This window comes from Streptomyces aculeolatus (genome assembly GCF_020400605.1).
Lineage (GTDB): Bacteria > Actinomycetota > Actinomycetes > Streptomycetales > Streptomycetaceae > Streptomyces > Streptomyces aculeolatus.
On record NZ_JAINRD010000004.1, the window covers coordinates 1 to 56,023 of the forward strand.

A 56,023-nucleotide genomic window follows, 5' to 3' on the forward strand; every position below is an offset into this window, starting at 1 on the left:
CGTACCGTCCGAGCTGCCCCCGTCGTCGCCGCAGGCGGCAAGCCCCAGTACCAGCGCAGAGGCCGCTGCGCCGGCACTGATCAACCGTACTGTCCTCACTGTTGAACCCCTTTGTCCTCGGCGCTGGTTTACGACCAGATGAAGATCATCCAGCGTGCGCTGGGCGTCAGCCTACCGACGGGCGCCTCTCGCGAACAGGTCTAGGCCACTGCCGTGACCTGCCTGCAATCAGGCGCTTCCGACTGCTTCCGTTTCGCATTTCTCCGCTACGCACGGTAGTCACCCGGTCGGGCCTCTCGGCGGTGATGGCGGGCCGTCCGGCCCTTAGCGTTGATCACGTGGCGCAGGCAGGGTGGCCACCGTCAGCCATCCCCGACCGCCGCAGAGCGCGCGAGATCCGAGGTAGCCGTGGCCGGAACCGACGGTGCAGCCACCGACCTGCTGTTGCGTACGGGCCGCTGGTTCACCCGCGGCGAGGTCTCCCCCGACCTACGTACGGTGACGAAAGCGGGCGGCAGAGCGGGCGACGTCTTCTACCGCGACCGGTGGAGCCACGACAAGGTGGTCCGCTCCACACACGGTGTGAACTGCACCGGTTCGTGCCGCTGGAAGGTCTACGTCAAAGACGGGATCATCACCTGGGAGACCCAGGAGACCGACTACCCCTCGGTCGGGCCCGACCGGCCCGAGTACGAACCGCGCGGCTGCCCGCGCGGCGCCGCCTTCTCCTGGTACACCTACTCCCCCACCCGCGTCCGCTCCACCGACGCCGGCACCAAGGCGGCGGGCTTCTCGCTGGTGACGGTCCTGTTCCGGCCGTTCGGCGGCTGGCTGTCGGACCGGGTGCACCCGGCGGTGGTCACGTCGTGGTCGCTGGGCATCGTCGGGCTCTTCGCGGTGGTGCAGTCCTTCGACCCGGAGCTGGACCCGGTGGGCACGATCTGCCTGCTGGTGATGGCCGCGGGCCTGGGCGCGGCGAGCGGCGCGGTCTTCGCGCTGGTCGCGCAGGTCACGCCGCAGTCGCAGGTGGGCAGCGTGACGGGCATCGTGGGCGCGATGGGCGGCCTCGGCGGGTTCGTGCCGCCGCTGGTGATGGGGGCGATCTACAGCTCGAAGGGGTCGTACTCGATCGGCTTCATGCTGCTGTCGGACCTGGCCCTGGCGGGCTGCGTGTACGCCTTCGGGCGGATGAGAACGGCGGGCCGGGCCAGGGGATGAACCGGCCCGCCGAGTTCAGCGGTCCAGCGGGGCACCCACGTCGTACAGGTGGTGGATCACGTCGTGCACGAAGTAGCGCGCGAACGAGTCGACCGTGAACGCCGCACCGTCGCTGCGGAACCCCGGCCGCCGCCACTCTCCCTCGCCGACCTCGTCCAGGTGCTCCGCCAGCGTCTCGCCCCACGCCGACAGCTCCGCCGCCACCCGCAGCGGGTCCTGCTCCCCGTACCGGTCCTCCGCCGCCGTCTCGTCCTGGTCCCAGTCGGCGAACCGCGGGGCGTCCTCGGTCAGCATCCGGCGCAGCCTCTCGTCGCCCAGCCGGAACACGTCGCGCACGTGGCAGGCGTACTCCAGCGCCGACCACACGTCCGGCCGCGGCCGCGCCCGCAGCCGCTCCGGCTCGTCGCCCAGGACCTGCACCCAGCGCACCGCGCTCTTCCGCGCCAGCCCGGAGACGTCCTGCGGGCGGGTCTCGGCCGCCGCGAAGCCGCACTCGGGGCAGGGGCGTTCCAGGACCCAGGTCCAGTCCTTGGTGTCCGGTGTGATCATGCCGTCCAGTCTCCCTGCGGAAGACTGTGCAGCACCAGCGAGAATTCGTTGAACGGTCCGGTAAGCAATGCTTAATCGACGGCCCACCGCTGCAGCAGTCCCCAGGCGAACTCGGCGGTGCACGCGCGCGGTTCGCCCGCCTCGTCCGGCGCGGTGAAGTCCAGCGCGAACCGAGGGGCGGCCGCGCCCTCGCGCGGCGCCGCGGGCGGGAAGGCGCGGGCGACCTCGTCGACGGTGCAGCCCCACGGCGCCAGGTCGGCGAGCGTGCGCAGCGCGGGCCCCTCCGCCTCCGGGGCGCGGACGAGCCAGGCGTTGAGCGCGACGCCGCCCACGCCGCACGTCGCCTCGAACCGCAGGTCCGGCCAGAGCGGGACCCGCCAGACGTGCACGTCCAGCGCCGTGTCGCCGTACGCGCGCCGCGTCACCGACGCGGCGGGGCCGAGCAGCGCGGCGAAGTCCCGGGCCCGCGCGGCGCCCGGGGCCCCGCCGCCGCGGGCGCGGAGCCGGCCCTGCCAGCGGCGGTTGGCCTCGCGCATCGCGGTACGGGGCACGCCGAGCGTGCGCAGCGCGTCGGCGACCAGAGCGGGCTGGAAGTCCTGCATGCGGCGCAGCAGGACGAGTTGGAACCGCACGGGGCCGGGCGGCGGGACGTCGTCGTCCAGCAGGGAGCGCATCGCCTCATTGTCGCCGCCCGGGGCGCCGCACCGGGGACGGGGCGCACGGCCCGCCGCGCTCAGCGCGGCGGGCCCGTGGAGCCGCGCGGGGTCAGTGCCGGGGTCGGCACCTGCCGGGACTCGGCTTCCCCCGTGGTCATCAGGGCGAACAGCGTCCGCGCCACCTCGGCCCCGAAGCCGTGCACGTCGTGGCTCATCGCGGAGAGCGTGGGGTGGGTGAGCCGGCACAGCTGCGAGTCGTCCCAGGCGAGCAGCGAGAGGTCCGCGGGCACCGAGAGACCCATCTCGGACGCCACGGACAGACCGGCGACGGCCATGATGTCGTTGTCGTAGAGGATCGCTGTGGGCCGCTCCGCGGAGGACAGCAGGGTGCGGGTGGCGCGGGCGCCGTCCTCGCCGGAGAACCCGGTGGGCGTCTGCCGGCCCGCGTCCAGGCCGAGTTCGCGGACGGTGGCCGCGAAGGCGGCGTTGCGGATCGCGCTGTGGCCCAGTTCCGCCGCTCCTCCGACGTGTGCGACGCGCCGGTGGCCGAGCGCGGCCAGATAGCGCACGGCCTCCGCGACGGCGGTGCCGTCGTCCGTCCACAGCGAGGGGAATCCGCCGGTCAGCGAGGGGTGGCCGACGGCGATCACCGGCATGCCCAGGGCACCGAGCGCCGGCAGCCTCGGGTCGTCGGTGAGGAAGTCCACCAGGATCGACCCGGCGACCTGCTTGGACTTCCACCACCGCTCCTGCTGCGCCACCTCCTCGTCCAGGTCGCGGACCAGTCGCAGCAGCAGCGAGCACGACTGCTCGGCGAGCACGCTCTCGATGCCGGAGACGAACTCCATGTAGAACGGCTCCAGGCCGAGGAGCCGGGCCGGCCGGCAGATCGCCAGGCCCACGGCGTCGACCCGGGAGCTGGACAGCGAGCGGGCGGCGAGGTTCGGCGCCCAGCCCAGCTCACGGGCCGCGGCGAAGATGCGGTCGCGGGTCGCGTCGGCCAGGCCGGGGCGGTTGTTGAAGGCCAGCGAGACGGCGCCCTTGGACACCCCGGCGCGGGCCGCGACGTCCTTGATCGTCACCTTGGCCGGCGGGCCGTCGGCGCTCACGCGGGTTCCACGCAGAAGAGGGCGGCCCGCACGGCGGCGACGGCGGGGTCGTCCGCGCCCGGCGCCGCGGGCGCAGCGGGTACGGGCCAGCCGCGGACGACGACGGTCGCGCGCTCGCCGGGCAGCAGCGTCAGCAGCCCACGGTCGGCGGTGGCGGCCGGGTCGAGCCGGTCGGGCTGCAGGAGCAGGTCTCGTACGAAGGTGTGGGCGGTGACCACGACGTCGACCCTATCCGGCTCCGGGCCCGCGGCGCGTACCACCTCGACGGCGAACTGCGGCCGCGGGTACGCGAAGTCCTTGTCCCGCGCCGGGAAGTGCAGCGCCCGCAGCCCTTCCGCCTCGGCGACCAGCAGCTCTTTCGCGGAGGCAGCGGACGGCAGCAGCCCGTCGGGCACCGGCACCTCGGCGACGGCCCGCGGCCCGGCGGCGAACGGTACCTGCGCCGCGGCGACCACGCCGCCGTCGACCGCCGTGCGGCGCAGCGCGAGGGTGCCCGACCAGGGTTGCGCGGACTGGTTGACGACGGCCACGCAGAGGCCGCCCGCCCGCTCGCCGGCCTCGTCCTGCTCGCGGGGGGTGCCCTGCTCGCGCACGGTCAGCAACCGGTCGGCGTAGAGCCGGCGCAGCTCGTGGTACAGAGGCTTGGGGCGGCCGTCGCCGTCGACGGCGGACCAGGAGGTGACCGGCCAGCAGTCGTTGAGCTGCCAGAGCACCGTGCCCGCGCACACCGGCCAGTGCGACCGCCAGTGCTCGATGCCGGCGGCGATCGCCCGGGCCTGGTTCACCTGCATGAGGTAGTGCCAGCGGGCGAAGTCGGCGGTCCCGTCGGGGACGTCGAAGTGGCGGGCCAGGCCGCGCTCCAGCTTGCCGTTGCCGTCGTCGGCCTTCTGGTGGTGGAGCATCGCGGGCGAGGCCGCGGCGAGCTGCGGGCCGTCCCCGAGGGCGCGGCGGAGCGTGGCCCAGGCGGGCGGCGCCTGCCAGCCGAACTCGGCGACGAAGCGCGGGACGGCGGCGCGGTAGTCGGTGTAGTCGGCGCGGTTCCACACCTCCCAGTCGTGGTGGTTGCCGTGCGCGGGGTCGTTGGGGTGGTGCACCCAGGACCCGGACCAGGGGCTGCCCGGCCAGTACGGACGCGTGGGGTCCAGCTCGGCGACGACGCGCGGCAGCACGCCGAGGTAGTAGCCCTCGCCCCAGGAGTCGCCGGCGAGCGCCTCCTCCCAGTCCCAGTCGCGAAAGCCCCACAGGTTCTCGTTGTTGCCGCACCACAGCACCAGCGAGGGGTGCGGCATGAGCCGGACGACGTTGTCGCGGGCCTCCGCCTCGACCTCGCCGCGCAGCGGCTGGTCCTCGGGGTAGGCGGCGCAGGCGAACGGGAAGTCCTGCCAGACCATGAGGCCGAGTTCGTCGCAGGCGGCGTAGAAGTCGTCGCTCTCGTAGATGCCGCCGCCCCAGACGCGTACGAGGTCGACGCCCGCGTCCGCCGCCTGCCGCAGCCGCTCGCGGTAGCGGGCGGGGGTGAGGCGGGACGGGAGGGCGTCGTCGGGGATCCAGTTGACGCCGCGGGCGAAGAGCGGTTCGCCGTTGACGACGAGGGTGAAGCGGGAGCCGCGGGCGTCGGCGGCGGTGTCGAGGCGGACGTCGCGGAAACCGATGCGGCGGGTCCAGGCGTCCAGGAGCGGGCCCTCGGCGGTGTCGCCGTCGTGGAGGGTGACCTCCAGCGCGTAGAGCGGCTGGCCGCCGTAGCCGCGGGGCCACCACAGCTCGGGGCGGGCGAGGGCGAGCCCGACGCCGGCGGCGTCGGCGCCGTCGAGCACCGCCGTCGCCTCCGCGTCACCGACGCGGGCGCGGACGGTGAGCGGGCGGTGTGCGCCCGTGCCGGTGCGCTCGACGTCGAGGCGCACGTCGACGCGGCCGGTGCCGTCGGCGTCGACGGTCACCAGCGGACGCACCCGGGCCAGCCGCGCGGTGCTCCAGCGCTCCAGCCGGGCGGGGCGCCAGATGCCTGCGGTGACCAGCGTCGGACCCCAGTCCCAGCCGAAGGAGCAGGCCATCTTGCGGATGTACGGGAAGGGTTCGGGATAGGCGTTGGGCCGGTCGCCGGTGCGGGCGCGTACCTCCTCGGCCGCGGCGTAGGCGGAGGTGAACGCCACCGCCAGAGTGCCGCCGCGGCCGGTGACGTCGAAGCGGTAGCCGCGGTGCATGTTGCGGGTGGCGCCGAGCGGTTCGCCGGCGAGCCGGAGCGCGGCGGCGGTGTCGAGGCCGTCGAAGACGAGGTCGGTCCGTTCGTGCGGCCCGTCGTAGGGCTCGATCTCCGTCTCGTACGTCCAGTCCCGCCGGCCGACCCAGGCGACGTCGGTCTCGTTCGTGCCGAGGTACGGGTCGGGGATGACGCCGGCGGCGAGCAGGTCCGTGTGGACGCAGCCCGGCACCCGTGCGGGGAGCCGGTCCCTGCCGTGCCACAGGGTCCAGCCCTCGGTGAGCGGGATGACGTCCTTCATGGGTGCTCCAATCTCGGGTCTCGCGCCAACGTAGCCGCCCCTCTCCCCTCTGTCCATAAACCGGTCAAGTTCTTTCTCTGTCGCAAAGGTTGACGTCATTACCGGGCTAAGGGAAGGTTCCACGTCAAGAAAAGGGGCCTTCACTCAACCGGTTCAGTACCACGGCCGGACTCAGCGAACGGAGATGGTGACGATGAGGGGAAGAGCGCTCGCCGGTGCGCTGCTGGCTACCGCACTCGCGACGACGGCGGGCTGCACGGGCAGCGGGGCCTCGTCGCAGAAGCAGGAGGCGAAAGCGGCCGGGGACCCGGGGAAGGTCTCCGGCACGATCGAGGTGATCACGCACCGCACCGACCTCGTCGAGGACGGCACGATGGACGCCTACGCGGCCGAGTTCCGCAAGACGTACCCGAACGTCGAGGTCGAGTTCGACGGCGTCACCGACTACGAGGGCGAAGTCAAGACCCGGATGAACTCGGACGACTACGGCGACGTGCTCATGATCCCGGGCCGGGTGAAGAAGAACGACTACCCCCGCTTCTTCGCCTCCCTGGGCAAGCAGTCCGAGCGCAGCGAGAAGTTCCGCTTCACCGACTACTCCACGGTCGACGGCGAGGTCTACGGGGTCAGCATCTACGGCAGCATCCCCGGCTTCGTCTACAACAAGCGCATCTGGGAGCAGGCCGGCGTCACCGGATGGCCCACCACGCAGGCCGAGTTCCTCGACGGCCTGAAGGCCGTGAAGGACCGCACCGACGCCGTCCCGTACTACACCAACTTCAAGGACGCCTGGCCGCTGGCGCAGTGGTGGCCCGCCCAGGCGTCGGCCACCTGCGACGAGCGGGCGGACGTCGAGGTGGTCGAGGGCGACCCCTTCGCCGAGGGCGGTGCCGTCCGGACCGTGGACACCCTCCTGTACGACATCGTGGACCGGGGGCTGGCCGAGAAGGACCCGACCACCACCAACTGGGAGGGCTCCAAGCCGCAGCTCGCCAAGGGCGAGATCGCCACGATGTTCCTCGGCTCCTGGGCCGTGGTCCAGATGCGCGACGCCGCCGAGCAGGCCGGCACCGACCCGGACGACATCGGCTTCATGCCGTTCCCGCACCAGGTCGACGGGAAGTTCTGCGCCGGCCTGTCACCCGACTACCAGCAGGCCGTGAGCATCCACTCCGCGCACAAGGAGGCCGCACGCGCCTGGGTCGACTGGTTCGCGGAGAAGTCCGGCTACCCCGAGGACAACATGAACGTCTCCACCCTGCGCAGCGCCCCGCTGCCCGGCGTGCTCGCCGAGTACGAGAAGCAGGACGTGCGGCTGCTGGAGCTGGACCAGTCCAGGGGTGCGGAGCTGAAGGAGCTGGACGACGCCTCCGAGGTCGGCATCGACGACCCCGACTACCGCCAGGAACTCGTCGACATCGCCCGCGGCGCCCGGGACGGCAGCGCCGACGACCTCTTCGCCGACCTCTCCGAGCGCTGGACGGGCGCCGCCGGGGAGCTGGGTTACCGGTGACCGCACTGAGGCGCCGGCCGGCGGGCGGCGGCGCGGTGCCGTGGCTGTTCCTCGCCGTCCCGCTGGCGCTGCTCATCACGTTCACGTACGCGCCCGTCGCGAACATGGTCGCGTACAGCTTCACCGACTGGGACGGGCTGAGCCCGGAGCTGAACTACGTCGGCACGGAGAACTACTCCGACCTCTTCACCCGCTCCGAGCTGTTCGAGGTCTTCTTCGTCAGCGGCTACTACCTCGCCGCCTCCGCGGTGCAGATCGCGCTGGCGCTGTACTTCGCGACGGTGCTCAGCTTCAACGTCCGCTTCCGCAACTTCTTCAAGGGCGTCCTGTTCTTCCCGTACCTGGTCAACGGCGTCGCCATCGGCTTCGTCTTCCTCTACTTCTTCCAGGACGGCGGCACGCTCGACGCGCTCTTCGGCCTCTTCGGCGACGAGCCCGACCGCGCCTGGCTGGGCGACTCCACCTCCGCCAACGCCTCGCTCGCCGGAGTGTCGGTGTGGCGCTTCATGGGGCTGAACTTCGTGCTCTTCCTCGGCGCGATCCAGTCCGTCCCGGGCGAGCTGTACGAGGCCGCCGAGCTGGACGGCGCGAACCGCTGGCAGCAGTTCCGGCACATCATCGCGCCCGGCATCCGGCCGGTGATCAGCCTCAGCGTGATCCTGGCGATCTCCGGTTCGCTGGCGGTCTTCGAGATCCCGTACGTCATGACGGGCGGCGCGACCGGCACCGAGACGTTCGTGATCCAGACGGTCGACCTGGCGTTCACGTTCAACAAGACCGGGCTGGCCTCGGCGGCGGCCGTGGTGCTGCTGCTGATCGTGCTCGCGGTGACCTGGGTGCAGCGGGCGCTGGTGCCGGACGACAAGGCGGGTGATCTGGTATGAGGGCAGCCGTCGTCTCGCGCACGCTGACTTACCTGTCACTGGTCGCTGCCGCCGCGGTGGTGGTGCTGCCGCTGCTGGTGGTCTTCCTCACCTCGCTGAAGACACCGGAGGAGATGGCGGGTGGCGGCGGGGCCCTCTCGCTGCCGGGCAACCCGCTCAACTTCGGCAACTACGCGACGGCCTTCGAGGACGGCCGGATGCTCTCGGCGTTCGCCAACACCGCGGTCATCCTCCTCTTCGCGATCGCCGGCACCGTGCTCATCGGCTCGATGACGGCCTACGCGATCGACCGCTTCCGGTTCCGGTTCCGCAAGCTCGTGGTGGGGCTCTTCCTGGTCGCGGCGATGGTGCCCGGAGTGACCACCCAGGTGGCGACGTTCCAGATCGTCGACAGCTTCGGGATGGTCAACAGCCGGCTCGCGCCCATCGTGCTCTACATGGGCACGGACATCGTCTCGATCTACATCTTCCTCCAGTTCATCCGCTCCATCCCGGTCTCGCTGGACGAGTCGGCGCGGCTGGAGGGCGCCAACTCGTTCACGATCTACCGGAAGATCATCTTCCCGCTCCTCAGGCCGGCGGTCGCGACGGTCGTCATCGTCAAGGGCGTGACCGTCTACAACGACTTCTACATCCCGTTCCTCTACATGCCCTCCGACGACCTCGGGACGATGTCGACCGCCCTGTTCCGCTTCAAGGGCCCGTACGGAGCGCACTGGGAGACGATCTCGGCCGGCACGGTCCTGGTCATCCTGCCGACACTCGCCGTCTTCCTGTTCCTCCAGCGGTACATCTACAACGGATTCATGAGGGGGGCGACGAAGTGAACGGGACCCTCCGATGAGTTCGGGCGGCGCGGGCAGTCCACAAACACGACGACGGCGGCGACTTGCGGACAGGAACTGTCCGCAACGTTCCGTACCGTCAGGGGACGGGCTCGACCACCGGAGGGGACATGAACGGCATGAACGGCCTCGCGACAGCACTGGTGCTGGCCATCGCGTCCGCCGCCGCGTACGCGGGGGCCGCCGTGCTGCAGGAGCGGGTCGCGGGGGCGGGCCGCGAGGCGGACGCCGGGGTGTGGGCGGCGCTGGCACGGGGCTCGTGGTGGCTGTCGGTCGGGCTCAACGTCGCGGGCGCGGCCCTGCACGTACTCGCGCTGCGGTACGGGCCGCTGACCCTGATACAGCCGCTGGGCGCGCTCACCCTGGTCCTCGCGCTGCCGCTGCAGGCGGCATGCTCGGGGCGCCGGGTCGGCGCGGCACGGTGGCGGGGCGCGGGGCTGACGCTGGCGGGCCTGGCGGGGGTGCTGCTGCTGGTCCGCGGCGGCGGGCACATCGAGGTGCTCACCCCGGCGCAAGTGCTCGGCACGGTCGCGGCCACCGCGGCGGCGCTCGTCGCGCTGGGCGCGGCGGCGCGCGGGCTCGGGCCGCGGACGGCGGGCATCGCGTACGCCACGGCCGCGGGCATCGCCTTCGGCGCGGGCTCGGTGCTGACCCAGACGGTCGCGGTACGCCCCGCCCCCGACGCCTTCACGGTGCTGACGGGCCTGGCGGTGGCGGCACTCGCCCCGGCGGGCCTGATGCTCTCGCAGGCCGCCTACCGGGGCGGCCTCGGCGCCCCGCTGGCCACGGCGACGCTGGTGAACCCGGCGGTCTCGGCGGCGGTCGGCCTCACGCTGCTCGGCGAGCGGCTGAGCGGCGGCATGCTGGGGGCCGCGGTGGCGCTGGCGGCAACGGCCCTGGCCGCAAGGGGCGTAGTCGTACTGTCCCGCCCGGCCGCCGCGCCCGCGGGCCGGACGCCCGGCTGGACCCGCCACACCGAACCGGCCCCTGTGGAGACCTTCGGGCTGGCTCGCTGACCCGCCCGCCCCCCGTGCCCGCACGGGGGCCGCGGCGCAGCCGCCGACGCAGCGCCACCACGCCCCCGCCGGCCGCCGGCTGCTAGTCCGCCACCAGGACGATCTTGCCGCGCAAGTGGCCCCCCTCGCTCGCCCGGTGGGCGTCCGCCGCCTCCGCCAGGGGCAGCGCCCGCCACACCGGCAGGTGCAGGCGGCCGTCGCGGTACAGCGCCAGCGCCCGTTCGATCCCCGCCACGTGCTGGTCCTCGCCGTCCGCCTGGCGGGAGAACCGCGCGCCGACGGCCTGCGCACCCGCCGCGTCCGCGATCGTCAGCACCCGCTCCGGGCCGCCCGCCAGCTCCACCGACTCCGGCAGCACGCCCCGCCCCGCGGCGTCCAGGACCGCGTCGACGTCCGGCGCCAGCTCCCGTACCCGCGCGCCCACGCCCTCGCCGTACGCGACCGGCTCCGCGCCCAGCGAGCGCAGGTAGTCGTGGTTGCCGGGGCTCGCGGTGCCGATCACCCGCACCCCCGCCGAGACCGCGAACTGCACCGCGAGGCTGCCCACACCGCCCGCCGCGCCGTGCACGAGCAGCGTGTCGTCCTTGGCGACGCCCAGCGCCGCCAGCGTGCGGTACGCGGTCTCCGCCGCCATCGGCAGCCCGCCGGCCAGCTCCCACGGCAGCCCCGGCGGCTTGGCGACCAGCCGGTCCGCGCGGGCCAGCGTCTGCAGCGCGTACCCCGCGGCCACCGGCCCGAGCACCTCGTCGCCCTCCCGCCACGGCCCCGCGTCCGCGCCGACGGACTCGACGACGCCCGCGGCCTCCACCCCCGGGACGTGCGGGAAGGACAGCGGCCGGAACGCCGCCAGCTGCCCGCTGCGCAGCTTCCAGTCCATCGGGTTGACCCCCGCGCACCGGACGCGGACGCGCACCTCGCCGGCGGCCGGCGCCGGCACCTCGACGTCGAGGCGGCGCAGCACCTCGGGGCCGCCGTATGCGGAGAATCCCATGGCGAACACCACGGGCCATCACCTTCCTTCGGGACCGTGGAAACCGAACGGACCGACTATCCCACCGAGGTGCGCGCACCGGCGCGGTTTCGATCCCGTGGCGAACAGACGTTTCGCCCCCCGCGCTGGTGGAACACCCCCGAAACGCCTGGTGGGGGGCGGTGTGTGCCACCGCCCCCCACAGGACTGGTCCTGCTCAGCCGACCGTATACATCACAGCGGCTTGATCCGGATGTCGCGGAACGAGACCACGTCCGTGGTGCCGTGCACCTGGAGGCCGATGTAGCCCTCGGCGTGCTGGCGCCCGTCCGTGCCCGGGTCGTCGCCGCGCGGCGGATCGAAGAGCTGCCCCGGCGAGTTCTCGAACTCGTTGAGGAGCACGCCGTTGCGGTAGATCTCGTACTTCTGATCCACCACCCGGATCTCGTAGTCGTTCCACGTGCCCTTCGGAGTCACCCCGGCACCGCCGTGGTTGATCTCGTCGAAGCCGTAGACCGAGCCGGTCTTGTACTTGTCGCCGGCCTCCGAGTCGAAGACCTGCACCTCGTGGCCGTACTTGATCGCCACCCACTCGGGCCGCGACTCGTCCGGGTGGTCGCGCACGTCCGGGAAGCGGACGAAGACGCCGGAGTTGGCGCGCCCGTCGCCCGGCGCGTCGTCGCGCCACTGGAGCTTGAGCGAGAAGTCGCCGTACTGGGCCTGCGGGTACCACAGCATGCCCATCCCGTCGACGTTCGTCCCGCTCGTCATCGAGCCGTCCCCGTTGAGGTTGAAGCTGCCGCCGCCGACCTGCTCCCACTTGGAGAAGGAGTTCTCGGTGCCGGTGAAGATCGGCGTGTAGCCGTCGTTCTGGCCCGGCTTGCCGATCCCCGACTCCTTGGCGGTGTCGCGGATGATCTGGCGCTCCTCGCCGTTGATGACGGCGTCCCCGTACAGCTCGTCGGTGACGGCCTTGATGTGGTCCAGGAACGCCTTCTGCCTCGGCCAGGCCTTCTCGTCCTCGATGACCTCGTTGATCGTGCAGCCGTTCGCGGTGACGCGGTTGGGCACGTGGGTGTCGTACTGGCCGATGAAGACGATCGGACGGGAGTCCAGCTCCGGGCAGACCGGGTCGGGGTTGGGGTACTTCTCGACGACCGTGAAGGTGACCTTCCCGACCTCGGAGGAGTTGCCCGCCTTGTCGGTGGCCCGGTAGCTGATCGTGTGCTCGCCGACGGTCGAGACGTGCACCATCTCGGTGTACGGCTGGAAGGCGCCGTCGCCCACCGCGTACTCGACCTTGTCGAGGCCGGAGCCGCCGGTGTCCGCCGCCTCCAGCATGACCATCGCCATGTCCAGATACGCGCCGTCGTCGTTCTGCTCACCGCTGACCGAGGCCTCGACCGTCGGTGGCGTCGTGTCCTCGCCGGCCTCGGCGACCGTGAAGGTCACCGATTTCTCCTCGCAGGTGTTGCCCGCCTTGTCGGTGGCGCGGTACCTGACGGTGTGCTCGCCGACGGTGTCGACGACGATCGGCGCCTCGTACGGGGTCCACTCCGTGGCCCCGTCCAGGGCGTATTCGATGCGATCGACCCCCGACATGTCGTCGGTGGCCGACAGCGCCACCGTCGCGCTGCCCAGGTACGCGCCGTTCGCGTCCTGCTCGCCGGTGACCTCGGCAGCCGCCTCGGGCGCCGTGGTGTCCTCACCGCCGCCGTCCGTGACGATCAGCTCGCCGACCATCGAGCCGTGGCCGGGAATCGCGCAGAAGTAGCGGTACTTGCCCGGCGTGAGGTTGACGGTCGCCTGCCACTTGCCGTTGTTCTCGTCGTTCGGGGACGCCTGGAGGTTGAGGCTGACGTCCTTGTTGTATCCGTCGGTGAACGTGTCGAACGTGAGCGTGTGCACCATGCCGGTGGTGTTGCCGGTGGCGGCGCTGTTCTCGAAGACGATGGTCGTCTCCCCGGCCACCGCCGTCGTCGGCGCGGACGTGTACTCGGTGATGCTGTCGCCCGCGGTCCAGGTCAGCGTCTGCGCCGCCCTGGGCTCGTCGGGCACCGCCGCGTCCGCGGCGGGCAGGCCGCCCGGCGCGAGGAGCGCCAGGCAGACCGCCACCAGAGTGATCAGCGCCCGCCGCAGTGCACCCGCGGTCAGAGCTCCGGATCTCATCGGCTTCCCTTCGTGATCAGGTTCTCGGGCGAGGGCGTCGCCGGCCCGCCCTTGTACGTCACCCGCCACAGGGCGGACGCCGAGTCGGCGTTGAAGAAGCCGCGGCCGTAGTCGAGCACGTAGAGCGCGCCGTCCGGGCCGAACTTCCAGTCCATCAGGTTGCGGATGCCGCCCTCGCCGGCCGGGATGATCTCGTCCAGCGACTCGGCGTGCACGGGCAGCCCGCCGTCGCCGGCGTTGTCCGGGTCCATGACCACGGCGTGCCGCGGCTGGTCCTGGTCGTAGAAGTCGCCGACGAACCACTTGCCGTTCCAGTACTCGGGCCACTTGACGTCGCTCTCGGAGCCGGCGTCGTAGCGGTAGACGGGGCCCGTCATGGCCGCCTGGCCGCCGCCCTTGAGCCAGGGCAGCCTGTACTGGGCCTCGTCGATGTTGTAGCTGGGCACCCCGTCCGCGTTGCGCGGGTAGTCGGGGCCGCCGCCCTGGGGCGAGTACCAGATGTTGTTGTCGCGGGCCGGCGGGATGTCCGTCAGGCCGTCGTTGTTGGGCGAGGTGTTCTTGAGGTTGTCGCAGTCGTACCAGTCGAGCGGCTGCGTCGGGTCGGGCAGGTTGCGGTCGCGGTACGGCTGCGAGTTGCCCATGCAGTACGGCCAGCCCTGGTTGCCCGCGCTGGTGATGACGGCGAACGTGTCGTACTTCGCCGGGCCCCAGGTGGTGCTGGGCGCGCCGGCGTCGGGGCCGACCCAGCCGGCGTAGAGCCGGTCCTCGGCGTCGATCTCGATGCGGGACGGGTTGCGTACGCCCATCACGTAGATCTCGGGCCTGGCCTGGTCGCCGTCGCCCTCGTCGCCGGTGAAGAGGTTGCCCTCGGGGACGGTGTACGTGCCGTCGGCCTCGGGGTGGATCCGCAGGATCTTGCCGTTGAGGTTGTTGGTGTTGCCCGCGGTGCGGCGCGCGTCGGCGAAGGACACGCCGCCGAAGTTGGGCTCCGGGTTGTTGCCCGAGTAGCCGTCGCTGAACCGCGAGGAGTTGGTGTCGCCGGTGGCGATGTACAGGTTGCCCTTGGAGTCCCACTCCATGTCGCCGCCCGCGTGGCAGCAGCTGTGCACCTGGACCGGCCAGGACAGCAGCACCTTCTCGGAGGCGGTGTCGAGCTTCTGCGTCGCCTGGTCGATGGTGAACCGGGAGACCCGCCGCTCGGCCATGTGCGCGGCGCGGTCGACGCCGGAGTGCGGCGTGTAGTGCAGGTACACGTAGCCGTTGTCGGCGAAGTCCTGGTCGAGGGCGATGCCGAGGAGGCCCTCCTCGACCTTGACCAGCTCGTCGCCGCCGCCCTTGTTGCCGAACACGTCGAGCGTGCCGACCGCGGTCACCTGCTCGGTCTCCGGGTCCCACATGTGGATCGTGCCGGGGCCCTTGCCGATCTCCGCGCTGTTCCAGTCGACGTCGACGGGGGCGCCGGACCAGCGGCCGCCGCGGCCGATGTAGTAGACCTTGCCGTCCTCGGCGATGTCGATGCCGTGCGGCTCGCCGATCTGGTCGAGCTGGTTCGCCTGGTTCGGCTGGGTCAGCCGCGTCGCCTCGTAGTTCGCGGTGATGCTCGCCTGGCAGTCGGCCTGCGCCTGGCGCGTGGTCCAGAGCAGGGCGCCGCGCAGGTGCGAGCGGAAGTCGTCCTCGGCGAAGCCGGCGGCGGTGCCGCCCATGCCGGTGTAGAAGGAGCGGCCGCCCTCGTAGTCGCGGCACCAGGAGATCGGGTGGTCCGCCCCGTTGGCGGACGGCCCGGGCTCGTAGGACAGCTCCCGGACCCTGGCGACGGTGTGCACCTTGCCGGAGGGGTTGCTCTCCCAGTTGGTCCACACGTCGCTGCGCTGCCACTCCAGCGGCAGGTCCTTGGTGGCCGGGTTCAGCCGGTCGCCGACCTCGACGACGGCCTCCTGGACGCCGTCCGCGGTGCCCGCGGGGCGGCTGCCGATCAGGCCCGTGAACCAGTCGGACTCCGGCTCGGAGCGGGCCGCGTCATGGATGCCGAGGAACCCGCCGCCCGCCTCGATGTAGCGCTGGAACGACTGCTCCTGCATGGTGTTGAGCCGGTCGCTGCCCGGTGACAGGAAGACGACCGCGTTGTACTTGGCCAGGTTCTTGTCGGTGAAGGCCGTGACCTCGTCGGTCGCGGTCACCGTGAACGTCTCGGGCCCCTGGGCTCCGACGGCCTCGATGGCCTCGACGCCCGCCCGGGTCACGGCGTGTTGGTCGCCGTCGACCCGGGTGAACACGAGTACCGAGGCCGCCGCCCTGCCCGGCGGCTTGCCGGCCGCCAGCGGTCCGTCGTCCGACGGCCCTGCCATGGCCTCGGCTCCTGCCAGTAGCGTTGCCGCCATGGCCACGGCCGATGCGCCGGCCGCCCAGCGTAGGGCGTTTCCCCTGCGTCGCATGGTCCTCCCACCTCGTCCCGGGATGCTGCGGGATAGCTGCGCCGCCGTAGGAAGTTAGACCCCTTTTCGCGAACTGCCAATGCCTAGCGCCGGATTCGGTTCGAACTTTGTCCTGAGGATGGGCAAAGCCTCCGCAAGCCCTTACCATGAGCGGCTGTCAGGGACGAGTCACAAACGCGCGAGAAGGCGGGGGCCACCATGCCGCGCAATGTCTTTTCCAGAAGGTCCTTCACCAGCGGTGCGGCCGCGGCCGCACTGGCGACCCCGGTCGCACTGTCCACCTCCGGAGCAACGGTCACCGCGTCGGACGACAAACCGCAACCCCAGCCGCTCGGCGAGATCAAACGGATCACCCTGTACGCCGAGGCCATGCCGGACGGCCAACTCGGCTACGGCCTCGAACCGGGCAAGCCCTCCATCCCCGGCCCCCTGCTGGAGATGTACGAGGGCGACAGCATGATGATCAAGCTGGTCAACAACCTCGACATCGAGGCCAGCCTGCACGTCCACGGCGTCGACTACGACATCGACAACGACGGCACGCCGATGACGAACAGCGCGGTCCCGCCGGGCGGTTCACGCGACTACGTCTGGCACTCGCACACCGCCGGCACCCGCAAGGACGGCACCATCCAGCCGGGCAGCGCGGGCTACTGGAACTACCACGACCACGCGGTCGGCACCCCGCACGGGACCGGCGGCGTCAAGCGCGGGCTGTACGGCGGGCTGATCGTCCGCCGGAAGGGCGACAAGCTGCCCGACAAGCAGTTCGTCATCGTCTTCAACGACAACACCGTCAACAACGTCGCGGGCCACGGGCCCGACTTCACCGCCACGCTGGGCGAGCGGTGCGAGATCATCATGATCACGCACGGCGAGTTCTACCACACGTTCCATCTGCACGGGCACCGCTGGGCGGACAACCGCACGGGCATGCTGACCAGCGTGGACGACCCGACACCCGTCATCGACAACAAGATCGTCGGGCCGGGCGACTCGTTCGGGTTCCAGTTCATCGCGGGCGAACTCGTCGGCTCGGGGCGGTGGATGTACCACTGCCACGTCCAGAGCCACGCGGACATGGGCGTGGCCGGGCTGCTCGTGGTGACCAACCCCAACGGCACGGTGGCCGGAAAGCACAACGCGGAGGCGATGAAGCCCACCCGCGACGCACCGGCCCACGGCAGCCACGACACGACCTGACCAGCCGCACGCACCGCACCACGGCACGCACCGCACCCGGGCGCGTGCCGCATCGCGGCACGCGCCGGGCCGGCGCACGTGCCGCGCCGCGAGACCGGTCGGCGGCCCCGCTGGGTGGGGCCGCCGGCTTTCGCATGCCCGCGTACCCGCCGACGGCAGACCCCCGGACGGCAGCTCCCCGACGGCAGATCCCCTGACCACACCCCCTGAGGGCAGACGCCCGGGCACACTCCTGCTATCGTCATGAAAATGATTGTCATTACGAAGACCAGGAAGACGCTCGCCGCGGGCGTGGCGGCGATAGCCCTCGTGCTGGCCGCCGGGTGTGCGGAGAACGACGACGACCCGGGCGGCGGAAAGCCCGGCGCCGGCCGCGAGTCGAAGGCGGCCGGCGGCGGGGCGGCCGGCGCCGACCGGTCCGGCTGGCCCGCGGAGAAGACCGCCCACGGCGCCCCCGAGCTGCGCGCCGTCGTCACCGAGCAGGGCTCGGGCGCCGTCCGCGTCATCGGCCTCGCCGACGGCGGCACGGTCCGTACGCTGCACGTCGAGGGCCAGTCCCGGCCCGTGCGGACCGAGGACGACACGCACGTCCTGCTGCCGCAGGGCGAGCAGGGGGTGACCCACCTCGTGGACGCCGGCATCCGCTGGGAGGACCATGGCGGCCACCAGGACGCGCACCACGAACGCCCCCGTGTCCTGGGCAGCCTGAAGGGCGAGTACCCCTCGCACGCCGTGCCGCACGGCGAGCACGTCACCGTCTTCGACGACGGCACGGGCACGGCGCAGGTCCTGCACGTCGGCGAGGAGCACGCGAGCACCGACCCCGAGCGCGAGCTGACCGCCGAAGGGCCGCACCACGGCGTCGCGGTGACCCTGGAGACGGGCGAGATGGCCGTGACCGTGCCCGGCAAGACGGAGGAGGACCTGCCCGTGGGCGTACGCGTCCACGACGCGCACAACCGCGAGGTCGCCGCCTTCCGCGACTGCCCCGAACTGCACGGCGAACACGCCGTCGGCGACGGCCTGCTGCTCTTCGGCTGCCTGGACGGCGTGCTGGTGCTGGAGCGCGGCGACGGCGGCAAGTGGACCGCCGACAAGATCCCCAACCCCGCGGGCACGGGCGGCGAGGAGCGCGTCAGCTCCTTCGCCGGGCACAGCGGCGACGCGGTCCTCGCCACCTTCGGGGACGAGGCGGTGGCCGCGCTCGACCTCGGCGAGCGCACGATGCGCCGCGTCGACCTGCCCGACGCGCGCGCCGCGTTCGCCTGGGACCCGTACTGGGACCGGGGCCTCGCCCTCACCGCGGACGGCGAGTTGCACGGCGTCGACCCGAAGGCCGGGAAGCTCGTCGGCTCCTCGAAGGTGACCGAGCCGTTCGAGGTCTCGGCGGACTGGACGAAGAACCAGGCGGCGCTGGCGCCGGGCGAGGAGTCGGTGTACGTCACGGATCCCTTCACCGGGTCGCTGATCGAGGCGGAGGTGGCGCGGGACGCGTTCAAGGTGACGCGGACGATGGAGCTGGGCTTCACGCCGTACTCGCTGACGGTGCTCGGCATGGCCGGCTGACAAGGGGGGCACCCGGACCGCGGCGGCGGGGCATCGCGGACGGCGCGTTGTCCCGTCGCCGTGTCGCCTCCCCGCCCCGCCGCCGTGCCGCTCCGCGGCGCCCGGTCCCCGCGCCGCACCCCGGGGCCCCGTCCCCGTCGCCGTGTCCCCGTCGCCGTGTCCCCGTCGCCGTGTCCCGGTGTTCGCCGCGGGATTGCCTCCGCGCCACGTACGGGCAGGATGGCCTCGCCATCATCATCGCGCCGGCCGGCGGCCGCCGCGGGGAGCACCCCGCCGGCCGGGCCGGCCCGCGAGGGAGAGGATCGATCCACATGAGGTACGTGAGAACGCTCGGCGTCACCGCCCTGGCCGCGGCCCTGCTCGGCACCGTCGCCGCGTCCGCCGCCCCCGCCGCGAAGCCCGGCGGCGACCACCGGCCCGAGCGCGACGCCCGCGTCGTCGAGGCCGTCGCCAAGCTGGACCGCAACAGCAAGTGGGAGCTGGTCGAGAAGCTGCCGCTGGACTTCGAGACGTACCACCCGCAGGGCCTGACCCGCGTCGGCGACCGCCTGTTCCTCTCCAGCGTCGAGATCATCGAGCCGCCCGTGCGCTACCCGGAGCCCGTCGACGGCTACGACCGCAGCCCCGGCCGCGGCGTCGGCCACCTCTTCGTCCTCGACCTGAAGGGCCGGCTGCTGGACGACATCACGCTCGGCGAGGGCGACATGTACCACCCCGGCGGCATCGACACCGACGGCCGCTCGGTCTGGGTCCCGGTCGCGGAGTACCGGCCGAACAGCGCCGCCGTCGTCTACCGCGTCGACGTCCGCACGCTGGAGGTGACCGAGGAGTTCCGGGTGGACGACCACGTCGGCGGCGTGGTGCCGGAGCCGCGCACCGGCAAGGTGCACGGCGTCTCGTGGGGCTCGCGCACCCTCTACACCTGGGACCGGCACGGCCGCCAGGTGCAGCGGCGGACGAACCAGAGCCACTTCGTCGACTACCAGGACTGCGCGTACGCCGACTCGCGCAAGATGCTCTGCACCGGCATCACCGGCTTCAAGAACGCCACCGGGGCCGACTTCGAACTCGGCGGCATCGCGACCATCGACCTGCGCACGTTCGACATCGAGCACGAGGTGCCGGTACAGCTCTGGTCGACCGGTGGGCACGTCGCGACGCGCAACCCCGTACTGCTGGAGGCGCTGCGCGGCGACGGACTGCGCATGTGGGCGGCCCCCGACGACGGCACCTCTCCCACCGGCACCGAACTGCTGGTCTACGAGACCCGCCCCGCGAGCTGACGCCGGGATGCCGAGCACCGCGCCCCTCCCGTAAGATCCCGGACGACCGAGGGGGGCCTGCGCGGCCGGGGAGCCGCGCCGGCGTACAAGGGGAACGGGTGGGGCGCGGTGCACGGTGAGGACGCGATACGCGACGGCGACGCCGTACGCGGCAGCGGAGCGGGACGCGGGGGCGGACCCGTACGGACGCGGAGGCGGCACCGCCGGCCCGCAGGGGTGACCCCCGGTGCCTAGCCGGCCGGCGTTCCTGCGCCCCGTACGCCGCACCCGCGCCGGCGACTTCGCCGGCTACGCCGTCGCCGTCGTCGCCCTCGTCGCCGGCGGGGCGGTCTTCACCCGCGGCATCCTCACCTGGACCCGCGGCCCGGTGGTCGCGATCGCGGCGATCCTCCTGACCGGCTGGGCCGTCGACAAGGTACGCGCCCGGCGGCAGCCCGGGGACGACGACGGCGGCCCCGGCGCGGACGTCGACGGCCCGGACGTCGAGGGCGCGGGCGGCGACGGCCGGGACGGCGAGGGGGAAGACCGGTGAGCTGGGCGGCACATGAGCTGGAGAGCTACATCCTCCACAAGCACACCAAGGTCAAGGTCTCGTACCTGGCGATCCTCCTCGGCTGCTTCCTGCCCGACATGGGCACGAAGGGCACCGTCTACGGCTTCGAGATAGGCAGCTACTCCTTCAAGCCGGAGAGCGCCTGGGACTACCACCGCGGCTGGCCGGGCGTCGGCTTCACCCACAGCCTGGCGTGGGGCGTGGTGCTCGCGCTGGCCGTGCTGCTGATCTTCAAGAGCCGGGAGTGGGCGCTCGGCCTGCTGATCGGCCAGTGGGCGCACGTGCTGACCGACTGCTTCGACAGCGTCGGCGTGATGCTCTTCTTCCCTTTCAGCGAACAGCACTACTCGACGGGCATGTGGGCGTACGCGGCCCAGGAGGGCCGCTACGGCGACGCCGCGGCGTACTACGGCAGCCTCGGCCTGGCCTGGGACCTGTTCTGGCTCGCGATGCTCGCGTACAACTACCGCGCCCTGACCGCCAAGTACTTCAACCAGCACGTCTACCCGGCCGACCCGGCCTGGAGCTGGCTGCGCCACCGCGTGGGCCTGTCCGACCGCTTCCTGCTCGCGCTCTACCACGCCTACTTCCTCTACGGCGCGTGCCGGATATTCGCCTGGACCATCTGGGCCCAGGTCTCCGAGGACGCCCCGATGGACTGGAAGTGGGGCGGCCCGTACTGGGTCGACAAGGCGACGGTGGAGCATCCACCGGTGACGGAGTTCCTGGCGAACACCCTGGTGGGCCTGACGGGCCTGGTGGCGTTCTGCTGGGTGGTGTGGCTCGCGGTGGGCCGGCGCCTGTGGCTGCGCACACCGCCGTACGCGGAGGTGGAGTTCGTCCGCACGTCGGTACCACGGCAGCGCTACTCGGACGAGAACACCGGGACCGACGGGGCCGAGGACGCCGGGACCGGCGAGCCCGGGGACAGCTCCGACACGGAGCCGGCACGGCAGAGCCCGGACCGGGCATAGGCCGAAGTGCCGTACCGGCGTAGCTGTTGACCGTCAGGTGAGGGTACGCAGGAGGGCCTCCAGGTTGTCGAACGACGTGGTCCACGTGGCGCGCGCCGTCAGGCGGCGCTCCGCCGGGTAGGGGCGGGTGAACGTCAGGCGGGTGCCAGGCGGGGCGGGGGCCAGGTCGATGCGAGTGGTGACCGGGGCGGGGTTGCCGTACTCCGGCATCGGGTCCGAGGTGAGGACCAGGAGGCGGGGGGCGGCGAGTTCGGTGATGCGGTTGCGGAGCCAGTGGCGGTTTCGGCCGGGGGTGGCGGCGTCGGCTTCCGCGGTTTCGGCGGTCTCGGCGGTCTCGGCGGTCTCGGTCATGCAGTAGTCGAAGCGGCCGCCGACGTGCGGTTCCACGGTGACGGTGTCCCGCGGGACCGTGTAGCCCCGGGGGCCGAGCCACCGCGCCAGCAGATCCGGGTCCGTCCACGCCCGGTGGACCAGCGGGGGCGGCGCGGGCAGGTCCCGGACCAGGAGCGGCGCGGTGGAGTCGGCGGGCGGTGCGGTCACGGTGCCTCCGCTGGGTGGGCCGGCGTGCATGCTGCCAGGTGCAACCGGCGCGGTGCGGCGAGGCTTCCCGGGACGGGGGGAGGTCGGGCGGGCGGGGCGGGCGGCGCGCGATCGGCCCGTCCCGGTTCGGGTCAGGTTGCGGGCTCCGGGGGATCGGAGGGCTCCGGTGGGGTCGGGGGTTCGCCTTCCGGCTTGCCCGCCAGGCGTTTCGCGATGCGTTCGCGCATCCCCGGCATGCTGAACCCGCGCGGGTCGATCTTCTGGTCCGTCCACTCCTTGTGTGCTATCACCGACTTCGCCTGCCACCCGTGCGCCCGGCACACCGCCGCCGCGGCCCGCTCGGCGGCCTCCAACTGCGCGTCGGGCCACGGGTCCTCGCCGTCGCCGCGGTTGATGCACTCGAAGCCGTAGAACCGGGCGTTGCCGTCCGTGTTCTGCTCGTTGGGCGACGGGGGGCGCTCGCCGTACCGCTCGGCGATCACCGCGCGCAGCACCTCGTCGTCGCCCATCCCGGCGTGGTTCGCCCGGCCGTGGCCGACGAGGTGGACCCGGCCCCGCTTGTCGATGACCCCGTGGCAGAGCGGGCCCGGCAGGTCGGGCCGGCCGCGGTAGCAGAGGCGGACGCTCTCGTCCGTCCCGGAGGTGGCCGTGTGGTGGAGGACCACCCCGTGCACCGGGCCCCACGGTCCCTTGTGGTTGCGGTTGTGCGTGCGCCATTCGCCGTGCTCGACGATCGTGAGCCCCTCGCGCTTCAGCGCGCGCAGGACGACGGAGGCGGACAGTGGATCGGCCATGCGAGCAACCCCCCGGTTTTCCCTGGCTGGTGACGTCCGGTCCGCGCCGGCCCTCGGCGCCGTCACACACTCATCGTAAATGTTTCATCACTCTCCGTAAAGGGGTCGGCTCCCCATCCGTCTCCGAGCCACCGCGCGCCCGTCCGGGCGCCCTGTGTGCCCCCTGTGGGCCCCCGTAGCGTCGTGTCCGGCGACAACTGCGGCGGAGAGGACTGCTCGTGGAGGTATCGACGTTCCTGGCGCGGAAGCTCGCACGGCGCTTTCGCACCTACGACAGCGACGGCGACGGCTACGTCGACCGCGCGGACTTCGAGCGCGCCGCCCGCCGGCTGGGCGAGGAGTTCGGCCACGGCCCCGACTCGCCGGCGCGGCGCCGGCTGGAGGAGCTGTGCCTCGGGGTGTGGGAGCGGCTCGTACGGGCCGCGGACACGGACGGGGACGGGCGGGTCGACCGGGCCGAGTACGCGGCGGCGTTCGCCGCGGGGCTGCTGGAGACGCCGGACGACTACGCCGCGGGGTACGGGGAGTTCCTGGAGGCGATCATGGCGATCGCCGACGAGGACGGCGACGGCCTGCTCGACGAGGAGGAGCACGTGCGCTGGACGGGCGCGCTCATGAACCTCCCGGCGCACGACGCCCGCGACGTCTTCCGCCGGCTGGACGCCGACGGGGACGGCCGCGTCACCACCGGCGACCTCCTCGCGGCCATCGGCGACTACTACTTCGACGACGACCCCGACTCGGCCGGCAGGTGGCTTCTGGGCCCGCTCGACCCCGCCTGACTCCCGGGCCCGGGAGTTCACACCCGTTCCGCACGATCCGCAGACCCGGCCCGCGTCCGCGCCGCCACCCTCGCCCGCTCCCGCTCCCCCGCCGACGGCGCCGCCAGCGCCTCCCGCCGCCATGCGCGGCGCAGCATGCGGCGGACCATGAGCGGGTGGAAGCGGCGGACCGCGGCAAAGTACAGCCGGCCGCGCCGGTTGTGGATCCGTACGGCCGTGCTCAGCGTGACCCGCCCGCCCTCGACGAGCACCGAGGCGCGGAAGTCCAGGTGCCCGGCGTCCCGGCCGAGCAGCAGCTCGGCGCCTTCCTCCGCCACCACCGGGAACGGAAGCACGCCGCGCCACGCGGCCGCGTCCCCGGGCATGCCGGGCCGCAGCGCGATCTGCCACGAGTCGGTGAAGTCCGGCGCCTCGAAGGCACCGCGGCCCAGACTGGCGCCCGCCGGCAGCTCCGCGGCGGTCGCCTTCTCGGACTCCACACGCTGCAGCAGCCGCACCAGCGGGGAGCGGCGCACGGGCCGGGCGACCGCGCCCGTCGCCACCAGCTCGGCGTTGTCGAAGAGCTCCTCGACCACCGTGCCGTGCACCCAGCGGATGGCCAGCACCCACATCAGCCGGTCGGCCGGGCCCATCCGCGACTCCAGCACGTGCCGCAGCCGGCAGCGCCCGTCGTCCAGCGGCTCGACGGCGATCTCGTGGAAGCCGTCCCCGGGCGGCGTGAAGCCGAAGCGGACGCGGCGGCCCGGCTCGTACGCCGTCACCGCGTAGTGCACGGGTCCGTGGCCGCCGACGGCACCGGTCTGCAGCGGCCGGTCGAAGGCCATCGGGGCCCAGGCAGGGCTGGGGAAGACCGGGTCGTCGGGGGCGGAGAGCCGGTCGATCAGGGCACCCACCGCGGCTGCGGGGGCGTCGAGGATCCGCTCGTGGATATTGCGAATCGTCCGCACGATACCTCCATACGCTTGCGTATGGTCACTGACCATACGGTACCGTATGGTCATGCCGCAACGCCGACGTGAGCAGCAGGAAGAGGGCCCCCGGGGCCCCGGGGCCATGCCCGGCAAGCGCCGGTTGAGTGCGCGGGACTGGGCGGATGCCGCGCTCGCCGCGATCGGCGAACGCGGGCTCGCCGGGGTCTCCGTCGAGCCGCTGGCCGCTCGGCTCGGCACCACGAAGGGCAGCTTCTACTGGCACTTCGCCAATCGCGGCGCGCTGGTCGAGGCGGCGCTCGCCCGCTGGGAGGACCTGAGCACCGAAGCCGTCATCGCCGAGACGGAGCGGGAGCCCGACCCCGAGCTACGGCTGCGCCGGCTGCTCGGCTACGCGGTGGGGTCGGCGCCCGCGGATCCGCTGGAGCTGTCCCTGCTCACCGCCGTCGAGCAGCCGCAGGTAGCCGAGGCGCTGCGCAGGGTGACGGAGCGCCGGATCGGCTACGTGGCGGAGGTCTTCGCGGAGTTGGGCTTCGCCCCGGCGCAGGCGCGGTTGCGGGCGACGGCCGCGTATACGACGTACCTGGGACACATCCAACTGAACCGGGCGGTGCCCGGCCTGCTGCCGTCCGGCGCCGACCGCGACCCGTACCTGAACGCCGTGCTGGACACGCTGCTGCGCCGCGACTGACGCGGCTTACCGACGGCTGCCCCGCCCTGTCAGTCCACCCCGCACAGCCGCAGCAGCGCCGCCGTCGCCGCCGCGGCCACCACCACGACCACGAACGGCGCCCGCCGCCACGCCAGCACGCCGCCGACCGCGACGCCCGCCGGCCGCGCGACCCCCGCGAAGCCGCCGTCGTCCAGCAGCGCCTGCGTGCCGACCAGGGCGGTCAGCAGCACGATGGCCGCGACCGTCATCAGCCGCTCGACCCGCGGCTCCAGCCGTACGCGGGAGCGCAGCGCGGGGCCCGCGAAGCGGAAGGCGAACGTGCCCGCGCCCAGCACGAAGACGGCGAACACCAGGGTCGCCGTACTCACGGGACACGCTCCTCGTCGTACGAACCGGCCCCCGGCTCGTCGTCACCGCCGCCCGGTCCACCGTCACCGGGACCCGGCTCGCCGCCCCGGGCCGCCCCGCTGCCCGCCGGCCCTGCCACGGGACCGCCCGCCGCCACCGGACCGCCCGCCGGCTCCCACGTCCCCTCGGCCCCGCCGACCCCCGCCACCGCCAGCCCCGCCAGCGCCAGCAGCACCGGCACCCCCGCCGGCAGGAACGGCGCGGCCGCCAGCGCGACGCCCGACCCCACCAGCGCCGCCCGCCGCGTACCCGCCTCACGCAGTGATGGCAGCACCAGCGCCAGCAGCACCGCGGGGAACGCCGCGTCAAGCCCGAAGGCGTCGGTGTCGCTCACCGCCGTACCGCCCAGCGCGCCGAGCGCCACGCCCACGTTCCAGCAGACGAACAGCCCGACGCCGCATGCCCAGTACGCCGCCCGCCGCCGCTCCGGGTCGCGCTGGGCCAGCGCGAACGCCACGGTCTCGTCGATCATCAGATGGCTGCCGGCGAACCGCCGCAGCCGCCCGCCGCCCAGCGCGTCGCCCACGGTGAAGCCGAACGGCACGTGCCGCGCGTTCACCAGCAGCCCCGCCGCCACGGCCGCCAGCGCCGTGCCACCGGAGGCGACGATGCCGACGAACATGAACTGCGCCGCCCCCGCGAAGACCACCACCGACAGCAGCACCGGCAGCCACAGCGGCAGCCCCTCGCCGACCGCGATGGCGCCGAAGGAGACGCCGACCAGGGTGTCGGCGGCGCAGACGAGCGCGATGTCGCGGGCGAGGTCGCCGCGCAGGGTTCGCCATATCGAACGCATGGTTGCCATGCTGAACATCCGCTAGTCTGTTCGTCAAGCCGAATAAACGACCGGCAGAACGAACAGCGCAGAACGAACAGCGCCGACAGGACGAAGAAGACGACAGAGGGAACGGAGCGCGTCATGGTGCCGAGCGGCGGAGCCCCCCTCGAAGCCATCGCCGCGTCGCTCCAGCGCGAGCGCCGCCGTACGGGGCTGACGCTGACCGAGCTGGCCCGCCGCGCGGGCATCGCCAAGTCGACGCTCTCCCAGCTGGAGTCCGGCACCGGCAACCCGAGCGTGGAGACCCTCTGGGCCCTCAGCGTCGCGCTCGACGTCCCGTTCTCCCGGCTCGTCGAGCCGCCCCGCCCCCGCGTGCAGGTCATCCGCCGCGGCGAGGGGCCGTCCGTGCCGTCCGAGCGCGCCGACTACGCCGCGACGCTGCTGGCCTCCTCCCCCGCGCACGCGCGCCGCGACATCTACCTCGTCACCGTCCAGCCCGGCACCCCCCGCCGCTCGGACCCGCACTCCCCCGGGGTCGTCGAGCACGTGATACTCAGCACCGGGCGCGCGCGCGTGGGCGTGGCGGAGGAGCCCGTCGACCTCGCACCCGGCGACTACGCCTCCTACCCCGCCGACGTCCCGCACGTCTTCGAGGCCCTCTCACCGGACACGGTCGCCGTCCTGGTCTCCGAGCACGACTGACCGCGCGCGGCCCGCACGCCGCCCGCCGCTACGCGGCTGCCAGGTAGCCGTGCTCCAGCAGCCAGTTCACGTTCAGCCGCTGCCCGTCGCCCGGGTCGAGGAACACCGCGTCCAGCTTGATCTGCTCGCCCCCGCCGGGCTGCTCGAACCACGGCGCGACCGCGCCCTGCCAGACCCAGAACGGCTTGGTGACCTGGTACACGCGGTAGTCGCAGGGGGCGTCGGGGTCGCGGGTGTGGAGGTTCTGCGGGGGCAGCGCACGCTCGGCGTAGCGGTCGCCCGCGGGGGCGAGGTAGCCGCCGTACTCCGAGCCGAAGCGGTCGAGCAGCTGCCCGGCCTCCAGCCGCGTCGCCTCCCGGTCGACGCTGCCGTTGACCTCGGCGAAGCCGTCGTTCGGCGGGTACTTCCAGGTGCCGCCGTCGGCCGGGCCCGTCCAGTACTTCTCCAGGAACGCGGCGGGCGTGAGCGAACCGGTCGGCCGCCAGCCCTGCAGCAGCGGGCCGACCCGCGGCTCCCACCGCCCCGGCAGGTGCTCGGGACCCAGCCGGGCGTCGCCGAGGCGCTCGCCGGTGCAGACGGGCTCGGCGCGCAGGGCGGTACCCACCGCGGTCGTGCCCACGGGCGCGGCGGCCCCGTCCTGCGGCGCCGCCGCGGGGACGTGGCGTACGGCCGCGGGGCGGGTCGCCGGATCGGGGTGCCCGGCGGGTGCCGCCGCGGCGGGGAGGCCTCCGGCCAGGCCGGCGGCGGCTGCGACGAGGACGGCAAGTGCCGTGCGTACGGTACGGGTTCGCGTCACGGTGGGGGCCCTTCACGCTCGGCGGTCGGCGGCCCCACCATGATCCGCAGGGCGGGCGGCGGGCCCGCAGACCAACACGCCCGCCACCGCCCGCCCTTCGGGTGAAGAGGAGCGGGCAGCAGGTGTACGTGCCGGGGGCGCCCACCGCGCACGCTCCCGGCGGGCGCCCGCACACCGCCCCGCACGCCTCCCCGCACACCGCCCCGCTACCGCTCCGCACTCACCGCCCCGCGGGCACCCCGCAGCGGCCCCGCGGTCGCCCACCGGCCGCACGAAGGCCACCCGCCGGCCGCCCCGCCGCCCTCAGCCGAGCGGCGGAATCCCCAGGTCCGCGAGGAGCTTGCGCACCCGCCACTCGATCTCCTCCCGTAACGGCCGCACCCGCTCCGCCTCCCAGCCGCGCGGATCCGCCAGCGGCCAGTCCACGTAGCGCTTGCCGGGGAACACCGGGGTGGCGTCGCCGCAGCCCATCGTGACGACCACGTCGGCCGCCCGGACCACCTCGTCCGTCCACGCGGTGGGGAACTCGCCGGAGATGTCGATCCCCCGCTCCCCCATCACGGACACCGCCGCCGCGTTGGCCGCCCCGGCCGGCTCCGAGCCCGCCGACCAGGCCACCGCGCGGTTCCCCGCCAGCCGGGCCATGAGGCCCATCGCCATCAGGCTGCGCCCGGCGTTGTGCACGCACAGGAAGAGCACGACCGGCCGCCCGTCGCCGCTCACCCCCTCGGCCCGGCCCAGCGCGTCCAGCCGCCGGCGCGCGTAGCGCTCGGTGAGCCGAGGGAGGTCGTCCGGCGGAGCGCCGCGTACGGATATGTCACCGTACGCGCCGTACAGGAACCGCTCGATGGTCTCCTCGCCGAACACCCCCTGGAACTCCGCCCGTAACCTCTTGGCGGCCGTGTGCAGTGCGAGCCGGTGACCGGCTCTGGGATCGGAATGTGCCTCGCCCCCGAGGTCGCTCATCGCCGGATTATGGGCCCTGCGGGCCGCGCGCACACCCGGAACGGCTCCGTCACCCCTCTCCGGGAGTGACAAGGGGGGCACGTTCGGCGCTGTACGGGGTAGGCAATGCCGCGGGCGGGCCGGAAGGGACTGCGCACCGCGGCACACCGGAGGAAGCGAAGGACCATGACCGAGGCACCGCAGGGGAACGACCCCTCGACCACTCAGCGGGCGCTGGAGGCACTGGCGACCGACGCCAAGGACCCGGCGGCGCTGCACGCGCTGGCCCACAGCGAGGTCCTCGTGCCCGTGCCGGACGAGAGACCCGGGCCGCCGGAGGAGAGCGCGGAGCAGGAGCAGGCGGGCGCCGAGGAGAGCATGATGCTGCCCGTGATGGAGCAGCCGAACGGCGACCGGCTGGTGCCCGTCTTCACCTCCGAGTCCCGGATGGGGTACGCGCTGCCGTCCGTGGACAAGTACCGCAAGCTGCCGCTGGTGCTCCTGGCCAACGCCTGGCCGTCGGACGAGGTGTCCCTGACCATCGACGCCGGCAGCCCGGGCGCGCTGACGCTGAGCGCAGCGGGCGTACGAACCCTCCTCGGCCGCTCCGGCGGCTGACCCGGCTTCAGAACCCGGCGCCGCTGCCCCGGCGCCTGCGACAGGCACGCACGCCCCCGGAGCCCTCACGGACCCTGGGGCGGACGCCACGCCTCCCGGTACCCGGGGTGGCGCTGGTACGGCAGCGCCAGCGTCGCCACCGCATGGATCATCGCCGTCGCGCCGCCCTCCAGCCGGGCCGCTTCCAGCGCCTCGGCGGGCTCGACGCCCATCCCGGCGGCGGCCTGCTGGGCAAGCCGGCGGCCGGCCTCGTCGGCGCTGACGGACCACCGCTCGCAGTTGTCCACGACCGCCTGCTTGGCGTTCAGCTCGGCGACCTCCCGCTGCCAGTGCTGCAGCCGCCGCCCGACGGCGGTCCTGCGCTCCTCGGCGTACCGGTCGCGGAGGAACGCGACCAGAGCCGCCGCGCGATGGGCCGGCCCGGGGAGACCGTTGTTCGTGTCCGCGGCGCTGACTGTGCACACCTCCACATGTCGGGGCCCCCGTACATCAGCGTCGCGACGCGGAAAGGTGTCACACCGCACACGCCGCGGCGGGCGCTTCCGCGTGGTGCGGAGGCGCCCGCCGCCGGAGGTGCCGCGGCCCGGGCGGCGTCAGACGAGGGACCGGGACCGGTCGGTGCACAGCGCCCAGATCACGAAGACGCCGATGGCGATGTTCACGATCGCCCACACGGGCTGGTACGGCAGCCACGCGAAGTTGGCGATCACCGCCAGGCCGGCCAGGGCGACGCCCATCAGCCGGGCCCACTCGTTGCCCCGGAGGATGCCCAGGCCCGCGAGGGCGACGACGACCCCGAGGATCAGGTGGATCCAGCCCCAGGTCGTCAGGTCGAACTTGTAGACGTAGTCGCCCTGCCGGGCGTACACGTCGTCGTGGGCGATGCCCGCGACGCCCTGGAGCACGGCGAGGACGCCGTAGATGAGCATCAGCACCCCGGCGAACACCGCGCCGCCCGTCGCCCACGGGCTGCCGCCGCTGCTCGACGGGTGCTGGGGGCTCGACGGCGCGGTGCCGCGGGAGGAGGCGGTGGGCGTGGTCATCGGAACACACTCCTTACCGAGGGCCACCGTGGGTGGCCAGGAATCTCAGCATCGCGCCGGAAGGGTGGGCGGACGAGCCGTGTAGGCCGAACGGGTGACGCCCCCGGGCTGCTCAGCGCCGCCGCGCGCCGCCCTCCGGCTGGTCACCGCCGCCGTGCTGCCCTCCCCCGCGCCGCGCTGCGCCGCCGTGCAGGAGACCGCCGCCCTGCCGCTCGCCGAGCGCCCGCCGCAGCCGCCGGCTCAGCGCGGTCGCGGCGGCGGTCAGGAACACGAAGCTGTACGTGATCTGCCCCATCACCAGGATCCGGGCCGTCTGCCCACGCGCGGTGATGTCCCCGTAGCCGACGGTCGCCACGGTCGCGACCGTGAAGTACAGGGCGTCGACCCGGGTCCGCAGTCCGTCGAACTCCCCCGTCTGCCGGGCGATCGAGCTGTACGCGGCGGAGAAGACGAGGAGCGAGGCGATCATCAGCAGCGGGATGGTGACCCCGGGACGGGCGTGCGGCTCGTCCCTCAGCACCGCCCGGATCTCGCGGAGCAGCAGCACGGTGACCGCGCCCAGCGCCAGCACGAAGAGCGTCCAGCTCAGCTCGGGGCGCTCGGCACCCAGCAGGTGCAGGGGCAGCAGGAAGTACGCGACGACCATGATCGCGACGGGTACGGCCTCGCGCAGCCAGGGGAGCAGGGGGTCCCGGCGGCGCTCCTGCCCGGGGTCCTCGCCACCGTCCCCGCCACCGTCCCCGGCGCCGCCGTCCCCGTCCCCTTCCGCTTCCCGCCCGACCTTCATGCCCGTAGGACGACGATCGCCTCGTCGGTGTACGCCAGGAACGTCAGTGTCTCGTGCAGGTAGAGCTGCACGGTCTTGGCGTCGTGCGCCGTGTACCCGATCGCCAGGTCCTCGCCGAGGCGCAGCTCGAAGTCGCCGCCGCGGGTGGACAGCGCGAGGCCGCCGGTCATCGCCGGGGCCCAGATCAGCTCCCCGTCCAGCAGCCGCGAGATGTGCTGGGCGACCGGATAGCCGTGGTCGGCGGTCTCGCTCACCGCCGTGTACGCGTCCGCCCCCAGCAGCAGCGAGTACGGGCCGTCCACCCCGGCCAGCCGCAGCGCGGAGAGCGCCTGGCTGACGGTGTCGGGGTAGTCGCGCACCTCGGCGGGCAGGCTCAGCTCGGGCAGCGAGCTGCGGCTCCGCAGGCCGTCGACGCCGGCGGCGGCGTACCCGTCGGCGATCATCCGGTCCTCGGCGAACGCGGCGGTGCGGGCGGCGTCCTTCACCGGCTGCCAGTCGGAGTCCTGGGAGCCGCGCTCCACGTCGTCCACGGCGTCGCGGCTGACGGTGAACGGCACCCGCAGCTCGATCAGCGGCTGCGCCGCCCGCAGCCGCGCGGTCGCGCCGGGCGCGGGCGGGGCGATCTCCTCCAGGTGCCCGGTGCCGACGGCGGCCAGCTCGGGGCCCTCGGGCCCGGTGACGTCGACGACGCGGCGGCCGGCGACGTGGCGGCGGAAGGTGCGCCGGGCCTCCTCCTCGATCGTGGCCCAGGCCGCCTCGGTGACGGGAGCGAGTTCACGGTGCAGGTTGTTCATCGTGCGGGTGCTCCTTTGAGGCCGCCGATCCCCAGCGAGCCGTCGCCGGCGGCCGGAGGGTCGGGTACGGGGTCCAGGGCGACGGGGTCCGGGGCGACGGTGGCCGCCGCGCCGAGGGCGGCGGGCAGGGCGGGCAGGTCGTCGAGGAAGCCGGCCGCGGGGGCGAAGAACAGGCAGCCGGTCACGGCCGTGGAGAAGTCCAGGATCCGGTCGTACGTCCCGGGCGGCCGGCCGAGGAACATGTTCTCCAGCATCTCCTCCAGCACCCCGGGCTCACGCGCGTAGCCGATGAAGTACGTGCCGAACTCGCCGTCGCCGACGGAGCCGAACGGCATGTTGTCCCGTACCACCTGGCGCTCCTCGCCGTCCGGGCCCGTGACCGTGTTGAGCGCGACGTGCGAGTCGGCGGGCTGCACGCCCTCCGGCAGCTCGGTGTTGCCGAGCTTGGTGCGCCCGATGACCCGCTCCTGCTCCTCGGTGCTCAGCGCCTGCCAGGCGTCGAGGTCGTGCACGTACTTCTGCACCATCACGTAGCTGCCGCCGGCGAACCGCGGGTCCTCGGCGCCGGTGAACACCGCGGCGCCGGCGGCCCGGCCGACCGGGTTCTCGGTGCCGTCGACGAAGCCGAGGAGGTCGCGCATGTCGTAGTACTTGAAGCCCTGCACCTCGTCGGCGACCGCGACGGCGTCGCCGAGCCGCGCGCGCAGCCGCCTGGCCAGCTCGAAGCAGAGGTCCATGCGCCGGGAGCGGACGTGGAAGAGCACGTCGCCGGGGGTGGCGACGGCGCGGTGGTGTTCGCCGGCCAGCTCGCGGAACGGGTGCAGGCCGGCCGGGCGCGGGCCCTGGAAGAGCCGCCCCCAGACGGCGGCGCCGATGCCCGCGACGCACGTCAGATCGTCGTCGGGGGCGCCGAAGCCCACGGCGCGCTGGAGCGCGGGGAGGTCTTCGAGTGCGTCGCGGACGGCCTCCTCACCGCCGGGCGCGACGGTGACGACGAGGAACACCGCCGCGGTCGCGGGCGGGGCCAGCACGGGCTGGGGTTCGGGCACGGTCCCTCCTGCTCACGGGGGCATTCGTGACGATACGGGACGTACCAGGCGGCGCAATCCGGCGGTGGCCCGCATACACCCGCCCGTGCCGCGGGGGCCGTTCGGCAGGTCGTACGGGATGCCGCGCGCCGGTCGTACGGGATGCCGGGCGGGAGCCTGGCGGAGACATGCGGCCGTGCGGGGTGTCGTGCGAGATGTCACCCGACCGGCGCACGCCGCGCCGCAGCGGCCGGGTGGCGCGGCGGCGCCGGTGTTACGACGGAGGACAGGCCCTCGGCACGAGCGGCCCGGGTCCTACACCCACAGAGAGGCCCATCATGTCGCAGCAACTCGCCCTCTCGGTCGACTTCGGCGGAGGGTTCAGCGATGCGTTCTCCAAGCTGATCGGCTTCATCCCGAAGCTGATCGCCTTCCTCCTCGTCCTGGTCGTCGGCTGGCTCGTGGTCAAGCTGATAGCCAAGGCGCTGGGGAAGATCCTGGACCACGCGGGCTTCACCAGGCTCGCGGAGCGCGGCGGCATCGGCCGCGCGCTGCAGAACTCGAAGTACGACGCCACCGGGATCGTCGTCAAGATCATCTACTACACGCTGATGCTGTTCGTGCTGCAGCTCGCGCTGAGCGTCTTCGGCCCGAACCCGGTCGGCTCGCTGCTCACCGAGCTCGTCGCCTGGCTGCCGAAGCTGCTGGTCGGCGTGGTGATCATGATGGTCGCCATGGCGGTGGCGACGGCGGTGCGCGACATCATCGGGAGCGCGCTGAGCGGCACGTCGTACGGCAGGACCATGGCGACGATCGCCTGGGCGTTCATCATCGGGCTCGGCGCGGTCGCCGCGCTCGGGCAGGCCCGGATCGCCACGGCGATCACCGGCCCGCTGCTGATCGCGGTGCTCGCGGCGGCGGCCGGGATCCTGATCGTCGGCGTCGGCGGCGGCCTGGTCGTGCCGATGCGGGCGCGCTGGGAGCGCTGGCTGACCACGGCCGAGCAGGAGTCGGTGAACGCGCGGGAGAGCGTCTCGGCGTACCAGCGGGGCCGCGCGGACGCGGCCGGGCAGCCGGCGGGCCAGGAGTACTCGGGGACGGCGCCGCCGCGGGCGGACGAGGGCGACGACATGCGGTGACACGGGGCGGGCCCGTCGGCCGGAGCGCGGCAGCGCCGCCGGCCGGCGGGCCTTCGCGTTGCCGCGGGGGGATGGCCCGTACGGGCGGGGGCGCGGCCCGTAGCGCTCGGAAGCCGCCCGTCGGCTACTGCTCGGCCGACAGCAGGTCGTATTCGCGGATCAGCCAGCAGACCGCCGTCAGCCGCAGCACCGCGAAGTCGTACCCGACCGGCTCGCGCCAGTCGCTCTCGGCGAGCACGTCGGTGAAGCCGACCACGTAGTCCGTGAGGTCCTCGCGCCGCATCCGCTGCGGCGCGCAGACGCGCTCGATCCGCTGCGGCAGGAGGTCGTGCCAGGGGCGGCGCTGCCGGGGCACCAACGCGTCGCGCACGGCGGCCGCGTGCTGGTCGACGGCCGCGACGAGCCCCGGCTCGAAAGCGAACTCCGACAGCCGGGGCAGGTACCTGGCGGCGACGGCGGTCAGCGGGCAGCCGACGGCCTCGTCCTCGGGTCCTCCCACGTTCACCGGTCGACTGTAACCCGGATCCGGCGGGCCTCCGGCCGTGACGTACGTCCCAAGCACCCCCGCCCGTCCCGCGGGCGGTGTTTCCAACCCGGCGGTCCGCCACTATGCTCCGGCAACGCATGGGAGCGCTCCCAGACCCGCACACCCCCCACCCGGAGACCCGTCTCCGGCAGACGCGACAAGGACGGACCACCATGCGCGCACGCATCCCGCACCGATGGCAACGCACCGCCCTCGCGGGCCTCCTCGGCGCCGGCCTCGCCTTCGCCGGGCTCGCCACCGCGGCCCCGGCGGCGGAGCCGGACACCGGTGCGCACGCCCCGGCCACCGCCGCCCAACTGCCCGGCCCGCTGTACGTCGACCCCGACTCCCAGGTCCGGCGGTGGACCGCGGCCAACCCCGGCGACTGGCGGCAGCCGGTCATCGCCGACCGCATCGCCTCCCAGCCGCAGGCCCGCTGGCTCTCCCAGTACAACCCCGGCACCGTGCAGCAGGAGGTCGCCGGCTACATGTCCGCCGCCGGCGACGCCCTGCCCGTGCTCTCGGTCTACGGCATCCCCAACCGCGACTGCGGCGGCGCCAGTTCCGGCGGCGCACCCGACCTGCCCTCGTACCAGAACTGGATCCGGCTGATCGCCGACGGCCTCGGCGGCCACCCCGTGGTGATCATCCTGGAGACCGACGCGCTCGCCCTGGAGGACTGCCTCGACCAGGCCGGCCGCGACGCCCGGCACGCGGCGCTCCGGGAGGCCGTCACCACCCTGAAGTCCGCCGGCCCCGAGACCCACGTCTACCTCGACGGCGGCCACTCCGCCTGGCACTCCCCCGCCGACCAGGCCGCCCGGCTGTCGGCCTCCGGGGTCGCGGAGGCGGACGGCGTCTTCACCAACGTCTCCAACTTCCGCACCACCGCGGAGGAGATCGCGTACGGCAAGCAGATCCTGGCCGCCGTCGGCGACCCGGACCTGAACCTGGTCGTGGACACCAGCCGCAACGGCAACGGCTCCAACGGCGAGTGGTGCGACCCCTCCGGCCGCGCCCTGGGCGCCGACCCGACGCTCGCCACCGGCGACGACGCCGTCGACGCGCTGCTGTGGGTCAAGCCGCCCGGCGAGGCGGACGGCTGCGCGGCGGGGGCGGGGCAGTTCGTCCCCGACCTGGCGTACGCGCTGGCGACCAACTGATCCTGCGCGCCACCGGCCCGGCTGTTCAGCCGGGCCGGTCCGGGTCGGCCGCCACCGACCCGGACCGGCCCCGGCTCTCAGGGGTGGTCCTCACGGATAGATCAGCGGCTCGTAGCCCGCGCGCACGTCGGACTCCGAGGACTTGACGTACACCTCGGACGGCGGGCCCGGGTCGACGCCGTAGTACGTGTACTCCAGCACGGCCGGGCAGGTGGCGCCGCCGATCTCGACGGTGGTCTTCTTCGCCAGCTTGCCGGTGCGCAGCTCGTAGACCCGGACGGGGATGTCCCGGTTCTTGAACGCCACGTTCTGGACCCCGCCGACCGCCAGGTCCGACTCGTACGGGCAGTTCCCCACCGTGTCGCCGTGCTTCGACGAGCCCGCGCAGATGATCGCCACCGCGTCCTTCGGGTCCTTCGCCAGCCAGGAGGACGGCAGCTTCGAGCGGTGCTTGCTCTGGCCGATGAGCATCGCGCGGTGCGGGCCGTCGCCGCGGTACGCCTCGGCGCCGCGGTACGGGGCCGGGTTGTCGCAGTACTCCGGCTTCTCGCCGTACGGGCCGGGCTTCAGCAGGCCGCGTACGTTGTCGAGCTGGATGGCCAGGTCCGCGCGCTCGACGCCGTCCTCGGCCGCACCGGCCAGCTCGCTGTCGGGGTACTCGTCGAGGAGCTGCTCGTACTGGGTGCGGGCCTGCTTCCAGATGTCGTCGGCCATCAGCGCGTCGCCGCAGTCGACGATCGCGGCGGGCGCCACCTCGGGGACGATGTCGGCGGCGCGTGCCAGGTCGTCGCCGTCCGCGGTCTTGCGGGCGCCGAGCCAGTCGGTGACCTCCTTGGTCTGGCAGGCGTCGTCGGTGGGCAGTGCGCCGAGGAACTCGTCGAGCGCGCCGTCCACATCGCCGCTGCGGTCCTCACCGTCCTCGCCCCCGTCCCCGTAGTCCTCCAGGACGGTGGCGAGGTGGCCGAAACCCGCGCTCAGCGCGTCGGTGTCGCCGGTCAGTCCGGTCTCCAGCTCGCTCCCGGCCTGGGCGAGGAGGAGGTCCGCGCGGCGGCCGGCGGCGCCGTCCCAGAGCGCGCCGGGGTGTTCGGCGTACGCCTTGAGCGTGCGGGCGCCGCGCACCCGGTCCTCGTCCGCCTGGCGCTCCGCCTTGAGCAGCAGCTCGCACGCCTCGGTGCTCTCCTCGGCCCGGGCCGTCAGCGGGGCGTCCGCGAGGCGGTGGCCGAACCAGAGGCCGTCGAGGTCGGAGATCGCCTCGGCGCACTTGTCGGCACGGTGGGCGTCGGCGGCGTTGCCCTCGATCCGGGAGGCGTCGAGGCGCAGGGCGGTGCAGGCGAGGATCACCGGGGCGGCGACGAGGAGGGCGACGAGGCGGTCGCGGCGTACGTTCACGGGGAGCGCGGGAGGTGCCGCGGGCGGGGGTGGCGGCGCGGGGGGTGCGGGCGGTCCCGGGGGCGCGTCGGCGGGTTCTGCCTCCGCGGCGTGCGCCACCGCGCCGGGGTGCTGGGACGCGGCGGCCGGCGGCGGTTCTGCGGCCGGCTGTTCCGCCGTGGCCTGCGCCGATGTCTCCGCCGCGGCTCCGCGGCGGGGCAGCCGGCCGCCGGCGAGGTACCAGCCGTGCACCGTGACGCCGATCCACCACGCGAGCACGACGGCCTGGAACCACACGTTCCGTCCGGCCGTCGCGAGCAGGACGACGAGCACGACCGACACGCCCGCGGCACCGACGGCGATCCTGGGCCTGCGGAGCATCCCGTAACCGATGCCCAGCAGCGAGGCGTTGGCCAGGCCGACGGCGTACGGGTCGCGGGGCCGCACGGGCACGGGCGCCAGCTCGTACACGGGGCGGTCGGGGCCGAACGAGAGTATGTCGGGCTCGGTGGGCTGGTGCCCGGCGGCGCCGGGTGGGCCGGGCTCGGCGGGCGGCCCGGGTTCGACGGAGAACGCCGGCTCGGTGGGCGGCCCGGTTTCTGCGGGGCGCCCGGGTTCTGCGGGCTGTCCGGATCCTGTGGGCTGCCCGGGTTCGGACGGCGGCTCGCTGGGCTTCGGAGGAAACGCTTCCATCAGGATCCCTTTCTCGGGCGAGCCACCGGCGGCCGTCTCCATCCTTCGCCACCCGAGCCGGGAGGGGTCCCGGGAAAACCCGCCTCCCGGCGGGGACTTCGGCCGCCAGGAAGATCGTGGCCCATCGCGGGCCCGCCGAACAGGCGGTTGCCGGCCTTGCCGCACGAGCCGGGAGCACAGCGGGCTCCGCGCGCCCCTCGGGGAAGGGGCGCGCCGTACCCGCTAGTGCGCCGTGAGTGCCTCCACAAGACCCTCCATCCCGTCGAAGTACCAGTCGAACTCGTCCGTCTCCGCCGGCGGGTCGCCCACCGGGCGCGGAACGTACGCCGTCCGCAGGCCGTTCTCCCGCGCCGCCCGCAGGTCCCAGGCGTGCGCGGCGACCATCAGCACCCGCTCGGGCGGGCAGTCGGCGGCCTCGGCGGCGAGCCGGTAGACCTCCGGCGCCGGCTTGTAGGCCCGTACCGCAGCGCCCGACAGGGCCTGGTGCCAGCGCAGCCCGCCGTGCGCGGCGAGCCGCAGCAGTGCGGGGCCGGCGGCGTTGGAGAGCCCGGCCACCGGGAAGTGCCGCGCGACGCGGTCGAGTCCGGCGGCGGAGTCGGGCCACGGGGGCAGCCGCCGGGTGGCGGTGGCCAGCCGGGCGACGGCCGCCGGGGCGGTGACGCCGGCGCGTTCGGCCACCCGCTCCGCGGCCTCGCGGTCGACGGTCTCGCTGTCCGCGTACGGGCGCTCGCCCCGGGCCATCCGCGCCTGCTCGTCCTCGACGTGTCCCTGCCACAGGGCCAGGAGTTCGTCGGCGGCCGCGTCGTCGGCCGCCGGCGCGGCGGCGCGGATCTCGGCGCGCAGGCCGCCGGGTTCGTCGACGAGCGTGCCGAGGACGTCGAAGACGACGATCTCGGCGTCGCGGATCTCGGGCATGCGTTTCTCCTGTTCACGACGGTCCTGTCGTGATCGGCAACAACGCCGCGGCCCGGCGCATGCCCGGCGGTGCGGAAAGAGAAGTCGCCAGACGCGCGCACGTTCCGTTTACAGCCGCGAAATCCCGCGCTACCGTCATTGGGAGCGCTCCCATTGACCTGTTCACGACGAACGTGAGACCCCCTGCCAGGTCGGTCGCCGGCCCCCGGGACTGCCCTGCGGCCCGTCACGCGCACCGAAGTCGCGGGCTCTCGCGTCAGCGCTCAGGAGAACCCGGAGGAGACCATGACCATGGCTGTCCAACGACTCGTCCGCGCCGGCAGATCGCTCCGCCTCCGGCGCACGCTCGCCCTCGCCGGGGTCGCCGGCATCGCGACCGCCGCGCTGGCGGTGCCGACGCCCGCGTCCGCCCACGGCGTCGCGATGGTGCCCGGCTCGCGTACGTTCCTGTGCTACAAGGACCTGGTCGCGAACGGCTCCACGCAGATGCCGCAGAACCCGGCGTGCGCAGCGGCGGTGCAGTCCGCCGGCACGACCCCGCTGTACAACTGGTTCGCCGTGCTGGACTCCAACGCCGGCGGGCGCGGCCAGGGCTACGTGGCCGACGGCAAGCTGTGCAGCGCCGGCGACCGGAGCCCGTACAACTTCTCGCCGTACAACGCGGCCCGCACCGACTGGCCGGTCACGCACCTCACGTCCGGCTCGAACATCAACCTCGAATACAGCAACTGGGCGCACCACCCGGGCAAGTTCGAGGTGTACATCACCAACAACGGCTGGAGCCCGTCCAAGACCCTGGCCTGGGGCGACCTGACGCACCTCCAGACGGTCACCAACCCGCCGCAGGCGGGGGGCGCGGGCTCGGACGGCGGGCACTACTACTGGAACCTGCAACTGCCGCAGCGCAGCGGACAGCACATGCTGTTCATCCAGTGGATCCGCTCGGACAGCCAGGAGAACTTCTTCTCCTGCTCGGACGTGGTGTTCGACGGCGGCAACGGACAGGTCACCGGCCTGACGCCGGGCGCGATGTCGGCGGACGAGGTCCGGGCGCTGGGCGCGGACCAGGACAACACCAAGGCCGACCCGGTCAAGGGCGCGCACGGCGACCACGGCGCGCAGGGCGCGCACACGCAGGCGGTGGAGACGCTGGACGCGGGCGACTCGAACCTGGCCGCCGCGTCGGACGACTCCTCGGCGGTGCTGCCGGCGGCGCTGGCGGGCGTGGGCGCGGTGATCTTCGCGGGCGGCGCGCTGGTGTACAACCAGCGGCGGAACGGCCCGGGGAGGCAGCAGGCCTGACGGTGGTACGGGGGGGGACCCGGCGCCGGATCCGGTGTCACGGCGGAAGGACACCGGAGCCGGCGCCACCGCGGACGGGCGCCGGCTCCGGTTGTCGCCGCAGGAAGGACGCCGGATCCGGTGTCGCCCGTGAGGGGCGCCGGACCCGGTGTCGCCGGTGACGGGCGCCGCTGACGGGCGGCGCGCACCGGCGCCGCGCGGGGCCGGGGCGGAACGGGGGCACCCGGCCCTGCAACCGGGCCCGGCCGGCGTGGGGTTCGGCCGGGCCCGGACCCGTACCGCCCCGGTCTGGCCCTCCGCCTCCGTCCTGAACGTCGGCCTCGCCCCCGTCCTGTATCTCCGCCTCCACCCTGGGCCTCCGCCCTTCCGCCCTTCCGCCCTCCCGTCGCGGGCCTCCGCCCCCTCCTCCTAGACCTCCGCGTCCGCCTCCGCTCCGTACAGCCGCAGGACCCCCGTGCGCAGCGCGTCCGCCGCCGCGGCCGGGGTCATCCGGCCGGCGGCCACCTCGGCGCCCGCCGCGTGCCCGAGGGCGACGGTCGCGGCGGCCAGCCAGCGGGGCTCGGCGTCACGGGCGAACTCCCCCGACTCCTGGCCGCGGCGGGCGATCCGCTCCAGCCTCTCGGTGATCGGCCGGTGCTGCTCGGCCTCTTCCTTGCGGTCCGCGGGGGGCGGGTCGGCGTGCCGGAGTCCGGGATAGCGGTCGGCGATCTCCCAGCTCACGTCGAGCAGCCGCAGCAGCCCGGTGGCGGCGGGGAGTTCGTCGAGGCGGGCGGCGTCCAGGGCCGCGTCGGTCTCGGCGGTGACGCGGTCGAAGACGGCGGTGAGCACCTCGCTGCGCGAGGGGTAGTGGGCGTAGACGGTCTGGCGGGTGACGCCGGCGGCGGCGGCGATGGCCTCGACGCTGGCCTCGGGCCGCTCGCCGAGCAGCCGGACCGCGGCGTCGACGATGGCGGACCGGCTGCGCTCGGCGTCGGCGCGGCGGCGGCGCGGGGCCGGGCGGTCCGCCGCGGACCCCGCGGGTTCTCTGGATCCCTGGGACGGCAAAGTCTTACACCTTGTCAAAGTTGGGTCGGCGCTATATCTTACGAAGTGTAAGAGATAGCGCCCGCGGGTGCTACTTCGCGGTTGCGCGCGGGCTGGTCCCGCCACCCCGGGGGAGCGAGATGGCAGCCCTTGAGACGACCGGCGGCAAGGCCGCCGACGGGCGGACGGCCCGCCAGTTCATGGCCGAGTTCTTCACCTCGTTCACGCGGGAGATCACAGCGGACGACGGAGACCCGGGCCCGGTCGTCGACCGTTACTACACGCCCGACGCCGTGCAGACCGCCGACGGGATCCGCATCGACCGGGAGCGGCTGGTGGCGCACATCCGCCCGGTCCGCAAGAACCTGTCGGAGTTCGCGTTCGAGGTGCACGAGGCGGTGCGGGAGGGGCAGCGGATAGCGGCCCGCTTCACCATCCACGCCACGGACCGCAGGGGCCGGCGCACCGCCACGGAGGTCCACCTCTTCGGCGAGCTGGCACCGGACGGCCGGATGCGCCGGACGCACCAGCTCAGCCGGACGGTCGAGCCCCCGGAGACGGACGCGAACGGCACGCGGGGGAACGGCACTCAGGGCAACGGCGCGCAGGGGAACGGCACGCGGGGGAAAGAAGCGAGCGAGGAGGGGGACGGCTCGTGATCGAGTCGCGCCACATCGTGCGGGGCATGGTGTGCAGTCACTGCGCCGCCATCGTCGGCGAGGAGATCGGCCGGGTCCCGGGCGTCACCGACGTGCGCGTGGACATAGCGGGCGAGACCGTCGTCGTACGGGCGGACCGCCCGGTGGCGGAGACGCTCATCCACGCCGCCGTCGAGGAAGCCGGCTACACCCCGGGACCGCCCCCGGCCGGACCACCCGCGAACCCACGGAGTTAGCACGTGCCCATCCGCATCCTCACAGCCGTCGCCCTGCTGTCCGCCGGCCTCCTCTCCGGCGCTTTCGGCTACGGGGCGGTGAACCTCGCCCCGACGTTCGACGCCGTGCCGCTGGAGACCCGTCTGTCCTTCCACGCCGAGCTGATGAAGATGAACTCGCCCGTGATGCAGTCGGCGATGGCGCTCACCGCGCTCAGCGCGCTCGCCCTCGCCCTGCTCCACCGGGGCCGCGAGCGCCTGGTCGCCGCGGGCGCCACGCTGCTGGCCCTGGCCTCGTTCCTGATCACCCGCCTCGGCAATGTGCCGATCAACGCCGACATCAAGAAGTGGGCCGTCTCCTCGGCCCCGGCGGACCACGCGGAGATACTCCGGCGCTGGGATCTCTACAACAATCTGCGGACGCTCACCGCCGTCGCCGCCTTCGCCCTGCTGATATTCCTCGCCCTGCGCGGCCGCTCCGGGGGCGGCGCGGACGCGGCGGCACCCCCGGAGCGGGTCGCCCCGGGGGTGCCGGCGCACTCGTAGTGCGTGCGGGTGGTCAGCCGGTGAAGCCGGCGGTGATGCGGGTGAACTCCCAGTTCGGACGGTCGCGGTTGACCGACCAGAAGGCCATCCGGCCGATGCCGTGGGAGTTGCCCCAGTCGCGGATCTGGGTCCAGATCTGCGGCGTGGTGACCTCGCCCACGTCACTGCTGTTGTTCATGCCCGAGATCCCGACGTGGGCGTACGCCTCGGCGTCGCTCCAGCCGAAGACGGAGGCGAGCTTGGCCTTCAGCCCCTCGGTGGCCCGGACGGTGTTGCCGTACATGTCCGCGTGCCCGCCGAAGTTGAACGGCATGATCGTGAAGTTGTCGATGTCCGCCTGGAGGGCGTGGGCCCGCTCGATCAGGCGGTTGCCCCAGGAGTTGGGGCCGGTGTTGAGAGTGGGGAAGGTGAGGATGGTCCGCAGCCCGGGGTTGTTCTGCTTGACGATCTTCAGCGCGTTCAGGATGCGGTCCTGCACCGCCGCGTTCTCGAACTCGTCGGTGTTCTCGATGTCGACGTCGATCGCCTTGAGGTCGTAGGCGTCGATCACCTTCTGGTAGGCGCCGGCGAGGGCCTCGGCCGTCGAGCAGTTGGGGCCCAGCTTGTTGCCGCTCCAGCCGCCGATGGACGGGACGACGTCGCCGCCGGCCGCGCGAATGGCGTTGATGTTCGTCTGGTCGATGCCGCCCGTGAGCGGACGCTGGCTGTCCCACGCGGGGTTGCAGCCGTTCTGGGCCAGGATGAACGCCATCGTGTACCACTTGATGCCGGTCGCGCTCATCACCTCGGTGGGGCTGGGCGGGTTGCCCCAGCCCAGGTAGAGGTACGGCGCGGCCTGGACGAAGTCGGGGCTGCCGCCGCCGTCCTGGTCGGTCGTGGCGCGCACCGCGGCGGTGGGCTGCGAGGCGTTGCCCGCGCGGTCCTTGGCGCGGACGGTGAAGGCGTACTCGGTGCTCGGCGTGAGCCCGGTGACGGTGGCGCTGGTGCCGGTCACCGTGGTGGCCAGGGTGCCGTCGCGGTAGACGTCGTAGCCGGTGACGCCGACGTTGTCGGTGGCGGCGTCCCAGGCGAGCGCGACGGAGGTGGCGGTGGTGCCGGTGACGCGGGGGGTGCCCGGGGCGCCGGGCGCCTCGGTGTCGGGCTGGCCGCCGGGGCCGTCGAGGCTGACGTCGTCGGCGTAGTAGGTGCCCTGGCCGTACCAGCCGTGGACGTAGACCTCGGCGCTGGTCTGGTTGGCACCGGTGGTGAAGGAGGTGGTCAGTTCGGTGTAGTCGGCGGCTGAGGCCGTCCAGGTGGCGTTGCCGCCGGTCACGCCGAGATAGACGTAGCTGCCGCGCACCCAGGCGGACAGCGTGTACGTGGTGCTGGGCTGGACGGCGACGGTCTGGGCGCAGCGGGCGTTGCTGGCGGCGGTCGCGGCACCGGCGAGCGCCTTGGTGCCGCTGTGCACGGGGCTGCTCACGACAGAGCCGGCCCTGTCGCCGCAGTTCCAGTCGGCCAGGCTGCCGGATTCGAAGCCCGGGTCGTCGAGCAGGTTGGCGGCCTGTGCCGTGGTGGGCAGGGCCACCGCGCCGGCGCCGGCGAGCAGCGCGGCACTCAGGTAGGCGACTAAGCGGTTTCCGATACGCACGGGTCCTCCCAGTGCGGTGGGGTGGGTGCCCGGGTCGCGTGGGGGCGGCACCGACCTGGGCACGTTCATGACGTGGGCATGACAGCATTGCGGACGGCCGGGGATCGGGCCGCCTCGAACAGGGAGGGGGTGTGGCGCTATTGGTCTGGACCTATTAACGGATTGAAGCCGAGCCCTCCGACGCCGTCAAGCCCTCGCCGCAGACCGGCCGCCACCGCCGACCCACCCCGGACGACGGACCACGGACCACGGACCGCGACCGATCCGGAGGCGCCACCCGACCCCTGACACCATCCCGGGGCGCACCCACGCCCGCGCCCCGGCACGCCCGCGGACCGCTTCCGATCCCGCCCGAACCAGCGGGCCCGTCCCCCGGCCCGCCCGACGTGTCACTCCTCGCCGCCGCCGGAGTCCCGCTCCGCCTCAACCGCCCAGTCGTCGAAGTGCACGACGAAGTCGTCGACCATCCGGTGGAACAGCTCTGCGAGCAGCCGCAGATCCTCCGGCGACCACCCGGCAAGGGCCCCCTGCATCCCCCGGCACGCCACCTCGCGGATCCGCCCGATCGCCTCGCGCCCGGCACCCGTGAGCTGGATGCGCTGCGCCCGGCGGTCGTCCGGGTCCGGGACGCGGGAGACGTAGTCCGCCTTCTGCAACTGCTGCACCTGCCGGGTCACGTGGGACGCCTCCACCCCCAGCCGGTGGGCCAGTTCGCCGAGGCGCAGCGGCTCGGAGTCCTCGATCTGCCGCAGCAGCGCCACCGCGGCCCGGTCCAGCGGCACCCCGGCCAGCGCCATCAGCCGGTCGTGCTGGCGCGCCCGGCCGCTCAGATACGCGATGCGGCTGAGGGCGCGCTCGATCTCGGCCACGTCCGGTGAGACGCGGGTGGCTGCTGTGGGCCGGACAGACATGGGCATCACTTTAACCTAAATTTGCTTGACTCAACTAAGTACCACATGCTTGCGTAAGTCAAGTAATCCCACTTCCCGCCGCAGGAGTCCACCCCGATGACAGACACCGCCACCACGGTGGCCGAGGACGGCCGCGCCGACCGGCCCGGCCAGTCCGCCGGACCCGGCCTGACGCTGCTCGCGCTGGCCTCCGCCGGGCTCGTCGTATCGCTGCAGCAGACGCTGGTGCTGCCCCTGCTCCCCCAGCTCATGCAGACGTTCGACATCTCGGTCGCCGCCGTCTCGTGGGTCTTCACCGCGACCCTGCTCGCCGGGGCGGTGGCCACACCGCTGCTGTCCCGCTTCGGCGACATGTACGGCAAGAAGAAGATGATCTCGGTGACGATGACGCTGCTCGTCGTCGGCTCCGCGATCTGCGCGATAGCCGACTCGCTCGCGCTCCTCATCGTCGGCCGCGCCCTCCAGGGCACCTCCGCGGCCGTCATCCCGCTGGCCATCGGGATGATCCGCGACTCCTACCCGCGCGAGCGCGTCACCACCGCCATCGGCGTCGTCAGCGCCACCCTCGGCGTCGGCGGCGCCGTGGGCATGCTCGTCACCGGCCTCATCGCCGACAACACCGACTCCCACCACCCGGTCTTCTGGATCGCCGCCGCCATGGCCGCCGTCGGGCTGCTGTTCGTCCTGTTCTGCACCCGCGACTCCGGCCGCCGCGCCGGCGGCCGGCCCGACCTGGTCGGTGCCGCCCTGCTCGGCGGCTGGCTGGTCAGCCTGCTCATCGGGATCAGCCAGGGCAACGCGTGGGGCTGGACCGACGCCCGCATCCTGGGCCTGTTCGCCGCCGCGGTCGTGCTGTGCGCGGTGTGGGTGGCCGTCGAGCTGAAGATCCGCGAGCCGCTGGTGCGGCTGCAGATCCTGGTCGGCCCCAAGTCGCTCTCGGCCAACCTGGCCTCGCTGCTCCTCGGCTTCTCGATGTTCGCGGCCTTCACCCTGATCTCGAACTTCATCCAGACCCCCGAGAGCGAGGTGGGCTACGGACTCAGCGGCTCGGTGCTGGACGTCGGCCTGTACATGCTGCCCAGCACCTTCAGCATGCTGATCTTCTCCGCGCTCTCCGGCCGCATCGAGGCCCGGATCGGCGCCGCCTGGACCCTCTCCCTCGGCTCCCTCATCGCGGGCGTCGCATACGTCTGGCTCGCGCTCATGCACGACTCCGCACTGGACGTCATGATCTTCAGCGGCATCCAGGGCCTCGGCATCGGCATCGCCTACGCGGCCCTCGGCACGCTCGCCGTCCAGCACGTGCCCATGGACCAGAGCGGCATCGCCAGCGGCATCAACTCCCTGGTGCGTACCGCGGGCGGCAGCATCGCGAGCGCCGCCACCGCCGCGGTGCTCGCGGCGCAGGTCATCGACGGCACCGAGGTGCCGACCGTGGACGCGTACGTCCTGTGCTTCGTCATCGCCGGCGTCGCGGCGGGCGCGGCCGCCGCCATCGCCGCGTCGCACGGGCTGCGGCACGGCCGCAAGTAGGCGCGTACGGCCCCGGGTGCCCGGCCCGTACGGCATCCGGGCCCGTACGGCATCCGGGGCCGGACCCTCGCCGGGCGGGCGGCGGCGGGGGTTCCGCTTCGCGGTCCGCCGGGTCGGCGGCAGTACACTCGACCGCTGTGGCGGACACCCAGTACGAAGACCTGTTGCGAACCGTGCTCACCTCCGGGACGGCCAAGGCCGACCGGACGGGCACCGGCACCCGAAGTGTCTTCGGACACCAGCTGCGCTACGACCTCGCGCAGGGGTTCCCGCTGATCACCACCAAGAAGGTGCACCTGAAGTCGATCGTGTACGAGCTGCTGTGGTTCCTGCGCGGCGACTCCAACGTCGGCTGGCTCCAGGAGCACGGCGTCACCATCTGGGACGAATGGGCCGGCCCCGACGGCGAACTCGGCCCCGTCTACGGCGTGCAGTGGCGCTCGTGGCCCACCCCGGACGGCAGCCACGTCGACCAGATCGGCGAGGTGCTCGACACCCTGCGCCGCAACCCCGACTCCCGCCGGATGATCGTCTCCGCCTGGAACGTCGCCGAGCTGTCCGACATGGCGCTGCCGCCGTGCCACGCCTTCTTCCAGTTCTACGTCGCCGACGGCAGGCTCTCCTGCCAGCTCTACCAGCGCAGCGCGGACCTCTTCCTCGGCGTCCCGTTCAACATCGCCAGCTACGCGCTCCTCACGCACATGGTGGCGCAGCAGACCGGCCTCGAACCCGGCGACTTCATCTGGACCGGCGGCGACTGCCACATCTACGACAACCACGTCGAGCAGGTGACGGAGCAGCTCACGCGCACGCCGTACGAGTTCCCTGCGCTGCGGCTGCGCAAGGCCGACTCGCTCTTCGACTACGCCTACGCGGACGTCGAGATCCTCGACTACCGGCACCACCCGGCCATCAAGGCCCCGGTCGCGGTGTGAACGTCGGGCTGATCTGGGCGCAGGCACGCGACGGCGTGATCGGCGCGGACAACGGCATTCCGTGGCACCTGCCCGAGGACATGGCGCACTTCAAGGCGACCACCCTGGGCCACCCGGTGGTGATGGGCCGCAGGACGTGGGACTCGCTGCCGCCGCGGTTCCGCCCGCTGCCCGGCAGGCGCAACATCGTGGTGACGCGCGACCCGCGGTGGACGGCGGACGGCGCCGTACCCGCCGGCTCCGTCGACCGGGCGCTGGAAGCGGCGCCGGCGGAACCGGGCGACGCGGTGTGGGTGATCGGCGGCGGGGAGGTCTACCGGGCCGCGCTGCCACACGCCACGACGCTCTCGGTGACGGAGATCGACACGGCGGTGGCGGGCGACACGTACGCGCCGGTGCCGGGCCCGGAGTGGCGGGTCGCGGAAGACGGCGAGTGGCAGGTCAGCCGCTCAGGTCTCCGCTACCGGATCCGCGGCTTCACCCGGTGACGCCCCGGGCCGTACGCCCGGGCCGCCCCTGAACCCCGCGCATCCGAACCCCCGCACACCGGAACCCCGGCGCCCTCCCAGGAGCCCACCGCACCCAAACCCCTCACACCCGCCCAAGGGTAGGCGCCTCCTGTGACATCGAGCCGGAGCCCACGGGCGATGTCAGAGGGCGCGGCTACCCTTGGGTGGGAGTGAGGGGTTGGGGTGGGTTGTTCCGGGTTATTCCGGCTTCTGCCAGGCGCCGACGCCGAGTTCGCCCGTCGTGCCGAGGTCGAGTTCCGGGGTCACCGTCACCGGTGCCTCGCCCGGCTTCGCCCACACCCGTACGTACGGGGCGTTGACCGGGTCCCCCGCTTCGACGGTGTTGCGCCACACCAGTTGCGTCGACGCCCGCTCCCCCGGCCGCAGCGCCAGCGCCCGCGGCGGGGCGTCCGCGCCCGTGCCGGAGGCGATCGCGGCGCCGCCGCGGCGGATGCGTACGCCGGTGATGTCCCGGTGCTCCTCGTCGACGAGTTGCACGCGCGGGTAGCCGTCCAGCCGGTAGACGTCCGTGCCACAGTTCTCCAGGTGCAGCCCGACGACCCGCAGACCCATCGCCGCGTCGCCCTCGTCCGCGTACAGCCGCACCCCCGCCGGCGGGCACGGCCCGCCCTGCGACGGCACCTCGTCCGCCGGCACGCTGCGCACCTCGGCGATCTGCACCTGCGCCGCCCGGCCGGCCGCCATCGGGTCCGCGACATCGGCCTGGTCCGGGACCGTGCCTCCGGCCGGGACCGACTCCACGATCTTCTCCGGGTGCGACAGCACCTCGCCCGAGGAGCCGCGGACCTCGAAGGCGACGGTGTACGTCATCGCCTCCGGCCCGCGGTTGGCGATCTCGAACTCCACCCGCACCGGCTCCGCCGTCTCCGGCTTCGTCTGGACGCGGGTGATGGTCACGCCGTCGACCTCGACCGGGGTCGGGTTGCCCGGCGCGGTCGGGGCACCGGCGTCCACGGCCCCGTCCGCCGACTCGGTGCCGCAGGCGGCGAGCAGCAGCATCGCGGCGAGACCGAGTGAGACCGGCCCGGCGCGACGTACGCGCGACAGCCGGGCCGCACCGCTCGCAGGAGTCGCACGGGCCGCGGAAGTCGCACGGAACGCGGACGTCGCACGGAACGCGGACGTCGTACGAGCCGCCGAAGTCGTACGAGCCGCCGAAGTCGTACGAGTCGCGGAAGTCGCACGGGTCGCACGGGTCTCGCCGGTCGCATGAGTGGCACGAGTGACGCGAGTGGTACGGGTGGCATGGTGCATCCGCCCAGTCGACCAGGGCGGATGCACCACGGCCGTGACGCGCGTCACTCCGCCGGCCACAGCACGGTCACAGTTCCCGCCGCGGCCGGTGTTCAGCCCACCGGTACGCGCGCCAGCCGCAGTTCGTGCGCGCCGTCAGGGCGGGCGGCCTCGAAGTAGATGTGCCACGTGTCCCCGGCGACGACCGCGTCGACGTAGCGCACCGAGCCCGTGCCGTACGGGACCGTCACCCACGGCCCCGCGGTGCTGAGCCGGTGCCAGCTGCGCAGGTCGTACGAGACCGCGAGGCCGCAGTGCTCCTCGTAGTTCTGCTCGTGGGAGGCGATGCCGTCGTAGAAGCCGAGCCAGCCGGCGCCCGGGCCGAGCGGCACGGCGGAGTTGAGCCGGGTCTGGTAGGAGTCCCAGCCGCTGCCGGTGGGCATGGCCTCGCCCTGCCAGGCGAAGGTCGCGCCGCCGTCGAGGGAGACGGCGAGGCCCGTGGGGTGGGTGGTGACGCCGGTGTTGTAGATGTCGGCGGTGGCGTGTGCGCGGGCGGCGTCGGCGGCGGCGATCCCGGCCCGCGCGTAGCTCGCGAAGAGGTAGGTCGCCGGACCGTGCCGGAGCGTGTACGGGTCCTTGACCCCCTCGGTGCCGGTGTCCGCCGCGGTGAGCGCGGGGCGGGCCGCGGCGAGGTCGAAGGCGTCGGGCGCGGCGGCGTCGACGACGTCGATGCGCCAGCGGGAGTCGACGGGGTCGACGTAGCTGAGGTAGAGCTGGTAGCCGTCCGGGGTGGGCAGCAGGCTGAAGCGCTCCATCGAGTCGGTCCCCAGCTGCCGGCTCTCCACCGCCCACACGTCGGTGAAGTCCACCCCGTCGTCGCTCGCGGCGACCGCGCACCGCCAGCCGCGCTCGCCCCCCGGATGCCCCCGGGGACGCCGCCGGCGGTACGTCATCAGCCACCGGTCCCGCTCGGGTTCGTACAGCACCCCGGGACAGCCGGTCCAGTACCCGGCTTCGGGGGCCTCGGGGAGCATGACGACCTCCGCCCGAGCGGGGTCGAAGGACGGCAGGGGCGTGCTGATGCGATGGGTCGGCATGCCGGTCAGCCTAGGAGCCGGCCGGCCCAGGGCGTAGTCCGCGCAACGTGACGACCTGGTGAACTCGCAGGCGGGCGGGGCGGCCGGAGGGCTGCCGGGCGGCCGGTCAGGGGGCTTGCCAGGTGAGGCTGTAGCGGCGCAGGACGTGGCGGCGGTAGCGCACGCCGGGGAGTACGCGGCGGGCCTCTGCGCGGACCTCGCCGTAGCTCATGTGCGGGCTGATGAAGGGCATGCCGGCCGGGAAGGAGGCGCGGCGCACCAGCTTCGCGGTGCGTACGACGGGCGCGGCGGCGACCATGACGGCCCAGTCGCCGACGGTCCGCTCGCGGGCGAGGCCGACGACCACGAGGACGCCGCCGGGGCGCAGCAGGTCGCGCATGCGGGCGAGGGCGGGGGCGAAGTCCATCTGGTGCACGGCGGAGACCGAGCAGATGAAGTCGTAGCCGGCGGCGGGCAGGTCGGCGGTGAGGAAGTCGCCCGCGACGAAGTCGAGTCCGGGCCGTCCCGCGGTCTGCTCGCGGGCGGCGGCGATCATCTCCGGGGAGCTGTCGACGCCGGTGACGCGCTCGGCCCGCGCGGTGAGTTTGCGTGCGAGGAGGCCGTCGCCGCAGCCGACGTCGAGCGCGTGGCGGCAGCCCGCGGGGACGGCGCGCAGGATTCCCGGGTGGCGGGCGACGTTGGTGTTCCAGTACGGCGCGGGGTCGGAGTCCGGCATCGGTGCATGGTACGGACGGGAGGCGCAGGGGCGCGAGGGTGGGCGGAGGACGCGGTACGGGCGCGGGCGGACCCGGGCCCGCGCGGGCGTACGGACCGTACGAGCGCGCCCGCTGCCGCACCGGCACCCGTGCAACTGCCGGATCCGCCCGGACATTTGACGCGTTCCCGCTTATCGGGGCACGCGTCCGTGTCCGCTCTCTTGACGGCCGTTCTCCGGAGCGTAACCATCCAGCGCAACGGGAGAGCGCTCTCCCGCTCTCCCTCCCCCACCCCCAGGAGGCCCTGGATGAGGAGATCGCGCCTCTACGCCGTACTTCTGCCGGCCCTGGCCCTGGCCCTGTGCGTCACCGCACTCGGCGCCATCGCCGTCACCGGCGACACGGCCAGCGCCCGCACCACCACCGCGGCGCCGGACAGCGCCGACAGCAAGGGCGATCCCGCCCACTCCGCACACGCCGGCCACGCCCAGCCCCGCCCCGTCGCCTCCGGCGACGACCCCGACGGAGACGGCTACATCCCCGCGGAACCGCCCGTCACCGGCGTCGTACCGTCCGACAAGGAGCCGCCCCACCGCTACTTCCACGAGTTCCAGGCCAACTGCTCGGTGACCCACACCAAGCCCGACGACCCCATCGTCTACCCCGGCCAGCCGGGCAGGTCCCACGACCACACCTTCATGGGCAACAACACCACCGACGCCCACAGCACCACCGCCTCGCTCGACGCCGGCGCCACCGAGTGCAAGGCGCCCGGCGACAAGTCCGGCTACTGGATGCCCACCGTCCTCAACGGCGGCGAGCCCGTGCTGCCCGTGGGCGACCAGGTCATCTACTACAAGGCCGGCGTCACCGACTACACCAGCGTCCGCCCGTTCCCCAAGGGCCTGCGCTTCGTCGTCGGCAGCCCGCTGCAGAGCGAGCAGGAGTTCCGCGACCACCCGGGCTTCGTGGAGGGCTGGGAGTGCGGCGAGAGCTACTTCAACACCGACATCCCCGCCGCCTGCCCCGGCAGTCAGGACACGCAGCTCAACATCCGGATGCAGGCGCCCAGTTGCTGGGACGGCCGCTACCTGGACACCCCCGACCACAAGAGCCACATGGCCTACCCCGTGGTCAAGGCCGGTACGAACAACAACGTGTGCCCGGAGAGCCACCCGGTGGCACTGCCGATGATCGAGTTCAAGATGGCGTTCCCGGTGAACGGCGACATGTCGCGGGTCGCGCTCTCCAGCGGCCGCGGCTACTCGTTCCACTACGACTTCATCAACGTCTGGGACGACGCCACCCTCAAGGCGCTCGTCGACCACTGCGTCGTCGGCGCGCTCCAGTGCAACGCGCGCGGCTACGACGAGACCCACCCCGAAGCGGGCGCCGCCCTCAACGAGGACTACGAGCTTCCCTGACCCCCCACCCCCGGAGGAGACCCCTTCCCATGCACCCTCGACCCCCCGCACCCCCCGCACCGCCCGGTGCGGCGAGACCCGGGCACGCCGGGCACACCCGGCGCGCCCGGGGCCTGCGCGCCGTGCTCACCGCCGGCGCCGCCGGCGCCCTGCTGGCCGGCCTGACGACCGCGCTCCCGGCCGCCGCGCAGCCGGCCCCGGAGCCGGACGCCGCGGCCGCGAGCGTCGTCGAGGTCACCGGCTCGCAAGGCGCCTGGCAGCTCACCGTCGACGGCCAGCCGTACACCGTCAAGGGCCTGACCTGGGGCCCGCCCGTCGCCGAGGCCGCCGACTACATGCCCGACGTCGCGTCCCTGGGCGCCAACACGGTACGCACCTGGGGCACCGACGCCACCACCCGACCGCTGCTCGACGCCGCCGCCGCCAACGGCGTCAAGGTCATCGCCGGCTTCTGGCTCCAGCCCGGCGGCGGCCCGGGCAGCGGCGGCTGCGTCGACTACGTCGCGGACACCGCGTACAAGAACGACATGCTCGCCGAGTTCCCCAGGTGGGTCCAGGAGTACAAGGACCACTCCGGGGTGCTGATGTGGAACGTCGGCAACGAGTCGGTCCTCGGGCTGCAGAACTGCTACGAGGGCGCGGAGCTGGAACGCCAGCGCGACGCGTACACCTCCTTCGTCAACGACGTCGCGAAGAAGATCCACGAGGTCGACCCGAACCACCCGGTGACCTCGACCGACGCGTGGGTCGGCGCCTGGCCCTACTACAAGAAGAACGCTCCGGACCTCGACCTGTACGCCGTCAACTCCTACGCCGCCGTCTGCGACGTGCGCGCCGCGTGGGAGGCGGGCGGCTACGACAAGCCGTACATCGTCACCGAGGGCGGCCCGCCCGGCGAGTGGGAGGTCGAGGACGACGCCAACGGCGTGCCGGAGGAGCCGTCGGACGTCGCCAAGGCCGAGGGCTACGGCCGCGCGTGGGACTGCGTGACCGGCCACACCGGCGTCTCGCTCGGCGCCACCCTCTTCCACTACGGGATCGAGGACGACTTCGGCGGCGTGTGGTTCAACCTCACCCCGGACAAGCAGCGGCGGCTGTCGTACTACGCGGTCAAGGAGGCGTACGGCGGCGACACGGGCGGCGACAACACCCCGCCGGTGATCTCCGGCCTGGCCGCGGAGAACGCGGGGGCGGTGCCGGCGGGCCGGGAGTTCACGCTCTCCGCGGACGTCGCGGACCCGGACGGCGACCAGCTCACGTACGAGGTCCTCGTCAACAGCAACTACGTCGACCAGGACAAGGCGCTGCGCCCGGCGCAGTTCCGGCAGACGGGCGACGGGACGTTCGCGGTCACGGCGCCCGACAGGCTCGGCGTGTGGAAGGTGTACCTGCGCGCGACGGACGGCAAGGGCAACGTGGGCATCGAGACGCTGTCGGTGAAGGTCGTCCCGCCACCGGTCGACGGCACCAACATCGCCCGGGGCAAGCCGTCCACGGCGTCCACCGAGCAGACCGACGCCTACGGCGGCTGCCCCTGCGAGGCGGGCGACGCCACCGACGGCAGCTACGACACGCGCTGGGCCAGTTCGTGGGCCGACCCGCAGTGGCTGAGCGTGGACCTCGGCGAGCGGACGTCGTTCGACCACGTCCAGCTCACGTGGGAGGGCGCCTTCGCCAGGTCGTACGCGATCCAGGTCTCGGACGACGGGCAGAACTGGCAGACGGTGTACGAGACCGCCGAGGGCAACGGCGGGATCGACGACCTGGAGGTCTCCGGGACCGGCCGCTACGTGCGGATGAACGGCACCGCGCGCGGCACCGGATACGGGTACTCGCTGTACGAGTTCGGCGTGTACCGCTGACCGATCGACCGTCGGAGAGCGGTTTCCGGCGCGTGCTATAAAGGCGCGTATGGGCAGGCCGCCGACGCTGGAGGACGTGGCCCGGGTCGCCGGAGTGTCCCGGGCCACGGTCTCGCGCGTGATCAACGGCACCCGGAACGTCGACCCCGCGATCCAGGAGACCGTGCGCGCGGCCGTCCGCACGACGGGCTACGCACCCAACAGCGCGGCCCGCTCCCTCGTCACCCGGCGCACGGGCGCGGTGGGCCTGGTGATCTCCGGCGCGGGCGAGGGCGGCGACGAGGCCGCGTACCGGCGCTACGTCTTCTCCGACCCCTTCTTCGGCCGCGTCGTCGACGGCGTGATGGGCGCGCTGCGCCCGCGCGGCATGCACCCGATGCTGATGCTCGCCGAGACGGCGGACGCCCGCGAACAGGTCGTCGCCCACCTGCGCCAGGGCATCGCGGACGGCGCGCTGCTGGTCTCCACCCACGGCGAGGACCCGCTGCCGGGGATGCTCACCTCCGCGGGGGTGGCGACGGTGCTGTTCGCCCGCCCGGCCCGCCCCGTCCCCGCCGGCTACGTCGACCTGGCCCACCGCGACGGCGCCCGGCTGGCCGCGGAACACCTGCTGGCCCGCGGCTGCCGCAGGCCGGTGACGATATGCGGCCCCCTGGACGTCCTGGCGGGCCAGGAGCGGCTGGACGGCTTCAACCAGGCGATGGCCCGCCACGGCCACGCGTACGTACCCTGCGCGGAGGGCAACTTCACGGCGTCCGCCGGCGAGCAGTCCATGACCAGGCTGCTGCGCGAACACCCCGACCTGGACGGCGTCTTCGCGGCGAACGACCTGATGGCACGGGCGGCGGTGCAGGTCCTGCGGGAGCAGGGCCGGCGGGTGCCGCAGGACGTGGCGGTGGTCGGCTTCGACGACAGCAGCGCGGCGACGGCGACGCGGCCGGAGCTGACGACGGTGCGGCAGCCGGTGGAGGAGATGGCGGGCGAGATGGTGCGGCTGCTGCTGACGGCCCTGGAGTCGCCGGAGGCCCCGCCGGAGTCGGTGATCTTCGAACCGGACCTGGTGGTACGGGAGTCGGCGTAGCATCCCCGCGGGAGCCGGCCAGGTAGGAGGAAGATGCCTTTCGCGTTCGGAATCTTCGACGTCCTCACGTACGCGATACCCGGAGCGCTCCAGCTCTCCCTGGGCGCGTACGTCACCACACGGCTCGGCGTCGCGGACGTCCCGGACCTGGCCGCGGGCCCGGCGGGGCTGGTGGTCGTCGCCGCGGTGGGGGCGAGTTACGCGCTCGGGCACGTGACGTACCCGCTGAGCGCGGCCGTGGAGAGGGTGTTCCCCCGGTGGCATCGGGCGGAGCAGGCGGCGCGGGACGAGTTCAGGTCCCGGGTACCGGAGGCGCGGGAGCGGCCGTTCACGGACGCGGACCTCCCCCTGCTCCTGGCCGCGGCCGAACAGCACAACAGGGATACGGCGGGGGAGGTGCTGCGGCTGCGGGGCCTGACACTGATGCTGCGGAACGTCGCGCTGACGCTGTTCCTGGTGCTGGTGACCGCACTGGCGGAGACCGCGGC

At 73.3% G+C, this 56,023-nt stretch carries 53 protein-coding genes and 3 pseudogenes (1 of these 56 cut by a window edge); 28 read left to right on the plus strand and 28 right to left on the minus strand.

All coding sequences use genetic code 11. The features are described 5' to 3' along the window. Positions 1-408: 408 nt before the first annotated feature. Positions 409-759: pseudogene (locus LG396_RS39185) on the plus strand (hypothetical protein); the annotation flags it as partial. A 6-nt stretch (positions 760-765) separates the two neighbouring features. Further along, positions 766-1,218 (plus strand): annotated as a pseudogene (locus LG396_RS39190) (MFS transporter); the annotation flags it as partial. 15 nt (positions 1,219-1,233) lie between these two features. Here LG396_RS39190 and LG396_RS08700 read toward each other — a convergent pair. The 4 genes from LG396_RS08700 to LG396_RS08715 form a co-directional block, all read right to left on the minus strand. Beyond that, positions 1,234-1,767: a DinB family protein gene (locus LG396_RS08700; RefSeq protein WP_225794288.1), complete on the minus strand. Its 534-nt coding sequence runs from the start codon at positions 1,765-1,767 to the stop codon at positions 1,234-1,236. Positions 1,768-1,838: 71 nt separating this feature from the next. Further along, positions 1,839-2,441 (minus strand): hypothetical protein, encoded by a 603-nt coding sequence (locus tag LG396_RS08705; RefSeq protein ID WP_225794289.1) that lies wholly within the window; start codon positions 2,439-2,441, stop codon positions 1,839-1,841. Between the two features lie 59 nt (positions 2,442-2,500). After that, the gene (locus LG396_RS08710) at positions 2,501-3,532 is read right to left on the minus strand and encodes a LacI family DNA-binding transcriptional regulator (protein WP_018834490.1); all 1,032 of its coding nucleotides are present in this window, start codon (positions 3,530-3,532) and stop codon (positions 2,501-2,503) included. Beyond that, entirely contained in the window at positions 3,529-6,030 is a 2,502-nt protein-coding gene (locus LG396_RS08715; protein ID WP_225794290.1) for a glycoside hydrolase family 2 protein, read from the minus strand. The genes LG396_RS08710 and LG396_RS08715 overlap by 4 nt, the downstream gene beginning before the upstream one ends. A 193-nt stretch (positions 6,031-6,223) precedes the next feature. On the opposite strand from LG396_RS08715, the gene LG396_RS08720 reads away from it, so the two are divergent. The 4 genes from LG396_RS08720 to LG396_RS08735 all read left to right on the plus strand — a co-directional run bounded on the left by LG396_RS08720 (position 6,224) and on the right by LG396_RS08735 (position 10,288). Continuing rightward, positions 6,224-7,543, plus strand: a complete 1,320-nt coding sequence (locus LG396_RS08720; RefSeq protein ID WP_100302736.1) for an ABC transporter substrate-binding protein — start codon at positions 6,224-6,226, stop codon at positions 7,541-7,543. After that, positions 7,540-8,427, plus strand: coding sequence for a carbohydrate ABC transporter permease (locus tag LG396_RS08725; protein ID WP_225794291.1), 888 nt, complete (start codon positions 7,540-7,542; stop codon positions 8,425-8,427). Before LG396_RS08720 ends, LG396_RS08725 begins: the two co-directional genes overlap by 4 nt. Continuing rightward, positions 8,424-9,254, plus strand: a complete 831-nt coding sequence (locus tag LG396_RS08730; RefSeq protein WP_225794292.1) for a carbohydrate ABC transporter permease — start codon at positions 8,424-8,426, stop codon at positions 9,252-9,254. Before LG396_RS08725 ends, LG396_RS08730 begins: the two co-directional genes overlap by 4 nt. 128 nt (positions 9,255-9,382) lie before the next feature. Then, positions 9,383-10,288 carry a DMT family transporter gene (locus tag LG396_RS08735; protein ID WP_225794293.1) on the plus strand — a complete coding sequence of 302 codons (906 nt, stop codon included), beginning with the start codon at positions 9,383-9,385 and terminating at the stop codon, positions 10,286-10,288. 82 nt (positions 10,289-10,370) lie between these two features. Here the strand turns inward: LG396_RS08735 and LG396_RS08740 are convergent, their stop codons facing one another. From LG396_RS08740 to LG396_RS08750, 3 genes are all read right to left on the minus strand, one after another. After that, positions 10,371-11,288 carry an NADP-dependent oxidoreductase gene (locus tag LG396_RS08740; protein ID WP_372483460.1) on the minus strand — a complete coding sequence of 306 codons (918 nt, stop codon included), beginning with the start codon at positions 11,286-11,288 and terminating at the stop codon, positions 10,371-10,373. A gap of 204 nt (positions 11,289-11,492) precedes the next feature. Further along, positions 11,493-13,427, minus strand: coding sequence for an OmpL47-type beta-barrel domain-containing protein (locus tag LG396_RS08745; protein WP_225794294.1), 1,935 nt, complete (start codon positions 13,425-13,427; stop codon positions 11,493-11,495). Continuing rightward, complete coding sequence (locus LG396_RS08750) at positions 13,424-15,772, minus strand: ThuA domain-containing protein (protein WP_225794295.1); 2,349 nt, start codon at positions 15,770-15,772, stop codon at positions 13,424-13,426. The genes LG396_RS08745 and LG396_RS08750 overlap by 4 nt, the downstream gene beginning before the upstream one ends. 285 nt (positions 15,773-16,057) lie before the next feature. Here LG396_RS08750 and LG396_RS08755 point away from each other — a divergent pair, with 285 nt between their 5' ends. The 5 genes from LG396_RS08755 to LG396_RS08775 all read left to right on the plus strand — a co-directional run bounded on the left by LG396_RS08755 (position 16,058) and on the right by LG396_RS08775 (position 21,438). After that, positions 16,058-17,062: a multicopper oxidase domain-containing protein gene (locus tag LG396_RS08755; protein ID WP_018834481.1), complete on the plus strand. Its 1,005-nt coding sequence runs from the start codon at positions 16,058-16,060 to the stop codon at positions 17,060-17,062. 249 nt (positions 17,063-17,311) lie between these two features. Next, on the plus strand, positions 17,312-18,628 hold the full coding sequence (locus tag LG396_RS08760; protein WP_225794296.1) for a hypothetical protein: 1,317 nt from the start codon (positions 17,312-17,314) through the stop codon (positions 18,626-18,628). Between the two features lie 311 nt (positions 18,629-18,939). Further along, positions 18,940-19,911 carry a DUF6454 family protein gene (locus LG396_RS08765; protein ID WP_100302743.1) on the plus strand — a complete coding sequence of 324 codons (972 nt, stop codon included), beginning with the start codon at positions 18,940-18,942 and terminating at the stop codon, positions 19,909-19,911. A gap of 226 nt (positions 19,912-20,137) precedes the next feature. Then, positions 20,138-20,443: a hypothetical protein gene (locus tag LG396_RS08770; protein WP_225794297.1), complete on the plus strand. Its 306-nt coding sequence runs from the start codon at positions 20,138-20,140 to the stop codon at positions 20,441-20,443. Continuing rightward, entirely contained in the window at positions 20,440-21,438 is a 999-nt protein-coding gene (locus tag LG396_RS08775; protein WP_037749080.1) for a metal-dependent hydrolase, read from the plus strand. Before LG396_RS08770 ends, LG396_RS08775 begins: the two co-directional genes overlap by 4 nt. 33 nt (positions 21,439-21,471) lie before the next feature. Here LG396_RS08775 and LG396_RS08780 read toward each other — a convergent pair whose 3' ends face one another. Further along, on the minus strand, positions 21,472-21,978 hold the full coding sequence (locus LG396_RS08780) for an SRPBCC family protein (protein ID WP_225794298.1): 507 nt from the start codon (positions 21,976-21,978) through the stop codon (positions 21,472-21,474). Between the two features lie 140 nt (positions 21,979-22,118). After that, positions 22,119-22,772 (minus strand): annotated as a pseudogene (locus LG396_RS08785) (peptidoglycan recognition protein family protein); the annotation flags it as partial. 218 nt (positions 22,773-22,990) lie between these two features. Between LG396_RS08785 and LG396_RS08790 the strand changes: the two are divergent. Then, entirely contained in the window at positions 22,991-23,554 is a 564-nt protein-coding gene (locus LG396_RS08790; protein WP_225794300.1) for an EF-hand domain-containing protein, read from the plus strand. 17 nt (positions 23,555-23,571) lie between these two features. Here LG396_RS08790 and LG396_RS08795 read toward each other — a convergent pair whose 3' ends face one another. Next, entirely contained in the window at positions 23,572-24,501 is a 930-nt protein-coding gene (locus tag LG396_RS08795; protein ID WP_225794301.1) for a DUF2867 domain-containing protein, read from the minus strand. A 106-nt stretch (positions 24,502-24,607) separates the two neighbouring features. On the opposite strand from LG396_RS08795, the gene LG396_RS08800 reads away from it, so the two are divergent. Further along, positions 24,608-25,174, plus strand: coding sequence for a TetR/AcrR family transcriptional regulator (locus LG396_RS08800; RefSeq protein ID WP_225794565.1), 567 nt, complete (start codon positions 24,608-24,610; stop codon positions 25,172-25,174). A gap of 29 nt (positions 25,175-25,203) precedes the next feature. On the opposite strand, the gene LG396_RS08805 is transcribed toward LG396_RS08800, so the two are convergent. Beyond that, positions 25,204-25,524, minus strand: coding sequence for an AzlD domain-containing protein (locus LG396_RS08805; protein ID WP_225794302.1), 321 nt, complete (start codon positions 25,522-25,524; stop codon positions 25,204-25,206). Next, a complete protein-coding gene (locus LG396_RS08810; RefSeq protein ID WP_225794303.1) occupies positions 25,521-26,360 on the minus strand; it encodes an AzlC family ABC transporter permease in 840 nt (279 codons plus the stop codon). The genes LG396_RS08805 and LG396_RS08810 overlap by 4 nt, the downstream gene beginning before the upstream one ends. Positions 26,361-26,483: 123 nt before the next feature. On the opposite strand from LG396_RS08810, the gene LG396_RS08815 reads away from it, so the two are divergent. Further along, positions 26,484-27,044, plus strand: coding sequence for a helix-turn-helix domain-containing protein (locus LG396_RS08815; RefSeq protein ID WP_018853994.1), 561 nt, complete (start codon positions 26,484-26,486; stop codon positions 27,042-27,044). A gap of 28 nt (positions 27,045-27,072) precedes the next feature. On the opposite strand, the gene LG396_RS08820 is transcribed toward LG396_RS08815, so the two are convergent. Both LG396_RS08820 and LG396_RS39195 read right to left on the minus strand, forming a co-directional pair. Next, positions 27,073-27,840 carry a TNT domain-containing protein gene (locus LG396_RS08820; protein ID WP_037749093.1) on the minus strand — a complete coding sequence of 256 codons (768 nt, stop codon included), beginning with the start codon at positions 27,838-27,840 and terminating at the stop codon, positions 27,073-27,075. Positions 27,841-28,143: 303 nt separating this feature from the next. Further along, positions 28,144-28,806: an arsenate reductase/protein-tyrosine-phosphatase family protein gene (locus LG396_RS39195; RefSeq protein WP_037749096.1), complete on the minus strand. Its 663-nt coding sequence runs from the start codon at positions 28,804-28,806 to the stop codon at positions 28,144-28,146. A gap of 165 nt (positions 28,807-28,971) precedes the next feature. On the opposite strand from LG396_RS39195, the gene LG396_RS08830 reads away from it, so the two are divergent. Continuing rightward, complete coding sequence (locus tag LG396_RS08830) at positions 28,972-29,403, plus strand: SseB family protein (protein ID WP_018834467.1); 432 nt, start codon at positions 28,972-28,974, stop codon at positions 29,401-29,403. Between the two features lie 65 nt (positions 29,404-29,468). On the opposite strand, the gene LG396_RS08835 is transcribed toward LG396_RS08830, so the two are convergent. The 5 genes from LG396_RS08835 to LG396_RS08855 form a co-directional block, all read right to left on the minus strand. Then, entirely contained in the window at positions 29,469-29,867 is a 399-nt protein-coding gene (locus tag LG396_RS08835; protein ID WP_225794304.1) for a DUF6221 family protein, read from the minus strand. A gap of 129 nt (positions 29,868-29,996) precedes the next feature. Beyond that, a complete protein-coding gene (locus LG396_RS08840; protein ID WP_018834465.1) occupies positions 29,997-30,446 on the minus strand; it encodes a DUF7144 family membrane protein in 450 nt (149 codons plus the stop codon). A gap of 112 nt (positions 30,447-30,558) precedes the next feature. Further along, positions 30,559-31,233 carry a potassium channel family protein gene (locus LG396_RS08845; RefSeq protein WP_225794305.1) on the minus strand — a complete coding sequence of 225 codons (675 nt, stop codon included), beginning with the start codon at positions 31,231-31,233 and terminating at the stop codon, positions 30,559-30,561. Beyond that, on the minus strand, positions 31,230-32,027 hold the full coding sequence (locus tag LG396_RS08850) for a family 1 encapsulin nanocompartment shell protein (protein ID WP_225794306.1): 798 nt from the start codon (positions 32,025-32,027) through the stop codon (positions 31,230-31,232). Before LG396_RS08850 ends, LG396_RS08845 begins: the two co-directional genes overlap by 4 nt. Continuing rightward, positions 32,024-33,076, minus strand: coding sequence for a Dyp-type peroxidase (locus LG396_RS08855; RefSeq protein ID WP_225794307.1), 1,053 nt, complete (start codon positions 33,074-33,076; stop codon positions 32,024-32,026). The genes LG396_RS08850 and LG396_RS08855 overlap by 4 nt, the downstream gene beginning before the upstream one ends. A 317-nt stretch (positions 33,077-33,393) precedes the next feature. Between LG396_RS08855 and LG396_RS08860 the strand changes: the two genes are divergently transcribed. Beyond that, positions 33,394-34,194, plus strand: coding sequence for a mechanosensitive ion channel family protein (locus tag LG396_RS08860; protein ID WP_225794308.1), 801 nt, complete (start codon positions 33,394-33,396; stop codon positions 34,192-34,194). 124 nt (positions 34,195-34,318) lie between these two features. On the opposite strand, the gene LG396_RS08865 is transcribed toward LG396_RS08860, so the two are convergent. After that, positions 34,319-34,699, minus strand: a complete 381-nt coding sequence (locus LG396_RS08865; protein WP_018834460.1) for a DUF6401 family natural product biosynthesis protein — start codon at positions 34,697-34,699, stop codon at positions 34,319-34,321. A gap of 194 nt (positions 34,700-34,893) precedes the next feature. Between LG396_RS08865 and LG396_RS08870 the strand changes: the two genes are divergently transcribed. Next, positions 34,894-35,883, plus strand: a complete 990-nt coding sequence (locus LG396_RS08870) for a glycoside hydrolase family 6 protein (protein ID WP_037749109.1) — start codon at positions 34,894-34,896, stop codon at positions 35,881-35,883. A gap of 90 nt (positions 35,884-35,973) precedes the next feature. Here the strand turns inward: LG396_RS08870 and LG396_RS08875 are convergent, their stop codons facing one another. Together LG396_RS08875 and LG396_RS08880 are read right to left on the minus strand one after the other, a co-directional pair. Continuing rightward, positions 35,974-37,944, minus strand: a complete 1,971-nt coding sequence (locus LG396_RS08875) for a hypothetical protein (protein ID WP_225794591.1) — start codon at positions 37,942-37,944, stop codon at positions 35,974-35,976. A gap of 222 nt (positions 37,945-38,166) precedes the next feature. After that, complete coding sequence (locus LG396_RS08880) at positions 38,167-38,859, minus strand: haloacid dehalogenase type II (protein WP_225794309.1); 693 nt, start codon at positions 38,857-38,859, stop codon at positions 38,167-38,169. 285 nt (positions 38,860-39,144) lie between these two features. Here LG396_RS08880 and LG396_RS08885 point away from each other — a divergent pair, with 285 nt between their 5' ends. Further along, entirely contained in the window at positions 39,145-40,161 is a 1,017-nt protein-coding gene (locus LG396_RS08885; RefSeq protein WP_037749117.1) for a lytic polysaccharide monooxygenase auxiliary activity family 9 protein, read from the plus strand. A 408-nt stretch (positions 40,162-40,569) separates the two neighbouring features. Here the strand turns inward: LG396_RS08885 and LG396_RS08890 are convergent, their stop codons facing one another. After that, positions 40,570-41,205, minus strand: coding sequence for a TetR/AcrR family transcriptional regulator (locus tag LG396_RS08890; protein WP_018834456.1), 636 nt, complete (start codon positions 41,203-41,205; stop codon positions 40,570-40,572). A gap of 119 nt (positions 41,206-41,324) precedes the next feature. Between LG396_RS08890 and LG396_RS08895 the strand changes: the two genes are divergently transcribed. The 3 genes from LG396_RS08895 to LG396_RS08905 are packed head-to-tail and all read left to right on the plus strand — an operon-like array spanning position 41,325 to position 42,604. Beyond that, a complete protein-coding gene (locus LG396_RS08895) occupies positions 41,325-41,843 on the plus strand; it encodes a nuclear transport factor 2 family protein (protein ID WP_225794310.1) in 519 nt (172 codons plus the stop codon). Beyond that, positions 41,840-42,079 (plus strand): heavy-metal-associated domain-containing protein, encoded by a 240-nt coding sequence (locus tag LG396_RS08900; RefSeq protein ID WP_225794311.1) that lies wholly within the window; start codon positions 41,840-41,842, stop codon positions 42,077-42,079. Before LG396_RS08895 ends, LG396_RS08900 begins: the two co-directional genes overlap by 4 nt. Positions 42,080-42,082: 3 nt before the next feature. After that, the gene (locus LG396_RS08905; RefSeq protein ID WP_225794312.1) at positions 42,083-42,604 is read left to right on the plus strand and encodes an anthrone oxygenase family protein; all 522 of its coding nucleotides are present in this window, start codon (positions 42,083-42,085) and stop codon (positions 42,602-42,604) included. A gap of 13 nt (positions 42,605-42,617) precedes the next feature. Here the strand turns inward: LG396_RS08905 and LG396_RS08910 are convergent, their stop codons facing one another. Continuing rightward, positions 42,618-44,234 carry a carbohydrate binding domain-containing protein gene (locus LG396_RS08910; protein WP_225794313.1) on the minus strand — a complete coding sequence of 539 codons (1,617 nt, stop codon included), beginning with the start codon at positions 44,232-44,234 and terminating at the stop codon, positions 42,618-42,620. Between the two features lie 389 nt (positions 44,235-44,623). Continuing rightward, positions 44,624-45,145: a MarR family winged helix-turn-helix transcriptional regulator gene (locus tag LG396_RS08915; protein WP_225794314.1), complete on the minus strand. Its 522-nt coding sequence runs from the start codon at positions 45,143-45,145 to the stop codon at positions 44,624-44,626. Positions 45,146-45,241: 96 nt separating this feature from the next. Here LG396_RS08915 and LG396_RS08920 point away from each other — a divergent pair, with 96 nt between their 5' ends. The 3 genes from LG396_RS08920 to LG396_RS08930 all read left to right on the plus strand — a co-directional run bounded on the left by LG396_RS08920 (position 45,242) and on the right by LG396_RS08930 (position 48,101). After that, positions 45,242-46,678 (plus strand): MFS transporter, encoded by a 1,437-nt coding sequence (locus tag LG396_RS08920; RefSeq protein ID WP_018834450.1) that lies wholly within the window; start codon positions 45,242-45,244, stop codon positions 46,676-46,678. 137 nt (positions 46,679-46,815) lie between these two features. Then, positions 46,816-47,613, plus strand: coding sequence for a thymidylate synthase (locus LG396_RS08925; protein ID WP_037749136.1), 798 nt, complete (start codon positions 46,816-46,818; stop codon positions 47,611-47,613). Continuing rightward, positions 47,610-48,101 carry a dihydrofolate reductase gene (locus tag LG396_RS08930; RefSeq protein WP_037749138.1) on the plus strand — a complete coding sequence of 164 codons (492 nt, stop codon included), beginning with the start codon at positions 47,610-47,612 and terminating at the stop codon, positions 48,099-48,101. Before LG396_RS08925 ends, LG396_RS08930 begins: the two co-directional genes overlap by 4 nt. 219 nt (positions 48,102-48,320) lie before the next feature. On the opposite strand, the gene LG396_RS08935 is transcribed toward LG396_RS08930, so the two are convergent. From LG396_RS08935 to LG396_RS08945, 3 genes are all read right to left on the minus strand, one after another. Next, positions 48,321-49,097 (minus strand): DUF4232 domain-containing protein, encoded by a 777-nt coding sequence (locus LG396_RS08935; protein WP_372483483.1) that lies wholly within the window; start codon positions 49,095-49,097, stop codon positions 48,321-48,323. Positions 49,098-49,489: 392 nt separating this feature from the next. Further along, positions 49,490-50,473: a hypothetical protein gene (locus tag LG396_RS08940; protein WP_225794316.1), complete on the minus strand. Its 984-nt coding sequence runs from the start codon at positions 50,471-50,473 to the stop codon at positions 49,490-49,492. Between the two features lie 106 nt (positions 50,474-50,579). Next, complete coding sequence (locus tag LG396_RS08945) at positions 50,580-51,188, minus strand: class I SAM-dependent methyltransferase (protein ID WP_225794317.1); 609 nt, start codon at positions 51,186-51,188, stop codon at positions 50,580-50,582. A gap of 288 nt (positions 51,189-51,476) precedes the next feature. Between LG396_RS08945 and LG396_RS08950 the strand changes: the two genes are divergently transcribed. The 4 genes in view from LG396_RS08950 to LG396_RS08965 are tightly spaced (at most 49 nt apart) and all read left to right on the plus strand, a layout consistent with a single transcriptional unit that may run on beyond the window. Beyond that, positions 51,477-52,592, plus strand: coding sequence for a DUF1996 domain-containing protein (locus LG396_RS08950; RefSeq protein ID WP_225794318.1), 1,116 nt, complete (start codon positions 51,477-51,479; stop codon positions 52,590-52,592). Between the two features lie 29 nt (positions 52,593-52,621). Next, positions 52,622-54,454 (plus strand): discoidin domain-containing protein, encoded by a 1,833-nt coding sequence (locus tag LG396_RS08955; RefSeq protein WP_225794319.1) that lies wholly within the window; start codon positions 52,622-52,624, stop codon positions 54,452-54,454. Positions 54,455-54,503: 49 nt separating this feature from the next. After that, the gene (locus tag LG396_RS08960; protein WP_225794320.1) at positions 54,504-55,535 is read left to right on the plus strand and encodes a LacI family DNA-binding transcriptional regulator; all 1,032 of its coding nucleotides are present in this window, start codon (positions 54,504-54,506) and stop codon (positions 55,533-55,535) included. A gap of 33 nt (positions 55,536-55,568) precedes the next feature. Further along, positions 55,569-56,023, plus strand: the 5' portion of a protein-coding gene (locus tag LG396_RS08965; protein WP_225794321.1) for a hypothetical protein. It continues 160 nt past the right edge of the window; 455 of the gene's 615 nt are visible here — the first part of the coding sequence; it begins with the start codon at positions 55,569-55,571; its stop codon lies beyond the right edge, outside the window.

Coding starts and splice junctions, on each gene's coding strand:
- LG396_RS08850 (WP_225794306.1), bottom strand. CDS start 32,027: ATGAACAACCTGCACCGTGAACTCGCTCCCGTCACCGAGGCGGCCTGG.
- LG396_RS08950 (WP_225794318.1), top strand. CDS start 51,477: ATGAGGAGATCGCGCCTCTACGCCGTACTTCTGCCGGCCCTGGCCCTG.
- LG396_RS08760 (WP_225794296.1), top strand. CDS start 17,312: ATGATTGTCATTACGAAGACCAGGAAGACGCTCGCCGCGGGCGTGGCG.
- LG396_RS08880 (WP_225794309.1), bottom strand. CDS start 38,859: ATGCCCGAGATCCGCGACGCCGAGATCGTCGTCTTCGACGTCCTCGGC.
- LG396_RS08745 (WP_225794294.1), bottom strand. CDS start 13,427: ATGAGATCCGGAGCTCTGACCGCGGGTGCACTGCGGCGGGCGCTGATC.
- LG396_RS08870 (WP_037749109.1), top strand. CDS start 34,894: ATGCGCGCACGCATCCCGCACCGATGGCAACGCACCGCCCTCGCGGGC.
- LG396_RS08765 (WP_100302743.1), top strand. CDS start 18,940: ATGAGGTACGTGAGAACGCTCGGCGTCACCGCCCTGGCCGCGGCCCTG.
- LG396_RS08815 (WP_018853994.1), top strand. CDS start 26,484: ATGGTGCCGAGCGGCGGAGCCCCCCTCGAAGCCATCGCCGCGTCGCTC.
- LG396_RS08955 (WP_225794319.1), top strand. CDS start 52,622: ATGCACCCTCGACCCCCCGCACCCCCCGCACCGCCCGGTGCGGCGAGA.
- LG396_RS08885 (WP_037749117.1), top strand. CDS start 39,145: ATGACCATGGCTGTCCAACGACTCGTCCGCGCCGGCAGATCGCTCCGC.
- LG396_RS08940 (WP_225794316.1), bottom strand. CDS start 50,473: ATGCCGACCCATCGCATCAGCACGCCCCTGCCGTCCTTCGACCCCGCT.
- LG396_RS08800 (WP_225794565.1), top strand. CDS start 24,608: ATGCCCGGCAAGCGCCGGTTGAGTGCGCGGGACTGGGCGGATGCCGCG.
- LG396_RS08840 (WP_018834465.1), bottom strand. CDS start 30,446: ATGACCACGCCCACCGCCTCCTCCCGCGGCACCGCGCCGTCGAGCCCC.
- LG396_RS08830 (WP_018834467.1), top strand. CDS start 28,972: ATGACCGAGGCACCGCAGGGGAACGACCCCTCGACCACTCAGCGGGCG.
- LG396_RS08875 (WP_225794591.1), bottom strand. CDS start 37,944: ATGGAAGCGTTTCCTCCGAAGCCCAGCGAGCCGCCGTCCGAACCCGGG.
- LG396_RS08750 (WP_225794295.1), bottom strand. CDS start 15,772: ATGGCAGGGCCGTCGGACGACGGACCGCTGGCGGCCGGCAAGCCGCCG.
- LG396_RS08720 (WP_100302736.1), top strand. CDS start 6,224: ATGAGGGGAAGAGCGCTCGCCGGTGCGCTGCTGGCTACCGCACTCGCG.
- LG396_RS08715 (WP_225794290.1), bottom strand. CDS start 6,030: ATGAAGGACGTCATCCCGCTCACCGAGGGCTGGACCCTGTGGCACGGC.
- LG396_RS08895 (WP_225794310.1), top strand. CDS start 41,325: ATGGCAGCCCTTGAGACGACCGGCGGCAAGGCCGCCGACGGGCGGACG.
- LG396_RS08845 (WP_225794305.1), bottom strand. CDS start 31,233: ATGAAGGTCGGGCGGGAAGCGGAAGGGGACGGGGACGGCGGCGCCGGG.
- LG396_RS08945 (WP_225794317.1), bottom strand. CDS start 51,188: ATGCCGGACTCCGACCCCGCGCCGTACTGGAACACCAACGTCGCCCGC.
- LG396_RS08920 (WP_018834450.1), top strand. CDS start 45,242: ATGACAGACACCGCCACCACGGTGGCCGAGGACGGCCGCGCCGACCGG.
- LG396_RS08755 (WP_018834481.1), top strand. CDS start 16,058: ATGCCGCGCAATGTCTTTTCCAGAAGGTCCTTCACCAGCGGTGCGGCC.
- LG396_RS08860 (WP_225794308.1), top strand. CDS start 33,394: ATGTCGCAGCAACTCGCCCTCTCGGTCGACTTCGGCGGAGGGTTCAGC.
- LG396_RS08730 (WP_225794292.1), top strand. CDS start 8,424: ATGAGGGCAGCCGTCGTCTCGCGCACGCTGACTTACCTGTCACTGGTC.
- LG396_RS08960 (WP_225794320.1), top strand. CDS start 54,504: ATGGGCAGGCCGCCGACGCTGGAGGACGTGGCCCGGGTCGCCGGAGTG.
- LG396_RS08705 (WP_225794289.1), bottom strand. CDS start 2,441: ATGCGCTCCCTGCTGGACGACGACGTCCCGCCGCCCGGCCCCGTGCGG.
- LG396_RS08915 (WP_225794314.1), bottom strand. CDS start 45,145: ATGTCTGTCCGGCCCACAGCAGCCACCCGCGTCTCACCGGACGTGGCC.
- LG396_RS39195 (WP_037749096.1), bottom strand. CDS start 28,806: ATGAGCGACCTCGGGGGCGAGGCACATTCCGATCCCAGAGCCGGTCAC.
- LG396_RS08810 (WP_225794303.1), bottom strand. CDS start 26,360: ATGCGTTCGATATGGCGAACCCTGCGCGGCGACCTCGCCCGCGACATC.
- LG396_RS08700 (WP_225794288.1), bottom strand. CDS start 1,767: ATGATCACACCGGACACCAAGGACTGGACCTGGGTCCTGGAACGCCCC.
- LG396_RS08735 (WP_225794293.1), top strand. CDS start 9,383: ATGAACGGCATGAACGGCCTCGCGACAGCACTGGTGCTGGCCATCGCG.